The sequence below is a fragment of the Pseudomonas sp. PSE14 genome, assembly GCF_029203285.1.
Taxonomy (GTDB): Bacteria; Pseudomonadota; Gammaproteobacteria; order Pseudomonadales; family Pseudomonadaceae; genus Pseudomonas.
The window spans coordinates 4,136,502-4,194,172 of record NZ_CP115669.1 but is presented as its reverse complement, the minus strand read 5'-3'; the positions used below and the strand labels follow the sequence as shown (position 1 = coordinate 4,194,172).

Here is a 57,671-nt window from a genome sequence, read left to right as displayed (position 1 = left end):
TCCACCTCGATGAGCATCGATGAGGTGGTGAACAGCATCCTCACCGAAATCGCACGGCTCGGCCTGAGCGATTGATTCGATCCGCCTCGTTCGAGTCCTAAGGCTCGGACGAGGCGACTTATTACTTCGGAAATGGCTGTCTGCGTCTGCAGACTCCGCCTGCATCCCTGAAGCCTCATAACCTTCACCATTCCCGCCACTGTTTTCCAGGGTCGCTCGCGAGGAGCTGATCCGAGTCGGTCGGGGGTCGCTTGTCCAATCTCGCTAATCGTGCCTGGTCCGAGCGCGCCGGGCTGATATTGTCGCTGGCCCGGCGGGAGCTCGAATCCCGCTATCGCGGCACTTTCCTGGGTTCTGTCTGGGTCGTGGTCGCGCCGCTGCTGATGCTGGCGGTCTACACCTTCGTTTTCGGCCATATCCTCAAGTCGCGCTGGGGCGGCGACCAGGACACCACCTCATTCGCCCTAACCCTGTTTTCCGGGCTACTCCTCAACGGCTTCTTCGGGGAGTGCCTTGGTCGCGCTGCGTCAGTGATGCACAGCCACAGCAACTACGTGAAGAAGATGGTGTTTCCCCTCGAGGTGATTCCGCTATCGGTCGTTACGGCCGCGCTGGCCAATGCCTCGGTAGGTTACGGCGTTCTGGTGCTGGCCATGCTCCTGCTGGGGCATGCGCCTGGCTGGGAGACCCTTTGGTTACCGGTCGCGCTGCTGCCTTTCGTGGTCTGTGTCGGTGGGCTGGTGTGCCTGATCGCGGCGCTGGGCGCCTATTTCCGGGATGTTGGCCAACTTGTGCAGTTCATCCTGGTCCTGACCCTGTTCCTCAGCCCGGTGCTTTATCCCCTGTCGAGCTTGCCGGAGGCCGCGCGTGGCTACCTTGCGCTGAATCCGCTGACGATCCCGGTGGAGATGGTCCGCGCGTTGCTGTTCGACGCACCGATGCCTTCGGCTACGCAGATTACTGGCTATTGCCTGGCCGCCGGGGTGATGGCACTCGTCGGAGGCTGGCTGTTCCTGCGTGTGAAGAGTGGGTTCGCCGATGTGCTCTGAGTACGCAGAGGTGCTTGCCGTGGAGCGTCTGGGGCAGCGGTTGATCCGTAGCGGGCTGGTGTCCGCTCAGGAAATCGAACGCGCGCTGGAGCTGCAGGCGCGCATCGGTGGCCGTCTAGGGGGCATCCTGATGCGCTCCGGCGCGATCTCCGAGACGGTATTGCTGGATGTGCTGGCGGATCAGTTGCAAATGCCATTGGTGGGGAAATCTCTGGACGCGCCTCGGGCCGAAGAGCTGGTAACGGCCTTGGAGAAGTCCCGCATCGTGCCGCACTGGTTCCTCACCGAGCAAATGGTGCTCTGGGAGGATGCTGCGGACAGGCTACTGGTGGCGGCGCGCGACCCTCTGGATCCGGCCCTGCGGGATGTCTTGCGACTTTTCTATCCGGGGCGCGAAGTACTCTGGGTGCTTTGCCGCGCGCAGGATCTGGATGCCTGGTTGCGGGTGCTGGATGAGCACCAGCAACGTGACGGATGGAAGTCGCGGATGTTTGCCGAGGACGACGTTCGGCACCTGCGGGAAATGGCGGAAGAGGCGCCCATCGTCGAACTGGTCAACAACGTCATCGGCCAGGCGATCGAAAAGCGTGCTTCGGATATCCATATCGAGCCGGGTGAATTCAGCTTCCAGATCCGCTTTCGCATTGATGGCGTGCTGCAAGCCCAACTCACATTGCCACGAGAACGCTTCGCTGCGGTGGTATCGCGGATCAAGCTGATCTCCGCCATCGACATCGCCGAGCGCCGCTTGCCGCAGGATGGCCGCATGAGCGCGCGGGTCGGCGGAAAGGAAATGGATATCCGCGTTTCCAGTCTGCCCGGCGTGTACGGTGAGTCAGTGGTGATGCGTTTGCTGCCCAAGGAGCGCGAGGGATTGCGTCTGGAGAGCCTGGGCATGCTGCCCGATCATCTGGAGCAGATGCGGCGCTGGACGCTGGAGCCCCACGGCATCCTCCTGGTGACCGGCCCCACCGGCTCGGGCAAGTCCACCACGCTTTATGGCTGCCTTGAAACCATCAATGACGGCGTGCGCAAGATCATCACGGTGGAGGACCCGGTCGAGTACCAGGTTCCCAATATCACCCAGGTGCAGGCCCATGCCGACATCGGCCTAACCTTTGCCGCGGCCCTGCGCTCGATCCTGCGCCAGGACCCGGACGTAATCATGATCGGCGAAATCCGCGATCTGGAGACCGCGGAGATTGCCGTGCAGTCTTCCCTGACCGGGCATCTGGTTTTCTCCACCTTGCACACTAACGATGCGGTGAGTGCCTTTACCCGCCTGATCGACATGGGGGTGGAGCCATTTCTAGTCGCCTCTCCGGTGCGGGGGGTTCAGGCCCAGCGACTGGTGCGCAACCTGTGCCGGTATTGTGCGCAACCCCAGGTGCCACCTATGGGTCAGGCGGAGCTTAAGTTCATCGATTCTGCTGGAAGAGCCCTCTTTCCCGAGCGTCGCGCTGAATGGAAGCAGGCCGTCGGCTGTGATCATTGTCAGGGCACCGGCTATCACGGGCGCCTGGGCATCTACGAAATGATCGATGTGCGACCGCAGATGCAGGAATTGATCATGCAGCGCTCGCCGGTGGAACAGATGCGGCGCCTGGCCAGTGAGCAGGGCTTCCGTTCGCTGCGCGACGACGGTCTGATCAAGGCCTGGATGGGCTTGACCTCGGTGGATGAGGTCCATCGCGTGACCAGCGGCTGATCGGCATGCGAATCCACTATGTGGCCGTTGACCGCAACGGCAAGCGCTTTCGCGGTGAGTTGAACGTCAGCTCCAGTGCCGAGGCCACGCGCCGGCTGGAGGCACAGGGGCTGACGCCGCTGAAACTGGAGCAGCCTACCCGCACAAGGCCGCTGCGCAGCCGCCGGCTGAGCAGCGAGGACTTGAACCTGGCACTGTACGAGTTGGCCACTTTGTTGGGCGCCGGTGTGAGTCTGGCCGAGGCGGTGGACACCCAGGGCCGCTCGGCTCGGCACCCGCGTATTGCCGCCGCACTGCAGAGCATGAACGATGGCTTGCGCCAGGGGCGCTCCTTCCCTCAGGTTCTGGAAGCTGCCGGCCTACCGCTGCCGCGCTATGCCTACCAGTTGGTCGCGGCCGGTGAGATGACCGGCAACCTCGCTGATGCGCTTCGTGATTGCGTGACGCAGATGGAATACGAGCGGCGTACCCGCGATGAAATTCGTAACGCCCTGATCTACCCAGCCATCCTGGTCCTCAGTGGCATCGGCGCGGTTGCGATGATGTTCGTCTTCGTGGTGCCCAAGTTCGCCAACCTGCTGGAGCATTCCGACCGCCTGCCCTGGCTGGCCTGGGCGGTACTCAGCAGTGGTGTCTGGTGCAAGAACAATGCTCTGTTGCTGCTCGTCCTTCTGGCGGTACTGGCGACAGTCGGTGTCTCGCTGGTCAAGAACCCAGGGCTGCGCACCAGGGGGCTGAATGCGTTGTTGCATGTGCCGTTGCTCGGCGAATGGCTACTACAGGCGGAGATTGCACAGTGGTCGAAGGTACTGGGCACGCTGCTGGGTAATCGTGTCGCCCTGGTCGATGCCCTGCGGCTTTCAGTGGAGAGCCTTCGTATCCCGACGCAGCGTGGCCTGATGCAGCGTGTCACCCAGGATGTCCGAGGTGGCGCCTCGTTGTCCGAGGCCCTGGAGAGCCGACATGCAATCACTGCAACCGGCGGCAACCTGGTTCGTGTCGGGGAGAAGTCCGGCCGGCTCGCGGACATGCTCGACAGCCTAGCGCAGCTTTATGAGGAGCAGGGGCGGTCGCGCATGCGCAAGGTGCTCGCGCTGGTGGAGCCAATGGCAATCCTGGCGATTGGCTCGGTGTTCGGCGTGATCATCACCGGCGTGGTCCTGGCGATTACCAGTGCCAACGACATGGTGTTGTGAGGAGATCGCCTGTGAAGGGGCGAATGCAGGCATGGAGAAACGTACGAATGGCTAGATACCGGCAGCGGGGCTTCACCCTGCTGGAAATGATCGTAGTGCTGGTAATCATCGGCTTGTTGATGGGGTTAGTAGGCCCACGCCTGTTCAGCCAGGCCGACAAGGCCAAGGTACAGACCGCGGAGACGCAAGTGAAGATGCTCAAGGGAGCGTTGATGACCATGCGCCTGGACATTGGGCGACTACCTACGGACGAGGAGGGGTTGGCCCTGCTCAATACTTCACCGACCGATGAAAGTATCAAGAAGTACTGGAAGGGACCGTACCTGGAGGGAGGTGTACCGCTGGACCCCTGGAACCATGCCTACCTCTACAGCAACAAGCCAAGCGAGGAGCAACCCTTCTCGCTCTACAGCCTGGGCGCAGATGGCCGCTCCGGCGGGGACGGCGACAATGCCGATATCGGCTACCTGCCCAAGCAATGAGTTCAAGAGGGGCTTCACGCTGCTCGAGATGGTAGTTGTGCTGGCGCTCGTTGCCCTGCTCGGTGCCGTTGTCATACCCAGTCTGCTGAAGATGCAGCAGGCCTGGAAACGCCGGATCGAGCTGCAGGATATTGCCGGGCAACTGCGCAGCATGGGCTATCGCGCCCGGCTCCAGGGGCTTGAGGTGACTATCGGGCCTCAGGGCGTAGTGCCGCCACAGATGCTGTCGCTGCCCGAACAATGGAGCCTCTCGGCTCCGGTACCGATTCTCTATCTGGCCAACGGAGCCTGCCTAGGAGGCCGAGTCGGGCTGACCCATAACCAGGTGACTGAGTTCCTTAATCTGGAGGCGCCGCTGTGTCAGCCGGAGCGTCGATGACACGGCAGGCTGGATTCACGCTGCTGGAAGCCGTGATTGCCATGACGCTTCTGGTAGTGGTTGGCGGCGCGCTGCTGGCGTGGCTCAACTCAGGCTTCATTGCGGTCGAGCGCATGGTCGATGTTCGACAGCGCATCGATGTGTCGCGCCTGGCACTGGCCTACCTGGAGAGCATCAACCCCGCCGTTCAAGCTGAAGGTTCGGTGCATCTTGGAACCTATGCGTTGGAATGGAAAAGCAAGGCGCTGACTGAGTCCCGTCCCGTTGTCGGCCGCTACAGCGGCAATCCCGGCGTTTATGACGCCGCCTTGTACCAGGTGATCGCGCGGATTGACGATGGACGCGGCGATCCGGTGGAGCTTGCCGTCGAGTTGCCAGGCTATCGTATGGCACGCAACGCTCAGGACCAGGGAACGACGGGACAATGAAGCGGGGGACGGGCGGTGGGAGCGAGCGTGGTTTCACCTTGCTCGAGTTGTTGGTGGTTCTGGTGCTGGTGTCGTTCATCACTGCGCTGATGATGCAGGGCATGTCTTACGTCGCTAGGGCCAATGAGGCATTCATGGGCGAAAGCGACCTGCGGCAGACTCGAGAGCGGGTGTTCGGCTGGTTCGGCGACGCCATCACTTTTCTCTCGGCGCCGGAGCCGAGCGATCCTGCTGGACGCTTCCGTGGCGACGCCCTCAGTTTCGAAGCCGTGACCTTGAACAGCGTCGACCGACGCGAAGGCGTTCCCGTCCCCTTCGCCTTTCGCCTGGAGACGCAGGGAGATGCCGCTGAATTGATCTACGTGCGTCGCATCGAAGGGCGTCGCTGGCTGTTGTTGTCGGTCGCTTCCGATGCCCATTTCGAGTACCTGGACGCCCAGGGGCAGTGGCATTCGGATTGGCCGCCCACTCCTCAACTGGCGGACCTGTTGCCGAATGCCGTCGCCCTGGCGTCGGCGCAGGAGCGCCTGTTCCTGATGGCGTCGGTACAGATGCCGAGATGGAGGATGAGCTTCGATGACCGTTGAGGTTCGCCGGGAAGCTGGATTCGTCCTGGTCGGAGTGATCTGGTTCCTCGCCTGTATGGCACTGATGGTCGCCGCGGCTGTCACCTGGATCGAGCGTTCTCGGCAAGCGGTGGAGGCCGAGCGTCAGTTGCTTCAGCAGAGTTTCGAGGAGCGCAGTCTGCTGAGTCGGCTGACTTGGATGATTGCCACGCATCGCATGACACTGGGTGGGGTTACGACTCCTGATAGTCCGGGCGTCGAATCCGGTGACATGGATGGTTCGGTGATGTCTGCAGGTGGAGAAATTCCGGTGGATGGCCGAGAGTTCTGCCTGCTCAACGGGTACTGCTTGACGCTCATCGATCGAGCGTCGCGGATTAGCCTGAGTGGCAGCCAACCGGCAGTGCTCAATGCATTGCTGCTCAACCTCGGGGTGCCTCCCGAAGATACGCCGCGCATGCTCGTCGAACTGGCGCGTTATCTGAAGAACGCTCCGGTGGGAATGTCCCAGCGTCCGTTGTTGTCGCCCATGGAAGTCTTTGTGCTGCCTGCCTGGCGTCCTTGGGAGGAGCGGTTGGTGGCCAATGGGTGGAACGATGTGGCGACGGTGAACGAGACCGCCTTGAACCTGAATACCGCAGGCGTCCGTGTACTGACCGACGGCTGGAATTTACCGGACGGCTCTTTGCAGCGTTTGCTCGGTCTGCGGCAGATGCACCCGATCCTCAGCAGTGCTGACCTGGAGTCCATGTTGGGCAGCTACGCCACTAGCATTCCCGGCGATGGTTGGTCGCGGCTGCCCAGTTCTGTGCTGCTGTTGCGCCTGCGTCGCGTCGATGGCGAACAGCGCTACGAATACCAACTGAGTTTCGAATCCAATGACCTACGCCTGCCGCCCTGGCAGCTTCTTCCAAGAAGGACCTTGCCCAGACATGCTCTCTCAGCAATTGTTCCAGTCGCGACTCATGCGACCCCTGGCATACTCGCCGCCCCGCTTGTGGCAGGTCCCTGGCGATAATGGCCGGCTGACGCTGCAATGGTCTGATCGCCCACACGGTCTCTGGCGCGGCGCGTCGGCGCAGTGGGTGATTGAACGGTCGCAATGCCTCTATCGCTGCCTGGACTTTTCCCACGTTCCCAAGGCGCAGCGCTCACAGGCCTTGTTGACGAAGTTGCCCAGTCTTTCACCCTATCGCTCGCCTGGGTATTACGCGGTGTGGCGGGGCGGGCAGGTCCTGCTTTGGTTGTGGGACCACGAACTGCAGTTGGAGATGGCCCAGCAGAGCAATGGGTGTCCCAGACACTATCGATGCCTGCCTGAGACGTTGCTGCAGAACCCAGTGCTGGCCGATGCACCGAATCATGTCCGTCTGCTTGCAGGCAGGCTTGGCCATGACCTGCAAGTCTGGAAATCCGGTGTTCTACTGTTGAGTATCCACTACCAGTCTCCCCCATCACCCGAGCAGATGAGTCTGGTGCTGCGAGGTGTCGTCGGGATTGACGCACACTCTTGTGTTGCCGCAGAGCAGGCGCAATACCTGACCCTGCCTTGGGCGGGCGGCGGCCTGGGGGCTCAGGCGGCCTGGGAGCGCTGGATGCCTCACGTGCTGCTGGCTGTCCTGTTGCTGGGCGGAATACTCCAGCTGACCCAGGGCGTATCTTGGTGGATGGAGGCACGGAGTCTGCGGGGCGAACATGAGCAACTGATGGAGCGGCTCGACAATTTGCTCACCGCGCGAACCCGGGCTCAGCAGGCTCACGATGCCATCGAGAAACTCCAGCAGCGTATGCAGGCATCGCCACTGCAAATCGAGCTATTGAGGAAAATATCCGGACTGCTGCCGCCAGACAGCAAGTTGAGCCATTGGCGTTTCGCCGGCAACGACCTTGAGCTGCTGATCACTACCCAGAACACGGACCCCCGGTTTTTTGTCAAGCGTCTGGAGGAGGAGGGTGGTTTTCACGACGTCAAGGTTGAACCGTCCCCTCGCGGCGACGGGCTTCAATTGGTCATGGCTCTGAAGTGAGGACTGAATCTTTGAGAGGTTTCTGGAACTCAGCTCGCCTGCAATGGGGCCTGTTGCTTCAGCGTTGGCAGGAACAGGCCAGCCTAAGGATGTCCGGGTGGGCTGTTCTGGCACTAGCAGTTGCCAACCTCATCGTCCTGTGTTCGGACTGGAAGAGTGCGCAAGCGCTGGAGTGCGCGCGTGCTGCCCTGGAACTGAAGAAAACTCAGGCGCTGGCTCAGCAGTCCTATTGGCCTGAACGTGCGCTGCAGGCGGACGACCGTTTGGCGCAATACCGATCTCACCTTTGGACTGCGCAGAGTGCGTCGGGTGCTCGGGCTGATGTACAGGCCTGGTTGGATGTAGAAGTCAAAAAGGCTGGTCTGCAGGAGGCGCGGGTGAATGTGCAGGATCCATCGGACTTTTCCGATGGCAAGCCGGACCCGCATATCGAAGTTCAACTGCGCGGACGCTTCGATCCCGACAGCTACGGGAAATTACTGCTGGCTCTCGAGGGTTCATCGCACTGGATCAGCATCGACTCGGCTGAGTTGAGTAACGGGTTGTCACCGTCCATCAACCTGCAAATTTCTTTTCACTTCTATTTCGGATCAGCTGCACCGGCTTCGTCCCGCTCTTGAGTCAGGAGTTTTCCGAACTTGGCGAGTGAAAAGAATTGCGTATGTAAGCCGTATCCGTAATGACGTTAAAAATGCGGAAAATTCACGCGCATTAGAGGCGGCTTGCTGAAGCGTGATGATGTCAGAATCACTGGCCTCCAATGGCTGACGTCATTCCTCTCATCCTGACAGCGTTCAATGACTTCGTTAACGGTTCTTCGTTGGTACTTTCTGATCAGCGCCTTCGGAATTATCGCCGGTTTGCTCCTGAAGCCTGCAGTCGATAATCCGGTGAACATCGATGAGTCACCGGATTGGTCTCTCCCGGATTACCCTAGGAAAAATATCAGCTTGACCATGGCCAGCGAACTCGCCCAGTTGAGTTGGTGGCGTAGTGAGCAGGCCAATTCGACTGCGAAGGCTGCCGCTGGAAATGAATCATTGGTCGAGAAACGCAAAGTGACCTGGAGTTTTCGGGGAGTCATAGAAGTTTCTGGCCAGCGATTTGCTCTAGTAGCTGAGGATGCTCGATCCCCGGTCAAGCGATATCTGACAGGCGCTTCTCTTCCGGGAGGGGAGGTGCTCGAAAGTATTGGCAAACAAGGGATTCGATTTTCTCTGCCGGGCGATGTGAACGGTAACGATCTTGAAAGGAAGTTGTATGCGCCCGCTGAATAGGTTTTTTCCTCCATTGACCTGGCGAGCAGTCTTGATTGCTACGACCATCGGTATGGCAGGAGGATGCTCGACCGATCCCCTCGAGCTGCCAGAGCCGTTGATTGAAAAGACCCCGGATAGGGGGCAGGAACCTGCTTCGACTTCCGATGTGAATGGCCCGGAAGCACAGGGTGGCATCGCAGGGGTAAAAGGTCCGACTATCGGCCATACTCCTCAGCCTGCCGGATTAACTCATGGCGGGGTGGTGGATAAGTCCGAAAAGTTGACGCTGGATGACAGTAAGTCTGATGTTACGGTTAATGTCGAGGACGTCACGCTGGCTTCTTTTATCAATGAAGTCTTCGGAAATATATTGGGATTACCTTTTGAGATCGATAATACCCTCAAAAACAAACCGGATCGCGTGACCTTGCGACTGGAGCAACCTCAGACCCGGCAGATGGTCTATAACGTTGCGTCCCAGGTCATGAGCAATTACGGCGTGGAGATCCTCAAGCAGGGGAGTGTTCTTCGTTTCCAGATAAAACAGATTGGCCTGAGCCCGGACGAACCGCCGATCCTTATCAGCGGCGATGCACGCCCTGAAGTACCCATTGCTTACCGCCCGGTATTCCAGTTCGTACAGCTGCACAATGTCGATGCTAAGGACGTCATCCCATGGTTGAATAGTGCTTATGAAAAGTCCGGATTGACCGCGATTGCCGACAGTGCTCGCGGTGGGCTGATGCTCAAGGGAATGTCATCTATCGTCGGCCAAGCCGCCAAAGCCGTTGAGCTTCTCGATCAGCCTTTCATGCGCGGGCAGTACAGCCTGCGTATTGATCCTGCATTCATTTCATCCGACAGCTTGGCCAAGCAACTGAAGACTTTGCTGACCGCGCAGGGATACAGCGTTGGGATTGGAGAGGCCACGGGCAACATCGTTCTGATTCCACTGGAAAGCTCCAATGGGCTGATCGTCTTCACCAACCAGCAGTCCTTGCTGGGACTCGTGCGAGAGTGGGCGGAGCAGGCCGATCGCGCGCCTCTGGTCTCCGCTGTCGATATGGGCGCGGGCACGGATAAGGAAGGGCTGTTCTTCTACGAAGTGCGTAACACCCGTGCCACCGACCTGGCCAAATCGCTCCGCTCATTGCTCTCCGGTATTGGGGGCGGTGGTGGTGCGTACGGCCTGACGCCAGACCTTAGCAATAGCGCTTCGCGACGGGCTGCTGCCAATAGCCCAGCGCCTGTGCGCTCCAACAGCAATGCGGACATGGGTGGTAATCGTTCCGCTGGTATTTCGCCGCTTTTGCAACTGGCGGGTACACAGGCGTTGTTAGGGGCTGCTGGGAATGGCGGCTTGGGGGATAGCCTCTCTTCGAGTGTCATGGGCAGTGGGACTATTGTCGAGGATGAGAACCGCAATGCGATATTGTTCCGTGGGCCTGGGAGAGTCTGGCAGCAACTTCAACCGTTGCTCAAGCAACTGGACAAACCTGCGCGTCAGGTGTTGATTGAGGTGACCATTGCCAGTGTGGATCTGTCGCATGGCGAAAGTCTTGGGCTCAGGTGGGGGTTCAATAGTGGTCATCAATGGGGAGGGGGAGGGAAGGATAATATTGTTGCGGATGGGCGCAGTTGGGGGGTGGACAGTAGTAGTGCAGGCTTCTCCTATATCCTCAATACTGCCGGCGGAGCCTTCGCGTCGCTGAAGGCCCTAGCAACGGATACTCGCTCAAGGATACTTGCCACCCCCCGGGTATTGGTGAAGAGCGGCGAGCAGGCAAATATCAATGTAGGGACGGATGTGCCGGTCGTGACCGGGCAGCAAACGGATAACAGCAGTACGGGGGGGACCTCGAACATACTACAGAGCATTTCTTATCGCTCGACAGGGGTGATTCTGAATGTCTCTCCGGTCATCTACTCGAATGATCGTGTTGATCTGACGGTAAGTCAGGAAGTTAGTTCTTCGGGCTCTAGCGGGGGAAGTGACGGCGGCTCTGGTGATGCTGGGGGACAGAGTCTGACTCCCAGTATAAGTCGTACTTCAATGGAAACTGCTTTGACCTTGCAGAGCGGCGGTTCTGTGCTGATGGGGGGGTTGATTCGGGAAAGTGGTGATGACTCCAATGGCGGCGTCCCCATTCTGAAGAATATTCCAGGTATTGGGTATTTGTTTGGTGCGCGTAGTAAGAATAAGTCGAAAAGTGAAGTGATTATGCTAATTCAGCCCTATATTCTTGAGAGTGGTGAGGATATAAAGGAGGTTACTCTCAAGCTGAAGAAGATGATTGAGCCGGCTCTGGCTTGTAGTAAGGCGCCGGGAGCATGTGGCTACTGACCTGTCTCTTCGTTTTTAGTGATGATCTTGGGTTGATTCCTTTCTTTTAATTTGATTGGTGCTTGTGTGAGTTGTAGATGAGCCCCTTGGTAGCCCCTTGGGGCTTTCTTTTTTCTTGTAAGAAATATCCAGTTGTTGAGAATTTTCCAGGAAAAATATTCACGCTTTTTGTAGGGGTTTCGTTTAGTGGTTTGAGTGTATTTTCCTTATTTTTCGTTTGGGTTCCTCTGCTGTTGTTTGTGTTGTCTTTGTGGTTGTATAAAAAGCAAAGAGCTCGGCCGTGTTATCGAGTTCCTTCTCTGAAGGGGCTGGTAATGCGGGGGGCTGGAAGATATCCGGTTCTGAGTTTTTATTAATGCAAGGTCTGCAGTTGGTCGGCTGCGGCTGAGCGGGGTTGCCAGCAATAAATTTTCGAATTCATTGTGCTAGAGCAATCTTCAGGGGCGGATATGTGTCTTTCCAATGAATGCGAAAGGCAAATATTAGAGTGACTAGTCGATAATTTAGGAGTTGATATTTTATGTTGAAGAAAACACTGCTGGGTGCTGCAGTAGCTTCTGCCCTGTTTGCAAATTTTGCGAACGCTGGCGTGGTGAGCATTATTGTCGGTCAGAGCTCTAATTCATCAGTCACCCAGAACTCTCCAGGTGATGTTGATCAGTATGCTCCGGGGCAGGTTAACTATAAGCCGGGCGTCAGCATCGAGACGGGGGCGAACTACGGCAGCCGCGCTGCCAACATCACCATTGCACAGGAGATCTTCGGTAACCTGTCTGAAAGTACCCAATTCGACTTGCCTGATCTGGACTACGCTATCGACCCGGCGAAAGCCGTGAAGGCTGCCACGGGTCATACTGTCAAGTTGACACTGGATCGTACCGTCGCACAATTTGCCAATCAGATTTCTCCCAACCAGATCCAGATCGGTACCTTGGCTCCCGGTGTTGGTTTCGCTATCACTAGCGGCATTGGTGTCAACACACTCAGTCTTACTCTGGATGCTGCCGGCGCTGCAGAAATTGCTGCTGCTACCGCTGCAAATCCTGAACATGGCACTGTCCATTTCCTGTTCCGCACCATCGGTACTTCCAGCACCAGCCCGGCCAAAGTTGACCACCTACGTGCGCCTCTACAGGGCGACGCGACCTTTGTCGCTCAGTCGTTCAACCCGGTCGTCACCATGCTTAATGACCCGCTGAACGAACGTCGCTTTAACGTCACCGTATCCGCGCAGCTGGATACCACTACCGGTGCGAATGCGCTGAACTCCAGCAACAACGACTCGGCTGCTCCGTTCATCGTTTTCACTTCTCTCCCGGCAGTTTACTGGGACGTGATGAACACCAACATGTGGGGCTCCTATCAGGTACTCAACTCGCTGGATCTGGCAAACCAGGACAAGTCCTTCGATCCGAATGCCGTAGCGCAAACCGGTGCCAGCGACCCGGCCAACTATGGCACTAACTACCAGCGTCTGGGTTCTGTACGTCTGGGGGTAAACCCTGACGTGCTGAACGAGGACGGTCGCAACGTCTTTGGCTTCAACGGTAGTGACAAGATCGAAAGCTACATCTCCGGCAATTTCTCCGGTCTTCAGTCAATCGGCCTCGTTAACGGTAACTGTTCGGATTATGCCGCCGGTACCACGATTGCTGCTTATCAGTGGGATGCTAACGCCATTGCCTCCAGCGCCAATAGTGCTGGTGTCTCCAATCTCAGAATCAGCCTGCGCAACGAAGACGTCAACCAGACCTACAACATTTGTGCCCTTGCCAGCGGTACCGTACCGATGGTTTCCCAGCAGACCTTCGCGGTGGGTCCGCTGCGGGTTGACTTCGGTAACGTTCGTTATGTTGACCGCGTAATCAACGGTGCACAGATCGATCACTTCTGGAAGAGCAGTTGTGTTGCCAGCCTGTTCAATCTGCCGTCTGCAAACAATCCGGATGCGTTCTTCATTCGTCTGACCAACACCAGTGATGACGGCCGCAATGGCAAGGTGCGCGGTGTTCTGTATGACCAAAACGGCAAGCGCTATCCGGATACTGGCAGTGCATACATCACTGATAGCAATGGCAAGTCGGTACTGAAGTCTCACGAAACCGGTGTTTACAGTATCAACGAAATTGCCGCTGCATTCGGTGTGAATGGTGCGGATTGGAACGGTGTAGGTGGTCGCTCTCGCCTGGTTCTTGAGGGGGAGTTCCCGACTTGCGAAGCACTGGGCCTGATTCGTACCCCGAATGGCACTCTGAGTAACATGACTGCTACCACCCAGGGTAACTTTAACAGTGATGCGGGGCCGTCGAGTACTGTTAATAGTCGCGCTGGTAACAACCATAACTAATTAATTGGCTGATCGTAAAGAGGCGGCTGAAATGCTGCCTCTTTCTTTCTCTATTTTTGCTTTTATTTTTAATGGTTGGTTGTGAGATGTATTTCTAAAGGCTTTGTGTGGATGAAATTTCATCGTATGGCCGTTGTGTCGAATCAGGCATTCTCGATTTTTAATTTTCGTGGAGATCTCATTCGCGATCTTGTTTCTCGTGGTGTTGCGGTTTTTGCACTTGCTCCGGATTACGATGAATGGACGGAGCGCCAAATTCGAGCCCTCGGTGCTATACCGGTAACAATTAGAATGGATCGGGTGGGGCTTAGCCCGCTCTCTGCAATAAAGGTAATTTTGGAGTTGGCTGTACGGCTGAGAGCGTTGAAGGTCGATGCTGTGCTCAGCTACTTCGCCAAGCCAGTTATTTATGGTGGGCTGGCCGCAAGGATGTCGAGGGTCAATTGTGTTTATTCCCTTATCGAAGGGGCAGGGTACGTCTATTCCGAAAATGCTGTGTCTATTTCTCGTGCGCTTCTGAAGGCCCTGGTTAGTGGTCTATACCGACTCGCTCTGGGGGGATCGTCCCGGGTCTTTCTGTTGAATGCGGACGACTATCAGCTATTTGTAGGCGGGAGACTGGTTGATGCTCGCAAGGTCACCGTGTTGCCGGGCATCGGATTGGACCTCCAGCGGTTCAGGGAGGAGAAACCTGTCATCGAGCCGGTGATCTTCTCTTTTGTAGGACGTCTGCTGCGCGAGAAGGGGGTGGTCGATTTCGTCGCTGCTGCCAAGTTGGTTAAAGCCCAATATCCCTCGGTTGAGTTCGTGGTGGTCGGTGATGTGGATGTCAATCCCAATTCGGTCTTTCGAGAAGAGATCAATCAGTGGGTGGAGGAGGGCGTGATCCGCTGGGTGGGACGAGTTACCGATGTCCGGGGGTGGCTGGCTAGCACTAGTGTTCTGGTCTATCCGTCCTATTACCGAGAAGGCATGCCCAGAACCATACAGGAAGCCATGGCTATCGGCCGGCCGATCATTACCACCGATTCCGTCGGATGCCGTGAAAGCATCGAGGACGAGGTCAATGGATTTTTGGTGCCAGTAAGAAGCCCCCATGATATCGCCAAATGTATGGAGATATTTATCAAAAATCCACTGTTGATCGCGAAGATGGGGCGAGAAAGTCGAAGGATTGCAGAGGTCAGATTTGACGTTCGGAAAATCAATGAAAAGATGATTTCTTGCTTCTCGTGAGTATTGCGATATATGTCTGATAATTCGAACTTGGTTGTTCGTGCTGATCGATTGGGGAAAATGTTCCATATCTTCGAAAGATCTGGGTTGCGTTTCCTACAGGCATTGTTGGGTGAGGGTTTCGGCCTCCATCGAGAGTTCTGGGCGCTGCAGGATGTATCTTTCGGGGTGGCGCGTGGTGAGGTACTGGGCGTCATCGGGCGTAATGGCAGCGGAAAATCGACTCTTTTACAGATTCTCGCCGGCACGGTCTCTCCCTCTGTTGGCTCGGTCTCTCGGCAGGGGCGTATTGCTGCATTGCTGGAGTTGGGTGCTGGCTTCGATCCCGAGGAAACTGGCCGCAGGAACATCGAGTTCACTGCACGACTACTCGGTTTGAGTGCAGAAGAGTTTGCTGCTCGCCAAGCCGCAGTCATTGAGTTCGCCGAAATTGGCGAGTTCATCGATCAACCGGTAAAAACCTATTCCAGTGGGATGGTTGTGCGCCTCGCTTTTGCGATCACCGCTCATGTCGATGCCGATATCGTCATAGTCGACGAAGCGCTGGCGGTTGGCGATGCCCAGTTTCAGTTCAAATGCTTGAGCCGCCTAGATCAACTTCTCGAGCGAGGGGTAACGATCATCCTGGTTTCACATGATCTGCAGTTGATAAAGGCGTATTGCAATCGGGTGATCTATTTGAAGCGTGGAGTTGTCCAGTTCGATGGGGATTGTGAGACCGGTTGTGAGCTCTATCTGCGAGACACTACACCTGTTATCAGATCACATTTGACGGAGATTCAGCAGGCGCGTCACGACAGCATGGTATTTGGCAACGGGCTTGGTCGCATACAGTCCGTGTCTTTTGTTGGCGACGGTGCTGAGCATGGCCATTTCATCAGTGGCGAACGAATCAGCCTGGACGTGAGTGTCCAACTGTTCGAGCCGGTACGTTGCCCCAGGCTCACCCTGGTGCTGCGCGACGTGCGTGGCTACAACTTGTATGCCGTAAACAACAGTCAGTTGGGGCTCGCACTGGTTACGGGTGACAACGGCCTGATTCGTGTGCGTTTCAGCTTTGTTGCGGATTTGCAGGATGGCGATTATGCATTGACCCTACGTCTTGACGATGCCATTTCAGAGAAGGTCCAGGTGCTCCTGGACAAGCAGGTAGGCGTTATTTCCTTCCGGGTGGAAAGCCCGGAGAAGCGCTTTGATGCGGTGGTGAATTTGCACGGCTCGATCGAGGTGTTACTGCCGTGAATCCTAACGTCCATCACCCGGAGAAACAGGGGGCGGTCACCCTTGTCTTCGTTATCCACGGTGGCCCGTTGGAGGCTAAATCGGCGGTTCTGGCGGCTTCGCTGCGCGCCAGGCTCGGCTTTGACCATAGGTTGCGCATCATCGCGGCGGTGGTCATGCCGGATCATCTCTGGGGGGCGTTAAGCCCGTCGACAGAGCAGTTGCTCAGACGCTTGGAGATTGAATGCCTGCCGATAGAGAGTCCCTTCGGCGTCGGCTATCCCATCGGCAACAAATTCGCCGCGCTGGCGCTTGGTGGCGCTGATGGTCATTGCTTGTTCCTCGATAGCGATATGTATTGTCGAGCTGCACCAGACTTCGCCTATCTGCAACGGTATGAGGCTGCTCTGAAGCCTGCCGATCTTGCACTGGTGTCGACGTCAGCGAGCTATTGGGGGCGTTTATATGCGCTGGTAGGGCTAGCGTTGCCCGAGGCTCGGGTAGTGGCCAGTCTGTCGGGCGATTTAATGCCGCCCTATTTCAATGCCGGGTTTATCTGGGTACATGGGCCAGCAGAGTTCGCCCAGCAGTGGCAGCGGATTGCCCGCGAGATCGAAGCAGCCACTGACATCGACTACAAGTGGCCTTGGCTAGATCAACTGGCGTTGCCGTTGGCCTTGGCGCATATGCAGCGACATACCGAGGTGCTGAGCGACCGTTACAACTACCCGTTGCATCTCAAACCATTGGATGCAGGTAATGATCCTTACTTTTGTCACTACCATGACCCCGAGGTTTTGGCTCGGGAGCCAGCGCTGCTACGAGACCTGCAAACTCTGCAGTCGCAATGGCCCGAACTGACTCGAACGCTTGAACTCTATCCGGCTTGGCGCCAGGTCTGCAGCGATATCAAGGCAGTGTTGTGCCCTGCACCGGTCGCTCAAGAGGCCAATAGCGAGGGGACAAACCTCATTATCACCGGTCTGCCCAGGAGTGGGACCAGCTTCCTTTGTCGGCTGCTTTCCGAACGTCCACAGACAGTAGTTATCAATGAGCCGGCGCAGATATTTCAGAGTTTGACTCGGGGGGAGGAGCCCTGGGGCATCCCCTGTTTCTATGCGGAGCTGCGGCGAGAAATTCTGGCCGGAAGGCCTGTGCTGAATAAGCACCTGAATGGCCGGCTAGTCGATGACACAGCTCGCGAGCAGGACATTGCACTGCCATACCAGGTTTCCTCGCCTGTACCCGGATTTACCTTGGGAACCAAGAATACCTTGGCCTATCTGGTCCGCCTGCCCGCCCTTCTGCGGGTGATGCCAAAGGCAAAGTTCATTGCTCTGGTGCGACACCCCTATGACTGTCTCGCCTCCTGGGTATCGACGTTCAAGCATCTGCGTAATGCCGATCTGGTATCCCAGCCGCTGGGTAATCCTGACGACCCTGCACTCAGCGAGCGAAGTCGCTTGATGCTCCGGGAGATTGCTGATGTCAGCCATCCCGCGCTGCGTCGAGCGCTCTGGTGGCGCTTCCTAGTCATCCAGTTGCTGGAGGCCGGTCCGCGGGTGCGCTGGATGCGTTACGAGGATCTGGTCGCTGCGCCCGAGAAGATGACGGCTCTATTGTTGAGTCAAGAGCCACTGCCTGCTCTGGAGCCTGTCCCTTGGCGGAAGGAGTTGCCGCCTACGGAACGCGATCTGGTTGCCGGTGTGCTGCGCGATGTGGCCGAGCGCCTGCAATACACTTTGTGAGTAGCGTATCCATGGAAAGTATTGAAGAGGCGCTTGTGAAAGAGTTCGATGAGCTCGCAGTGGCACATGGAGAAAGTGACCAAGTGTCGGTGGTGATGACCTTTCATGCCGAAGGTGGCATTGCACATTGGACTCTGCTGGGGGTTGAGCGGGGGCGTGTTGTAGCAGAAAGGTTGGGGTTGCAGGTGCAACTGGTAGCCGTTCTGGATCGAGCGGATGAGCATACCCAACGGGTAGTTGAGTCCCATCCGGTGCTGCGTGAAGGTGATCGGGTGTTGATGTCTCAGCACGGCGATCCTGGTTTGGCGAGAAACCACGGCATCGAGCAGTCGTCCGGTGACTGGATAGGCATTCTGGACGGTGATGACTATTGCACCGCGAATTGGATCATCGAGTCGGTTCGGGTTTTACGCAACCGGTCTCAAGTTGTGGTGCACACCGACTATTTGTTGACCTTTGGCGGCCGTTGGGAAATGACGCGACTGACTGATCAGTTGAGCGGCGGCGGCAGCCTTGAAACCTGCTTCAAACACCATCTGTGGGCATCCACGGTATTCGCTCGGCGGGAACTGTTCGTCCAGTGTCCGTACCGTCAGGCCAACATGGAATATAACGGCTTTGGCTACGAGGACTGGGACTGGAGCCTGTGCGTCTTGGCAGCTGGGTATAAGCACACGACTGCCCCCGGGACCGTGCTCTTTTATCGACGCAAGGCTGCAGGCTCGCGTCAGAACTTGGGGTTGCAGCAGCAGGTCGTGGTACGCCCTGGCCCCTTCTTTGCGACCACACTGTGGAATCGGCAGGTAATGAAGTGAAGTTGAAAGTCGATAGCACATTCGCCCGTGTTACATGGCAAGGGTATTTTCTGCTGGCACGAGTCTTACGCCAGTGTTTGAGTGAGCACCAGATGCAGCGCTTCGTTCGATTCTGTCGCCGGATGCGCCGCGATTATTTCCTAGATGTGTCGATTGACTCGTTGCCCACACAGGATGGAGTGTCTGGATCATTCAGTAGCATGGATGATGGGCTCGCAGGCCTGGGGTCGTCCGTGCTGCCTGCTTGGATTGTCGAAGAGATGTGTGAGTTGGCGACCATCGAGCCGGCCTTGTACCCGACTCCGGAGTTGCTGGCTCGCTATCATGCTTGGCAGCCGGTAGAGGACACCTACGCTGCTTGCCTATATCGGCAGCTGCTGGACGATTTCATTGAGAGCCGGCCACAGATCATCTTCCTCATTCCGCATATGATGCGTGGTGGTGCCGATCTGGGTGTTCTTCATCACATCCGACTCTGCGACGAGTTGGGGTGGCGAACGACGGTGGTGGTGACGCGCGATGTGCTGTCTCCATGGTTGCATCGTTTGCCCGTCAGTGCCCGTGTTGTTGAGTATGGTCGTATTGCACGAGAGGCCTCAGAGGAGGATCGGCGCATAGTACTTTTGCGGTTGCTGCTTCAGTCGCCCGCAACCACCGTGCATCTCGTCAATTCGCAATTGGGGTGGCAGTTGTTCGAAGGCTTCGGCAAGGCCCTGGTCAGCAGTGGCAAGGCATTATTTGCCAGTCTTTATTGTGACGACTTCGATCTCAATGGTATTCGCTGCGGTTACGCTACCGATTACGTGCCGACTACCAGTATGCATCTCGCTGGAATTATCACTGACAACCAGCAGTTCAAGTGGGATATCCACAGGCGCGACGGTGTACCGGCGGAAATTCTGCATGCCCTGTATTTCCCCTATGTGGGGGCGATCAGTGAGCCATCGCGGTCCGGTACTCGGGTACTTTGGGCTGGGCGTCTGGCTTCGCAGAAGCGCCCCGAGCTTCTCTATGCCATTGCAGCGTTAGCTCCAGATATTCAGTTCGACGTCTTTGGTGAGACAGCTTCGGAGTACGATGCCGAGCTGCTGCGGCGCTTGCAGGCATTACCGAATGTTAGAATGGCAGGCGCTTTCGATGACTTCTGGTGCATCGCCCGGGCTGGTGATTACGCAGCGTTTCTTTATACCTCGGCTTATGATGGGCTACCCAATGTCTTGTTGGAGGCGGCTGCAGCAGGGCTCCCCATCGTGACGCCTGATGTAGGTGGGGTTGCTGAGCTGGTATCCGATACTCGGGGGTATCTGTTGCCGGGCAATGCGGGGGCCTCCTGCTTTGTGCAGGCTTTACGGGAAGTTTTCGGTGATGTCGAGGGCGCGCGGTTGAGAGCGGTAGCGGCCCAGGAGACAGTGCTGCAACGGCACTCTTGGCAGAAGTTCAAAGCTGGCGTGATGGCCATTCCGGGGTATGTCCCGCGAGCCGCTTTTACGGTCGCCGAAGTCAGGTGCCCATGAGGCGCTTATATCTCGCGATCCGGCGACTAAGTCGCTCCCTGCTGTTCCAACTTATGCACCAATGCATTCATGTGCCGATGCTGGAGCGAGGGGCGATGGTTGCGCGTCGCGACTCCAGCCAGCCCCTGATCAGCGTGGTGGTTCCGTGCCACAACCACGGTAGGTTTTTGCTGGATGCCCTGCGCAGCCTGTGCTCGCAGACGCTACAGGACTTCGAGGTCATCGTGGTGGATGATGGATCGACCGAGCGTAGGACTTTGCACCTGCTTGCATTGCTCAAACGGATGACGAGCATTTGTCTGTTACGTCAGCCGAACGCTGGGCCAGGCGCTGCACGCAACCTTGGGATTCGGCACGCCAGAGGTCGTTATATCTGTTGTCTGGATTCCGATGATTGCCTAGCTGACTCCTATCTGGAGAAATGTGCCGTCGTGCTGGAAAGTGACCTGGGTGTGCGCCTAGTTCATGGCTGGATCGAGTTCTTTGGTTGTGAGCGCGGCGTTCGGCATACCTTTGACTTGCATCCTGGCCTGCTGCGCTTCGTCAACCACCTGGGAGTCTCTGCTGTGTTCCATCGGGACGATTGGATTCGGGTTGCCGGGTTCAGTGAGTCCCGTGAGCTGCTTTACGAGGACTGGGACTTCTGGATGCGCATGGCCAGTCTGGGTATTCGGGGAAAGGTACTCATGGAGCCGATGTTACTTTATCGGAAGCACGGTGAGTCACGGCTTGAACGAGCTAACCGCAATGCTAGGCAGATCAAGGGTATGCTGCGTCGAATCCATCCACGTCTGTTTCACGATGCTGCCTGGCGTAGGGGGCTAGTAGCAAACTATCGGAGCAGACCCACCGGCAACCCATTCTGCAATCTGTCACTCCCCTCTCAGTATCGGCTGCATCCGAAAGGAGTTCTCGCCTTGTATATAGGAGGAGATAGCCGAGTCGAAGACATTGACCCAGAGGTTCTGGTTGCTCGCCTTGACGCTCGCTCGTTACATGTGCTGTCGGAATCCGATCGGAAATTGCCAGCATGGATAGATGCCATCGCTGATGTGGTTTACCGACTACCAGAGTTGATGGATAGGTCGCAGTTCGCTCAGTTTTATGAAAACTACCTGAGAACCCGTCCGGTCGTTGATCGATGGATATTGCCCAATCTGCGGAAGTTGACGCTGGATCCTGTGCAGGGCAAGTCGATCGGGGGCGCGCAGTGAAGCGGTTAGTGATAACCCTCGGTATGCACCGCTCTGGTACGAGTTTGCTTTCTGCAGCACTGGAGGGGCTGGGCGTCGAATATGGCAGCGAACTGATTGGACCTGCCCCAGATAATCCCAAGGGGTTCTGGGAGGATCGGGTCGTGGTGGAGATCAATGAGCGTATGTACCAGGCGCTGGGCGTGACGTCCTCGACGCTGGGGGTGGATTGCACGCAGATGGAGGCCGGTACTCGCTGGCGTTTCCAGTTGCAGATCGCTCGATGGCTGAAGTTTCGGCTGAGCGGCGAAGGGGTGCTTGGGCTCAAGGATCCTCGTATGCCGCGTCTAATAGATATCTGGTCGCCGGTGCTGGATCGCCTGAAAGTTGATTACTCGCTGTTGATCCCGCTGAGGAATCCTCTCAGTGTGTCAGCGTCGCTGACTACCCGGGATGGATTCTCGACCGGTAAAGGCCTGTTGCTTTGGTATGAGCATATGGTGCGGGCGCTGCGGTTCGCTGTTGGCAAGCGATTCGTAGTTATTGACTACGACCGTTTCCTTGAGCGGCCGGACGCGGCCTTGGGGGCGATAGCCGCATGGCTAGGGTTGCAGGCTGATCCACAGATGCTGGCATGGTTTCGGAGCCAGGTGTTCGACCCCGGATTGCGCCACGCCAACTACGATCTGGAAACACTGGAGCAGCATACGGATAGTTTTCCTGATCTGGTGCGGCTATATCAAATTCTGCTCGCTCTGAGCTCTAGGCACGTCAGAGGTGCTGAGCAGGTGCTGTTAGGAGAGATTGAGCAATTCGATGGGCGGTTCGCTGATCTCTTGCCATTACTCCGGCAATGTGGCCGATGGGACATGGAACTATGGGCGACTGGCCAGTTCTGCCAGCAGCAAGAGGTGCGTCTGCGGCAATGCAATGAAAGTTGGTTGCATCGGGAGACTGAGCTGACCAAGTGGATTTCGACACTCGAGCAGACCATCCGGCAGGAGCAGGCTGGGCGTGCAGAAGCTGAAAGCTGGCTCCGCCAAGTCGAGAGCAACTGTCAAGAGCAGGCTAAGTGGATTTCGACGCTTGAGCAGACCATCCGACAGGAGCAGGCTGGGCGTGCAGAAGCTGAAAGCTGGCTCCGCCAAGTCGAGAGCAACTGTCAAGAGCAGGCTAAGTGGATTTCGACGCTTGAGCAGACCATCCGACAGGAGCAGGCTGGACGTGCAGAAGCTGAAAGCTGGCTCCGCCAAGTCGAGAGCAACAGCCAAGAGCAGGCAGCATGGATTTCGACACTCGAACACACCATTCGGCAGGAGCAGATCGGGCGTGCGGAGGCTGAGAGCTGGTTCCGACAGGCTGAGAGTAGCTGGCGGGAGCAATCAGAAGCTTGTGCCAGGCAAATCACGGCTCTGACGCAGGATTTGGCGGTGTCGCGAGGGCAGGCCCAGGGCTTAGCGCTGGAAATAGATGCACTACGTCATCAAGCAGGCGGTCTGCAGCTCCGTCTGGATCAGACGCTCGCAAGCCGCTCCTGGCGTCTGACGGCTCCATTGCGACGCTGCAGGGAGTGGTGGGGACGCCTCCGCGTGTCGTCCAGCTCCAATTGACGCGGCTGTGGAGCGTTGCTACCATTCCAGACCTTGTATCGGGAGGGTTTCGCCCATATTGAGCGAAGCGTTCCCTTAAAATCTGAATGTGGAGTGCCCGTTTCGGCGGGTGCAACAGGGGGCCGGCAGGATACCAGTCTTGATCCTGCTGGCTTCTTTTTCATCACTTGACCGTGTTTGCTGGTGACGCGGAATCGGGCTTACAAGCCTTTGACTACAGGTATAGACATGAGCGAAAGCTTCGCAGAACTCTTTGAAGAAAGTCTGAAATCCCTCGACATGCAGCCCGGTGCCATCATCACCGGCCTGGTGGTCGACATCGACGGTGACTGGGTTACCGTTCATGCCGGTCTGAAATCCGAGGGCGTCATCCCGGTCGAGCAGTTCTACAACGAACAGGGCGAGCTGACCATCAAGGTGGGTGACGAAGTCCACGTTGCGCTGGACGCGGTTGAAGATGGCTTCGGTGAGACCAAGCTGTCCCGCGAAAAAGCCAAGCGTGCAGAATCCTGGCTGGTTCTGGAAGCTGCCTTCAACGCTGACGAAGTGGTCAAGGGCGTCATCAACGGCAAGGTCAAAGGCGGTTTCACCGTCGACGTCAGCGGTATCCGCGCGTTCCTGCCGGGCTCCCTGGTGGATGTGCGTCCGGTACGCGACACCACTCACCTGGAAGGCAAAGAGCTCGAGTTCAAGGTCATCAAGCTGGACCAGAAGCGCAACAACGTTGTCGTTTCCCGCCGCAGCGTCCTGGAAGCCGAGAACAGCGCCGAGCGTGAAGCTCTGCTGGAATCCCTGCAGGAAGGCCAGCAGGTCAAGGGTATCGTCAAGAACCTCACCGACTACGGTGCGTTCGTTGACCTGGGCGGCGTCGATGGTCTGCTGCACATCACCGACATGGCCTGGAAGCGTATCAAGCATCCGTCGGAAATCGTCAACGTTGGCGACGAGATCGATGTCAAGGTTCTGAAGTTCGACCGCGAGCGCAACCGCGTATCCCTGGGTCTGAAGCAGCTGGGCGAAGACCCATGGGTTGCTATCAAGGCTCGTTACCCGGAAGGCACCCGCGTTACCGCGCGCGTCACCAACCTCACCGACTATGGCTGCTTCGCCGAGCTGGAAGAGGGCGTGGAAGGCCTGGTACACGTCTCCGAAATGGACTGGACCAACAAGAACATCCACCCGTCGAAAGTCGTTCAGGTTGGCGACGAAGTGGAAGTTCAGGTTCTGGACATCGACGAAGAGCGTCGTCGTATCTCCCTGGGCATCAAGCAGTGCAAGTCCAACCCGTGGGAAGACTTCTCCGGCCGCTTCAACAAGGGCGACAAGATCTCCGGCACCATCAAGTCGATCACCGATTTCGGTATCTTCATCGGCCTGGAAGGCGGCATCGACGGTCTGGTTCACCTGTCCGACATCTCCTGGAACGAAGTTGGCGAAGAAGCCGTTCGCCGCTTCAAGAAGGGCGACGAGCTGGAAACCGTCATCCTCTCCGTTGATCCGGAGCGTGAGCGCATCTCCCTGGGCATCAAGCAGCTGGAAGACGATCCGTTCTCCAACTACGCCTCGATGCACGAGAAGGGCACCATCGTTCGCGGCACCGTGAAGGAAGTTGACGCCAAGGGCGCTGTCATCACCCTGGCCGGCGAAATCGAAGGCATCCTGAAAGCCTCCGAAATCAGCCGTGACCGCGTTGAAGACGCTCGCAACGTTCTGAAAGAAGGCGAAGAAGTCGAAGCCAAGATCATCAGCATCGACCGTAAGAGCCGCGTCATTTCCCTCTCCATCAAGTCCAAGGACGTTGATGACGAGAAGGATGCGATGAAAGAACTGCGTAGCAAGCAAGACGCAGAAAGTACTGGTCCGACCACCATTGGTGACCTGATCCGTGCTCAGATGGAGAACCAGGGCTAATCCCTGCTTCCTCATCCAAGGAAAAGGGCGACTTCGGTCGCCCTTTTTCGTTTCTGCCTTTCGCAGGCGGCGGGCGCGCAGCCCTTTTCTCCAGAGTGAGACTGGCGCTATGGTGCTTGCCCCGTTCCGGTCGCATCCCTCATGCCATACCTGCTTTTCGTTACCGTCCTCTGGGCGTTTTCCTTCAGCCTGATCGGCGAGTACCTCGCTGGGCAGGTCGATAGCTATTTCGCGGTGCTGACCCGTGTCGTGCTCGCCGGACTGGTATTCCTGCCGCTGACTCGCTGGCGCGGCGTGCATCCGCGCTTCGTCGCCGGCGTGATGCTGGTGGGGGCGCTGCAGTTCGGCATTACCTATGTCTGCCTGTATCAGAGCTTCCGGGTGCTCACGGTGCCCGAGGTGCTGCTGTTCACTGTGCTGACGCCGCTGCACGTGGCGCTGATCGATGATGCGCTGAACCGTCGCTTCAATGCCTGGGCGCTGCTGGCTGCCGGAGTGGCGGTGCTGGGGGCCGGGATCATTCGTTACGACGGGGTGAGCGGCGACTACATCGAAGGTTTCCTGCTGCTGCAGCTGGCCAATGCCACCTTTGCCGCCGGCCAGGTGTTCTACAAGCATCTGGTGCAGCGCTATCCCTCGGATATCCCGCAGTTCCGCCGCTTCGGTTACTTCTTCGTCGGGGCGCTGTTGATCGCGCTGCCGGGCTGGCTGCTGTTCGGCAATCCGCAGAAGCTGCCGAGCACCGAAGTGCAATGGGGCGTGCTGGTGTGGATGGGGCTGCTGGCCACTGCGCTGGGGCAGTTCTGGTGGAACAAGGGCGGAACCCTGGTGGATGCCGGCACCCTGGCGGTGATGAATAACCTGCACGTGCCGGTGGGGCTGCTGATCAATCTGCTGATCTGGGGTGAGCAGGCCGATCTGCCCCGCCTGGCGCTGGGTGGTGCGGTGATCGTCGCGTCCCTGGGCGTCAATCGCTTCGGTTTGCGTCGTCACAAGGAGCGTTTCGCATGAATATTTCCGGACGTGGTGTGGCGCTGTCCCTGGCGTCGTCCGTTTTGTTCGTGACCTTGCCGGGCTATATCCATGCGTTGGAGCCGCTGACCAGCATCCAGGTGATCGCTCACCGGGTGGTCTGGTCGATTCCCATGGTGCTGTTGCTGGTGTGGTTCACCCGCCAGGGCGGGGTGTTGCGTGACGCGGGGCGGCGCCTGCTGCGCGAGCCCTGGCTGCTGGCGTGTTTCCCGCTGACGGCGGCGATGATGTTGGTGCAGTGGGGTGTGTTCATCTGGGCGCCCATGGTCGGGCGCACCCTGGAGCTGTCGCTGGGCTATTTCCTGCTGCCCCTGACCATGGTGCTCTGCGGTCGAGTGTTCTACGGCGAGCGACTGACGCCTTTGCAGGCCATCGCGGTGGCCTTCGCCGTCGCGGGTGTGCTGCATGAACTGTGGCTGACCCGGGCGTTTTCCTGGTTCTCCATGATCACTGCGCTGGGGTATCCGCCGTATTTCATGCTGCGCCGCAGGATGGGCGTGGATGCGTTGTCCGGGTTCGTCTTCGAGATGGTCGTGTTGCTGCCGTTCGCCTTCCTGGCGCTGTGGATGACCGGTAGCGGGCAGGTGCTGGAGGAGACGCCACGGCTGTGGGCGCTATTGCCGATTCTGGGGCTGATCAGTGCGCTTGCCTTCGGCGCCATGATGGCGTCCAGCCGGCTGCTGCCGATGGGGCTGTTCGGGATTCTCAGCTATGTCGAGCCGGTGCTGTTGTTCGCCATTGCCGTGCTGTTCCTGGGCGAGGCGTTCAATCCGGCGCAGATCTGGACCTACGGGCCGATCTGGATCGCCGTGCTGTTGACCGGGTGGGATAGCGCGCGATTGCTGCGCCGACAGGCGCGTCGCGAGGCCTTCGAGGTGAAACGCTAGGAAGGGAAGCGCTCTCCCGCAAGGGGAGAGCGCAGGCCGTCAGTCGAAGCGACGGCCGCCGACGTCGGCCTTGGCCAGGGTTTCCGGCAGGATGCGGCGAGCAGCGGTGTAATGGCGCTTCCAGTAGTCGCCATTGAGGTCGGAAACGCGGACCTTCTGGCCGCGGCGCGGCGCATGAACGAACTGGTTGTCGCCGACATAGATGCCAACGTGGTCGACATTGCGGCGATTGTGGATGCGGAAGAACACCAGGTCGCCGGGCTGAAGGTCATCGCGTGCCACCTTCGGGTTGCCGCGCATGCTGTAGATTTCGCGCGCGGTACGCGGCAGGTCGACTTCATCGATGTTCTGGAACACGTAGTTGACCAGGCCGCTGCAGTCGAAACCGCGCTTGGGCGAGGTGCCGCCCCAGCGATAGGGCGTGCCGATCATGCTGTAAGCGCGCTGAGTGACCTGGTGCGCCTCGCTCTTGGCCGGCTTGTCGGCCTGGGGCGTCATGGTCAGCAGGGCGCTGCCCTGGACCGGGACGCGCAGGTCGACCGGAGCAGGGTGGTAGGTGCGTGAGACCTTGGAGGAGGCGGTTGCCTCGGTGGCGGCCAAGAGGGTCGCCAAGCCTATGGAAAGGCATGTCAAAATGTTACGTCGCATTCGGCATGTCTTCTTGCTGGTTGATGTCACCCAGACTCCGCTGGATCGCCGTTGCTTTCGGCGTGGTTTCCTTTTTGTCCGTTCAAAAATTCGGGGCATTTTGAACGAGTTTTCATGACAGTTTTTACCGTCTGTCGATTCTGACGATTGCCATGTGACTTGCCGGAAGTTGCGTGACATGTGAACGGACCCACTGGTCACGACCACGGCTTATAGCTTGAAGCCCTATACCATGCGGGTTTCGGCAATGATGGCGGGGCGCTGTGGCTCTGATGGCGCAAAGCCAGGCGAGGCGCACTGTCGCAGGTAAAAACCCGACGAAATGCAGGTTTTTAGGGGCGGAATCAGCCCAGGTGCTGGAGGAGGGCGGGCAGTACCTGTTCGCGCAGGAGCGGTGCGAGCTTGTGCGGGGTGTTGGCGGCGGGAGCCAGCCAGGCCAGTTCTTCCAGCTCTGCCGCCGGGCTTACCGGGTGGGGCAGGGCGGCGACATAGACCTGCGCGTCGACCCGGGTATCGGGCTCATTGGCGGCGTCGGCCTGGAAATGGCCCAGGGGCGTCAGGGCGTTTTCCGTCAGGCGCAGATTGAGTTCTTCATCCAGTTCGCGCAGCAGCGCCTGTACCGAGGTTTCGCCGGGCTCGTGCTTGCCGCCGGGTAGCATGAAGGCCTGGGTGCCGCGCTTGCGTACCAGCAGCAGGCGGCCGGAGTCGTCGAGCAGGCAGGCGGCAGCGATGCTGATGGTGGCGCGGGTCATGATGAGAGACTTTCCTTGAGGACCTGGTAACGCAGTTGCACGATTCCACTGGGAAAGCTGCGCTGTTCCAGCAGTTGCAGACGTTGCTCGAGTCCGATGCTGAACAGCGGAATGCCGGCTCCGAGCAGGTGCGGAATGATGCTGACGATCAACTCGTCGAGCAACCCCGCGGCGAGAAAGTTTCCTGCCAGACTCCCTCCGCCAACCAACCAGACTCGCTTGCAGCCCTTGGTTTGGAGGGTTTCCAGGGCTTCGCTCGGTGGGCAATGCATCAGCTCGATCTGGGGGCCTGCCAGCGGCAGGTGGTTGGCGCGGGTCAGGACCAGGGTTGGCTTGTTCGGATAAGGCCAGTCGCCTTGGGTCAGGCAGTGCAGGTAGGTGGTCCGCCCCATCAGCAGACCGTCGATGCCCGCATAGAAGGCGCTGTAGCCGTGGTCGTCGGTCGCGCTGTCATAGCCCAGCAGCCAGTCGACGCTGCCGTCGGGGCGGGCGATGTAGCCGTCCAGGCTGGCGGCCACGAAATAAACGAGAGTCGATTGCACCCTGTTTCTCCGTTGCGGAAAGCTCGATCAGAGCATGGCACGGCGACTGCGGGGTGCTGATACGTTCGTCCGATTCCTGCCTACGTTGGGCGGCGTGTCATCCAGCAAGCTCTTCCAGGGTTCGGCCGCGGGTCTCGATGCCGAAGGCCCAGACCACTCCGGCGGCGAGCAGGAAGCACAGCGCACCGAGGGTAAACACGCCTCCCTGGCCGGCCACCGGCAGGATCACGCCGCTGACGGTGGGGCCGAGCAGCGAGCCGATGCGGCCGACCGCCGAGGCGAAACCCGACCCGGTAGCGCGCGCCGAAGTTGGGTAGAGCTCCGGCGTATAGGTGTAGAGCACCGCCCACATGCCGAACAGGAAGAACTGCATGGCCAGGCCAAAACCGATCAGCAGGGCCAGGCTGCCGCCGAATACCGCCGTCTGCCCGTAGGCATAGGCCATCGCACCGCCGCCCAGGAGCATCAGCACGCAGCTCGGTTTGCGGCCCCAGCGCTCGACCAGCCAGGCCGCGCAAAGGAAGCCGGGAATGCCGGCCAGGGAAATCAGCACCGTGTAGTAGACCGACTGGGTTGCGGCGAAGCCCGATTGCTGCAGTAGGGCGCTGAGCCAGGAGGTGAGGCCGTAGAAGCCGAGCAGGGCGAAGAACCACAGACTCCAGACCGTCAGGGTGCGGCGCCGGTAGGCCGGCGACCAGAGTTCGGCGAAGGCGCGGAAGAAGCCCGGCGCACTCGGCTCCGGGCGCGCCAGCGGGCGTGGCTCCGGCAGGCTGCTCAGCTTGAGCGAGGCCATCACCCGGGCCTCGATGCGTTGCAGGGAGCGCTCGGCCTGATCGAGCAATCCGGCCTGCTCCAGCCAGCGTGGCGATTCGGGGATCATGAAGCGGATCGCCAGGACGAAGATCGCCGGGAAGGCCAGCAGCAGGAACAGGCTGCGCCAGCCGGCCACCGGCAGCACGAAGTAGGACAGGCAGCCGGCGGCGATGAAGCCCAGCGGCCAGAAGCCGTCCATCAGCGCGATGTACTTGCCGCGCTTGTGCGCCGGGATCATTTCCGAGAGCAGCGACTGGGCAATGGGGAATTCCATGCCCATGCCGATCCCCAGCAGCACGCGGTAGAGGGTCAGTTGCTGCACGTCGCCGGCGGTGGAGCAGAGGTAGCTGGCGATGCCCCAGAGCACGATGCTCCACTGGAACACCGGCTTGCGCCCGAAGCGGTCGGCGAGCAGCCCGGACAGAGCCGCACCGACCACCATGCCGACGAAGCTGGAGCTGGCCAGCAGTCCGGCCTGGGCGCTGGAGAGGCCGAACTCGGCTTTGATCGAGCCGAGCAGGAAGGTCATCATCGCCAGGTCCATGGAGTCGAAGAAGAACGCCAGGGCGATGATCACGAAGATCAGCCGGTGGTAGGGGCTCAGTGGCAAGCGCTCCAGACGTTCGGCGGCGGTCGGGCGGTGCGTCATCGCGGCGTTCCTTGTGCGGCATTCTTGGGCGTTGCAGCCAGTCTGGGAGTGCCTTGCGGACGCGTCTGTCCCGCACGCGACGTGGGCCATACCGATTGCGACCGGCGAATAAAACCCGCGCATCGGTTACGCTATGCAGCTATTTGGTCTTTACGTGATATCGAGGTCTGCCTTGTTCTCCCAATTCGCCCTGCACGAACGCCTGCTCAAGGCGCTCGATTCGTTGTCCTTCTCCGAGCCGACCCCGGTCCAGGCAGCAGCCATCCCGAAGGCCCTGGAGGGACGCGACCTGCGGGTGACGGCGCAGACCGGCAGCGGCAAGACCGCCGCCTTCGTACTGCCGCTGCTGCATCGCCTGCTCGCCGAGGAGAAGCCCAAGAGTGGCGCCCGCGCGCTGATCCTGCTGCCGACCCGCGAGCTGGCCCAGCAGACCCTCAAGGAAGTGGAGCGCTTCGCCCAGTTCACCTTCATCAAGGCCTGCCTGATCACCGGCGGCGAAGACTTCAAGGTGCAGGGCGCGCGTCTGCGCAAGAACCCGGAAATCATCATCGGCACGCCCGGCCGCCTGAACGAGCAGTTCAACGCCGGCAACTTGCCGCTGGGTGATGTGGAAGTGCTGGTGCTCGATGAGGCCGACCGCATGCTCGACATGGGCTTCTCCGAAGACGTACTCAAGCTCGCCGCGCAGTGCCCGGCGCAGCGCCAGACCCTGCTGTTCTCCGCCACCAGCGGCAGCGGTCTGCACGAGATGGTCGAGAAGGTCCTGCGCGAGCCGGAAAACCTGCAGCTCAACCGCGTCAGCGAGCTGAACGAGGACGTCAGCCAGCAGGTGATCCTGACCGACGACGTCGCGCACAAGGAAGCCCTGGTGCACTGGCTGATCGGCAACGAGACCTACGACAAGGCGATCATCTTCACCAATACCCGCGTCGCCGCCGACCGCCTGACTGGTCGCCTGATCGCCGCCGGGCACAAGGTCTTCGTGCTGCACGGCGAGAAGGACCAGAAGGACCGCAAGCTGGCCATCGAGCGCCTGAAGCAGGGCGCGGTGAAGGTGCTGGTCGCCACTGACGTGGCCGCCCGTGGCCTGGACGTCGACGGCCTGGACCTGGTGATCAACTTCGACATTCCGCGTCGTGGCGACGAGTACGTGCACCGCATCGGCCGCACCGGCCGTGCCGGCGCCTCGGGCACTGCGATTTCGTTGGTCGGCCATGGCGACTGGAACCTGATGTCGAGCATCGAGCGCTACCTCAAGCTGCGTTTCGAGCTGCGCACCATCAAGGAGCTGAAGGGCACCTACAAGGGGCCGAAGAAGGTCAAGGCCTCTGGCAAGGCCGCCGGCACCAAGAAGAAAAAAGATGATGTGAAGAAGACCGGCAGCAAGGCGCCGGCGAAGAAGAAGCCGGCTGCCAAGCCCAAGGCCGGCCCGTCCAAGGTCGTGAGCCAGGACGGCATGGCGCCGCTCAAGCGCAAGAAGCCGGCGGCGGAGTAAGCCTTCCGCGTCACCTGAAACGCCTCCCTGACCGGGAGGCGTTTTTGTTTCTGCGCGGGCTAGCCCAGCGTCTCCGGCGGCGCCTCGTAGCTGCCGGACTCGTAGCTCACCCCGTGGCGGATCACCGGCGGCGCGTCGCCCGCGTGCAGGCTGGTGACGTTGTCGATGATGGTCTTGTCCTCGATGGTGAGACGGTCGAGCATTCGCAGGTGGCTGATCCAGTTGTCCACCAGGAACAGCTCCTGCCAGATTTCCGGGTTGCTCACATCGCGATACAGCGCCCAGCGCTCCGCGCCATTGCGCAGACGCAGGCGGCGTAGCGGCTTGGCGGCGCGGACGAAGTCGCGGGTGCGCTCGGCCGGGATGCGGTACTCGATGGAGACCAGCACCGAACCCCGCTCGGGGTTGAACACGAAGGTCGGCTGGCCCGGCATTCCGCTCGGCGCGCGAGCGATGTTGCTGGCGTCCAGCTCCGGCAGGCGCGAGTTGTACAGCACCGCCACCGACACCAGCAGCAGGCAGCCAGCGGCAATCAGCGCCCCTTGTACGCCCAGTGTCTCGGCGAAATGCCCCCAGAGGAACGAGCCCGCCGCGAGACCGCCATACAGCGCGGTCTGGTACAGCGCCAGCGCCCGCGCCTTGACCCAGTCGGGCACGAGGATCTGCACCGCGGAGTTGTAGGTCGCCACGGCGGCGATCCAGCAGGCGCCGCCAAGGATCAGCGCAGGGAAGATCACCCAGAGGTTGTCGATCCAGCCCAGGGTCAGCATCACCAGTGCCAGCGTGGCGGCGGAAAAACTGATCAGCCGGCTGCTGCCGAGCAGCAGCCGGGCCTTGCTCACCATGGTGCTGGCGACGATGGCTCCCAGGCCCAGGGCGCCGAGCATGTAGCCGTACACCGAGGCGTTGCCGTCGGGATTACGGTGTGCCAGTAGCGGCAGCAGTGCCCAGATGGCGCTGGCGGACAGGCCGAAGGCGAACGAGCGCATCATCACCAGGCGGGTGACGCTGGAATACTGGGTGAAGCGCAGCGCGGCAATCACGCCCTCGAAGATGTGCTCCGGCGGCAGGGTGCGTTTGGGCACCTCGCGGCGCCATTGCCAGATCGCCCAGATCAGCGCGGCGTAGCAGATGCAGTTGAACAGGAACACCCAAGACGGCCCGGTGGCCGACAGCAGCAGGCCGCCAATGGCCGGGCCGACGGCGCGGGCGACGTTGTAGTTGACGCTGTTGAGCAGTACCGCATCGCCCACCATGCGCGGCGGTACCTGCTCGTTCACCGCCGCCTGCCAGGCGGGGATGGTGATCGAGCTGCCCAGCGAGAGCCAGAGGATCGACACGATCAGCATCAGCGGATCGAGGTAGCCGAGGAACGCCAACAGCGTCACCAGCGCGGCGCCGGAGAGTTCGACCGAGAGCCCCACCAGCATGATCTTGCGGCGGTCGTGGTTGTCGGCCAGCACGCCGGACATGATCGACAGCAGCACCAGCGGCAGCGCCGAGGCCACCTGGATCATCGCCACCATCAAGGGGCTGGCGTGAGCTTCCGTGACCACCCAGGCGGCCGCTACCGATTGCGCCCAGGTACCGAGGTTGGCGAACAGGTTGCAGATCCAGATGATGCGGAACGCGGCGATGCTGAAGGGGGCGAGGACGCCGCTGCGGGAGTCGGCTGGATCGGGTTTGAGGGGAAGGTCGTGCTTGGGTGAAACGGACTGCAGCATGGGAACGCCCTTATTTCGAGTGACCGGCCATCAGGCAGCGCCGGTGTCTTTCCATGCCGGGCAAGTGTAGTGGCTGAGGCGCTTCGCGCCATTGATGATGGTCAGCCGTGGCGTTATCGGTGACATACGCTGGCCAACTTCGACAGTGCCGTCGTGGCTCCGGATTGTTAGGCTGCGTCCGAATTTTTCTTCCGCATTGCCCAATAAGAGCGAAAAGCCGATGAAGCGACTCTCCACCTGTCTGCCCACCTGCCTGCTGGCCGGCCTGCTGGCGCTGCCGCAAAGCCTCTGGGCCTGGTCCAATCACACCCTGGGCAGCTACATCGCCCTGCAGCAACTGCCGGCGATCACCCAGGCGCCCGAGGTTGAGGTGGAGCCGCTGGAGAGCTTCATCAGCCAGCAACGGGCCGGCCTGGTGAAGCTGCTGGATGAGCAGGAAACCTATGCCCGCGAACATTTCCGCCAGTACCCGCCGCGCCCGGATGATCTGCGTCTGACCGAGGACGGCCGCGACGACCTGGGCAAAGCCTTCCTCATGGCGCTGCGCCTGAATCCGGAGATCAAGCTGGCCACCGCGGTGCAGCCGCCGCCGGGTGGCGAGCTGCCGGGCCATGTGGCGCTCAAACCGGCCGATGTGCTGGTGTTCCACAATCTGTCCGGCTGGAACCAGTGGCGCTTCGTGCAGTTGCAGGCGGGGGAGAAGATCCCCGCGCTGGACGTGCTGGCCAGCGCCGCCGACGAGCCGGACTTTGGTCACGACATCAACCTGTTCAGCGACAATCCTGGCGAAGTCGGCCAGCGCTACGGCTTCGGCCCGCAGCCGTTCGGCGACCCGCGCTACGAATTCAGCTCCCAGGCGCCGTTCCACATGGGCTTCTACCACGAGGACGCGATCATCTTCACCGGCGCGCCGTACCTGGAGCGCAACTGGCCGGAATGGCGCGCCTACCAGTTCTACGGCCTGGCGCGCTTCGCCTTCGACAAGGGCCATCCGTACTGGGGCTACCGCTTTCTCGGCTGGGCGATGCACTACATCCAGGACATGACCCAGCCGTACCACTCGACGCCGCTGCCGGGTGAAACCACCACCAGCATGCTGTGGACAGCGGGCAAGTCCATGGCCGGCTTCGATGCCGACAAGCAGGCGGCGATCCAGCGCGTGGCGGACCGGCATACGGGTGTTGAGCGTTATCAGGTGGACTGGCTGCGCGAGACGCTGCGCCAGGGCGGGCAGTCGCCGCTCGTGGCGGCCTATGCGGATGTCAGTACCGATGGAAGTTATCCACCGTACTCGACGGAGTATCTGCGCGAGGTGGTGGCGAGCGAGTCCCATGCCCATGCGGCGGCATTCGACGCGGCCATCGGCCATTGGCTGGAGAGTGAAGAGAAGCCGGCGGGGGATTTCAGCGCGGGGAACTCACCGGCGCCGTTCCGGCACGATGAGGCGTTGGATGAGCAGATTCTGCAATTGATCCGGCATTTCGGCGCGCACAGTCGCAACATCGCGAAGGCGGCCCTGCAGCCGTAGTTTCCACGGCTGGAAACCAGGGCACTCCCGGCGCGGCGGCGTGGAGCCGTGCCGGGAATGCACAAGCCTGATCAGCCGCCGGAGCAGCCGTTGCCCCACACCTGGTATTCGACGGTGTGGCGCTGACCCTGGGAATCTTCGTAGGTCATGCGCGCCGGCACGATGCCGCACTGGCTGGAAACGTCGGTGGTGGAGATCACATGGGCGACGTCCAGTTTCATGTCGTAGGTGTACTGCTCCACGGCCGCGCTTTGCGCCTGGTCGCCGGCATTCGCCTGCTCGGCCAGGGCGAGCGAGGAGAAGCCCAGCATGGCCAGGATGACTACAGCTTTCATGAATTTACCTGCCTTGTTCCCGCTGTCCGGACGTGACTCGTCCGTGACGCTGAGCCGGAGCTGCATCGGGAAGCGTTGGGGGATGATTACGGGTGTCGAGTGGTGTTGCGGCGCGCGCTGTAACAGCACGGAAATAATAGGATTTGCCTGACCTGAGTCATATATCCAGGTGCCAACAAGACTTCGTACTCAGAGGCAATAATCCAGGATTGACGCGGGTTGCAGGGCGGGTTCTGCGGTGGGTGGTCGCAGCTTGGTCCCGGGAGCGATGTGGCTGTCGGGTGCGTGGGAGCAACTGTCTTCTATGGTAATTCCGTGCCACTGAATTCCCCTCACCCCAGCCCTCTCCCAGAGGGAGAGGGGTAGGGGCTCGCGAACTCGCGTAACTCAATCGCGCAACGGCGACTGCGGATCGAGTAGCGAGGTGCGGATGAAGTGCAGGTAGCTGCACACCCGCCGCAGCGGCGAGGAGTCGAAGTGCGGCGGCCGGCGATCATCGGTGGAGCGGGTCGCGTGGATGGCGTGCTCAACCGCCGCCAGTGCCCGCTGGCGATTGCTCTCGCTGGGCTGGATGAACAGCCGGATCAGTGCGCGGCCCAACGCACGAATCGCCCGCCGCCAGGGCATGCGCTCGGCGTACCAGGGCTCCTTCGGCAATGCCTCCTGCTCACGGCGCAACTCGATGATCGACAGGCCGATCTCCTGCACCTGGAAAGTCCAGCGCAGCAGCCTGCGCTGCACATCCGGGCGGCCTGTGGATAACCCGTAGGCCTGGTTCAGCAGGTCGCGGGTGCCGCTCTCGAAGCCGGACGACAGGCCTTTCAGCGGATCGCTGATCACCCGCACCACGCGTAGGCGCAGCTCGGCTTCCAGGCGCTCCCACAGCCACGGCCGGTTCGGCGGCAGGATGACGATGGCCGCGACCACCGCCATGCCCATCGACAGCAGCATCGCCAGGTATTCGTTGATGAAGGTGTAGGCGTCGTAGCGGGCGACGTTCGCCGGCAGCGAGGCGATGCAGAACCACACCAGCAGGCCGACGCCATAGCCGCTCCACTTCGGCCGGGAGATGAGGAAGGCGCCGAGGGCGAACACCGGTGCGAGCACGAAGCACAGCAGCGGGAACCCGTCGATGTGCGGCAGCACGCGGAAGGTGATGATGAAGCCGAGCGTCGCGCCCAGCAGGGTGCCGAGGGTCAGTTGCAGTGACAGGCGCTTGGGGTTGGGCGAGGCGGAGGAGAGGGCGGCGATCAGTACCGAGGTGAGCGCGAAGGTGGCGCCGCTTAGCCAGGAGGTTTCGATCCAGAACACGCCGCCGACGATCACCAGCAGCGCGCAACGAAAACCTGCGACGGCAGCGGCAAGGGCGTTGGCCTTGGGCGTGAAGCGCTCCTTCCACTGCTCGCGCTCGTGCTTGTGGGCGGCCAGCGAGGCGTGGGTCTGGGCATAGTTGTGCATGTCGTCGGCGAAGCGGTAGAGCAGCTCGGCGGCGGTCTCGAAATCCAGCTGGTCGGCTTCCCGCGGGCAGGTGTGGCCGAGCGTGGTGCGGGCCTCGCGGATACGCGGCATCAGATGGTGTTTGCACAGTTCCAGCTGCACGTTCAGGCGCTCGGCGTCCGCTTCGCTGAGCGGCCGGCCGTGCCAACTGGCGAGCAGATCGCTGACGTCGATCAGGCACGGCATCAGCACTTCCAGCACGTTGCTGGCCTGGCGCTCGCGCAGGCGGTCGAGCAGGCGCTGCAGGGCATGGAAGCGCGTGGTCAACTGCATGAACTCGCTGTTAAGCCGCGCCAGGCGGCCGCTGCGCAGGCGCATGTGCGGGTCCTCGAAGGCGGTGACGTTGCGCAGGCTTTCCAGGCCCACCACTTCCGCGGCAATGCGTGCGCTGGCCTGCTCGAAGCGTTCGCGCTCCAGCGTGCCATTGAGGCCGGCGCTGGCGAGCCCGGCGAAGTCGCCGAAGCGGGTGTTCAGCGCGTTGCGCAGGGCGGCGGTGCTGGTCTGCGGCAGGACGATGGCGCTGACCACGCCGGTGCAGAGAATCCCCAGGGTGATCTCCAGCACCCGCCACAGCGCCTGCATGAAGGCGCCCTCGGGGTGCAGGGTGGCGGGGATGCCGATCATCACTGCCGTGTAGCCGGCGAGGAGGCAGGCATAGGCGCGAAAATCCCGGTAGCGTGCGGCGCCCGCCGTGCACAGGCCGACCCAGATCGCCACGCAGAGCAGGAACAGCACGCGCTCCTGGGCGAACAGAGCGATGAAGGTGACCATCACCGTCAGCCCGGCGAGGGTGCCGAGGATGCGGTAGAAGCTCTTCGCCAGCACCTGGCCGCTTTGCGGCTGCAGCACGATGAAGGCGCTTACCAGCACGGTGTTGGGCTGCGGCAGCTCCAGGCGGTAGGCCAGCCACAGCGCGGTGAAGGCGGTGATCAGCGTCTTGAGGATGAACATCCAGGTGACGCCGTCGGTGTGCGCCCAGTCGGACAGGGCGAAGCGCAGCGCGGCAGCCTTGGGCAGGCGCACGGAGAGACTGCTCATCAGGCTTATCTCGGCAGGCGTTGTTCGGGGCGGATCGGGTTTTGATAACCCTGTAATTCGAAAGTGGAGCGAAGGGGTGGAAGCACGTTGCACGAAAGGCGGAGCACGGCTGCTTGTCCTGGGAGGTTGCGGGAGACCGCGTTGGGGACGGCGATTCTAGAAGTGCGCCAGGGGCAGGATAAGCTGACGGATGGGCGAATTATTGTTACCTGAAAGTACAATAATCCCCGCCCGGCACCTGTGCGACAATTCGCCGCCTGTCATGAATCTGTAACAAGGCGTTGCTCGGTCGAGCGCCGTTGCAGAGACCGCCCGCCGTGGCGTCTGACAGGCTCTTCAGGAGAAATGATGGACCTGCTGCACAACATGCGTGCTTTCGTCTGTGTCGCCGAGACCGGCAGCTTCACCGCCGCCGCCCAGCGCATGGACCTCACCACCGCGTACGTCTCGCGGACGGTGGCCAAACTCGAAGCGCACCTGCGCACCCGCCTGCTGCACCGCACCACCCGCCGCATCGCCCTCACCGAGGCCGGCCAGCGCTACCTGCAGCGCTGCCAGCAGATCCTCGGCTACATCGAGGAGGCCGAGGCCGAAGCCGGCGACGCCCACGCCCGGCCCCACGGCAAGGTGAAGGTGCATGCCATGACCGGCATCGGCCAGCACTACCTGATCCGCGCGATCTCGCAGTACTGCGAGATCTACCCGGAGGTCAGCTTCGACCTGACCCTGGCCAACCGCATCACCGACATCCTCGACGAGGGCTACGACATCTCCGTGGTCATCGCCCAGGAGCTGCCGGACTCGGGTTTCGTCTCCAAGCGCATCGGCAAGACCTACAGCGTGCTCTGCGCATCACCCGAGTACGTCGCGCGCCATGGCATGCCGCAGAAACTTGCGGAGCTGACCGAGCATCGCTGCCTGCGCCTGGTGAACTCGGTGATGTCCCTGGACAAGTGGCTGTTCGACGGCCCGGACGGCCAGGAGCTGGTCGGCGTCAACCACAGCCATTTCCAGGTCAACACCGCCGACGCCATGACCGAGGCGGTACGTGCTGGCATGGGCATCGGCGCGCTGCCGGTGTATTCCGCCGTGCAGGGCCTCAAGGACGGCAGCCTGGTGCGCGTGCTGCCGGACTACAGCCTGTTCCACCTCAACGTCTACGCGCTGTACCCGTCGCGCCAGTACCTCGACGCGAAGATCCGCACCTGGGTGGAGTTCCTCCGCGATTGCGTGCCCGGCATGCTCGAGGAGCACGAAAGGATGATGGTGCAGCACGGGCGTACTGCTTTGGTCTGATAGTCGCTTACGACCGCCAGAAGTCGCACTTATGGGGCCCATCAGTACGGGGTCCCGAGTGGTAAGACCATGGTCGAATGGCCCGGAGGAGTGTGTCGCCGTTACAACTGACGGCAACAAAAACAACACTCTTCACCGAGGTAGAACGCCATGACTGCGGCATCCGTGTACCCCGTGCGTCCCGAAGTGGCCGCGACCACTCTGACCGACGAGGCCACCTACAAGAAGCTGTACCAGCAGTCGGTGGTCAACCCCGACGGCTTCTGGCGCGAACAGGCCCAGCGCATCGACTGGATCAAGCCGTTCACCAAGGTCAAGCAAACCTCCTTCGACGACCACCACGTGGACATCAAGTGGTTCGCCGACGGCACCCTGAACCTCTCCTACAACTGCCTCGACCGCCACCTCGCTGAACGCGGCGACCAGGTCGCTATCATCTGGGAAGGCGACGATCCGGCGGATCACAAGGAAATCACCTACCGCGAACTGCACGAGCAGGTCTGCAAGTTCGCCAACGCCCTGCGCGGACAGGACGTGCACCGCGGCGACGTGGTGACCATCTACATGCCAATGATCCCGGAAGCCGTGGTTGCCATGCTGGCCTGCGCCCGTATTGGCGCGATCCACTCCGTGGTGTTCGGCGGCTTCTCTCCCGAAGCCCTGGCCGGCCGCATCATCGACTGCCGCTCCAAGGTGGTGATCACCGCCGACGAAGGCGTACGCGGCGGCAAGAAGACCCCGCTCAAAGCCAACGTCGACGACGCGCTGACCAACCCGGAAACCAGCAGCGTGCAGAAGATCATCGTCTGCAAGCGCACCGGTTCGAACATCAAGTGGAACCAGCACCGCGACGTGTGGTTCGAGGACCTGATGAAGGTCGCCGGCACCACCTGCGCGCCGAAGGAAATGGGGGCCGAGGACCCGCTGTTCATCCTCTACACCTCCGGCTCCACCGGCAAGCCCAAGGGCGTGCTGCACACCACCGGTGGCTACCTGGTCTACGCCTCGCTGACCCACGAGCGCGTGTTCGACTACCGCCCGGGCGAAGTCTTCTGGTGCACCGCCGACATCGGCTGGGTCACCGGTCACACCTACGTCGTCTACGGCCCGCTGGCCAACGGCGCGACGACCGTGCTGTTCGAAGGCGTGCCGAACTACCCGGACATCACCCGTGTCGCCAAGATCGTCGACAAGCACAAGGTCAACATCCTCTACACCGCGCCGACCGCCATCCGCGCCATGATGGCCGAGGGCAAGGCCGCGGTCGAAGGCGCCAATGGCTCCAGCCTGCGCCTGCTGGGTTCGGTGGGCGAGCCGATCAACCCGGAAGCCTGGCAGTGGTACTACGAGACCGTCGGCCAGTCGCGCTGCCCGATCGTCGACACCTGGTGGCAGACCGAAACCGGCGCCTGTCTGATGACCCCGCTGCCGGGCGCCCATGGCCTGAAGCCGGGCTCAGCCGCCAAGCCGTTCTTCGGCGTGGTGCCGGCGCTGGTGGACAACCTGGGCAACATCCTGGAAGGGGCCACCGAGGGCAACCTGGTGATCCTCGACTCCTGGCCGGGCCAGGCGCGCACCCTGTACGGCGACCACGACCGCTACGTGGACACTTACTTCAAGACCTTCAAGGGTATGTACTTCACCGGCGACGGTGCCCGTCGCGATGAGGACGGCTACTACTGGATCACCGGTCGCGTGGATGACGTGCTGAACGTCTCCGGCCACCGCATGGGCACCGCCGAGATCGAGAGCGCCCTGGTTGCCCACCCGAAAGTGGCCGAGGCCGCGGTGGTTGGCGTGCCGCACGACATCAAGGGGCAGGGTATCTACGTCTACGTCACCCTGAATGCCGGTGAGGAGTCCAGCGAGCAGCTGCGCCAGGAACTGCGTGCCTGGGTGCGCAAGGAAATCGGCCCGATCGCCACCCCGGACGTGATCCAGTGGGCGCCCGGCTTGCCGAAGACCCGTTCGGGCAAGATCATGCGCCGTATCCTGCGCAAGATCGCCACCGCCGAGTACGATTCGCTGGGTGACATCTCCACCCTGGCTGATCCGGGTGTGGTGCAGCATCTGGTGGAGACGCACCAGTCCATGCGTGCGGCCTGATCCAGCGCTCGATGAAAAACGCCCCGCTTGTCGGGGCGTTTTTCTTTTCGGTTTTTTTGATTTTCGTAGGAGCGAGCTTGCTCGCGAACCCTGCCTGACGCCGGCTTTGCCGGCGGATCGCGGACAGAGTCCGCTCCTACAGGCTGGGTTCGGTACATCTCCTGTAGGAGCGGACTCCGTCCGCGATACTTTTTGTTCTTGTTTGGGTGTCCATGCGCCGCTTCGGTGTGTGCTGGGGCTTTTTGTTTCGCCCCCTCGGGCGAGTCCCTTTTGGGGCCCAAAAGGAACCAAAAGGCCTCGCCCCTGCATCCGGTTTTTCGCTTAGGCGAAAAATGCCCTCGCTCCATCGAAGTTTCAGGGGGCACGCGTCGTCCATGCCGCTCAACCCCTGGAACTCCGATTCCACTCGGCCTCCTGAAGGGGCGCTCCGGCGTGTGCGGATGTTTCTCTGGAAACCTTTGAGGGCCAAAGCCAAAACCAAAGCAGAAGCTGCGCTCCCGTAGGAGCGGACCTTGTCCGCGAAGTCCCTCGCGGATGAATCCATTTACACAGGAGGGCGCCGGTGCTTTGCGGTTGCGTAGGCGTGGGCACTGTCCGCGATGAAGCCGTGCGGGTCGCGAGCAAGCTCGCTCCTACAGTGTGCGTCGTGCTCCCCGGTAACATTTTCGCGCAGCAAATTGAGGCGTCAGGAAACAATTCGCACAGCCTTGGTGCGCATTTTTTGTCGACTCCGAGTGGGCTAATATTCCGGAGCCCGCATGAATAGTGAGTCGTTAAATTTTTGGCCTGATAACTGCAGGTAAAATTGGTTTTACTACTCGCTTCCGGATCACTTAATATCCGCGCCGTCAAGCCGCAGGGGCTCTGTCTCCAGCGCTTCTATAATTACTTGTCGCATTGAAGAAATAACCGCTCAGGGGCTGTCGCTAGAATGCCGCTCACCCCAGTAGGCGCGCTTTTCACAAGAATCGCGCCGGCAATGCGCAGACGAACAATAACCTTCACTTCTGCCGGGCAGCCTGGGCCAACCCCTTTCTCCTGCCAATCGAAGTCTTACCCTCGAAGGAGTTACTGATGAAGAAGTTTGCACTTCTCGGCGCGCTGGCCCTGTCCGCGCTTTCCCTGGTTGCCCACGCTGACGACAAGCCTGTCCGCATCGGCATCGAAGCCGGTTACCCGCCGTTCTCCTTCAAGACGCCCGATGGCAAGCTCGCCGGTTTCGACGTGGATATCGGCAACGCGCTGTGCGAAGAGATGAAGGTCAAGTGCACCTGGGTCGAGCAGGAGTTCGACGGCCTGATCCCGGCACTGAAGGTCCGCAAGATCGACGCCATCCTCTCGTCCATGACCATCACCGACGAGCGCAAGAAGTCCGTCGACTTCACCAACAAGTACTACCACACCCCCGCGCGCTTCGTGATGAAGGAAGGCGTGACCCTGAACGATCCGCTGGTGGACCTGAAGGGCAAGAAGGTCGGCGTGCTGCGCGCTTCGACCCATGACCGCTACGCTACTGAGGTCCTGGCCCCGGCCGGCATCGAAGTCGTGCGTTACAACTCCCAGAACGAAGCCAACATGGACCTGGTCTCCGGCCGCATCGACGCGACCATGGCCGACTCGGTCAACCTCGACGACGGCTTCCTCAAGACCGACGCCGGCAAGGGCTACGCCTTCGTAGGCCCGGAATACAACGATCCGAAGTACTTCGGTGGTGGCGCCGGCATCGCCGTGCGCAAGGGTGATACCGCCCTGGCCGAGAAATTCAACGCGGCCATCGCCGGCATCCGTGCCAACGGCAAGTACAAGCAAGTACAGGACAAGTACTTCAAGTTCGACGTCTACGGCGGGAACTGATCAACGTCCACGAAAGTGGCGCAAACCCGGGTCCTTTCCTGAAGTTTGTGCCACTTTTTTATTGGGTGTGATCCCGCGTCGGGTGATCGCCCTGCAGCGTCCGTGCGGTTGCGGACGGCGTCCGGTCTAGAGGTACGAAACTATGTTCAATGGCTACGGAGCTACCATCGTCGATGGTGCCTGGCTGACGCTTCAGCTGTCGTTGCTATCGATGGCCCTGGCGATCGCGCTGGGACTGCTCGGTGCCGCCATCCGCCTGTCGCCGGTAAAGTGGCTGGCCTGGTGCGGCGACCTCTATGCCACCGTGATCCGCGGCGTACCGGACCTGGTGCTGATCCTGCTGATCTTCTACGGCGGCCAGGCAGCGGTGAACTGGGTTGCGCCCATGGTCGGCTATGAGGACTACATCGACCTCAATCCCTTCGCCTCCGGCGTCGGCACCCTGGGCTTCATCTTCGGCGCCTACCTCTCCGAGACCTTCCGTGGCGCCTTCATGGCCATCCCGAAAGGGCAGGGCGAGGCTGGCTTCGCCTACGGTATGAGCGGGCTTCAGGTGTTCTTCCGCATCCAGGTGCCGCAGATGATCCGCCTGGCCATCCCCGGCTTCACCAACAACTGGCTGGTGCTGGTCAAGGCCACCGCGCTGATCTCGGTGGTCGGCCTGCAGGACATGATGTTCAAGGCCAAGCAGGCCTCGGATGCCACCCGCGAACCCTTCACCTATTTCCTCGCCGTGGCGGCGCTGTACCTGGTGGTCACCACCGTCTCCCTGGTACTGCTGCGCATGCTCGAACGCCGCTATTCGGTCGGCGTGAAAGTCGCCGAGCTTTGAGTCAGAGGACGCTATCGTGATATTCGACTTCTCCGTCATCTGGGACAGCCTGCCGCTCTATTTCAGTGGCCTGCTGGTAACCCTCAAGCTGCTGGCGATCTCCCTGTTCTTCGGCCTGGTAGCGGCGGTGCCGCTGGCATTGATGCGCTGCTCGAAGAACCCGGCGGTGAACCTGCCGGCCTGGCTGTATACCTACGTGATCCGCGGCACCCCGATGCTGGTGCAGCTGTTCCTCATCTACTACGGCCTGGCGCAGTTCGAGTTCGTGCGTGAAAGCGCGATGTGGCCGCTGCTGTCCAACGCGACCTTCTGCGCTTGCGCGGCCTTCGCCATCAACACCAGTGCCTACACTGCCGAGATCCTCGCCGGCAGCATTCGCGCCACCCCGCATGGCGAGATCGAAGCGGCCAAGGCCATGGGCATGTCGCGGATCAAGATGTACCGCCGCATCCTGCTGCCCTCGGCCCTGCGCCGCGCGCTGCCGCAGTACAGCAACGAAGTGATCATGATGCTGCAGACCACCAGCCTGGCGTCCATCGTCACCCTGGTGGACATCACTGGCGCCGCGCGCACCGTGTACTCGCAGTATTACCTGCCGTTCGAGGCGTTCATCACCGCCGGCATCTTCTACCTGATCATGACCTTCACCCTGGTGCGCCTGTTCAAGGCCGCCGAGCGCCGCTGGCTGGCCTATCTCGCGCCGCGCAAGCACTGAGGAGTCGACTGTGGAACGTATCGATCATCTGTTGCCGTGGAGCAGCCTGGGTAGCGAGCGCCGCCTGAGCGTGTTCCGCTACGGCAAGGGCTCGCGCAAGGTCTACATCCAGTCCAGCCTGCACGCCGACGAGCTGCCGGGCATGCGCACCGCCTGGGAGCTCAAGCAGCGCCTGGCCGACCTCGAGTCGCGCGGGCAGCTCAAGTGCCTCGTCGAACTGGTGCCGGTGGCCAACCCCATCGGCCTCGGGCAGACCCTGCAGGCCAGCCACCTGGGGCGTTTCGAATTCGGCAGCGGGAAGAACTTCAACCGTGATTTCGTCGAGCTGTCGGCACTGGTCGCCGAGCGTGTCGGCAGCCAACTGGGTGTCGATGAGGCCGCGAATGTCGAACTGATCCGCCAGGCCATGCGTGACGGCCTCGATGCGCTGCCGCCGGCCTCGTCCGAGTTGCAGGGCATGCAGCGCATCCTGCTGCGTCACGCCTGTGATGCCGAGGTGGTGCTCGACCTGCACTGCGACTTCGATGCCGCCATCCATGTCTACGCGATTCCGCAGCACTGGCCGCGCTGGAAATCCCTCGCCGCACGCCTGAAGGCCGGCGTTGCGCTGCTCGCCGAAGATTCCGGCGGCAGCTCTTTCGACGAGTCCTGCTCGCTGCCCTGGCTGCGCCTGTCGCAGGCCTTCCCGAAGGCAGCGATTCCGTTGGCCTGTCTGGCAACCACCGTCGAACTGGGCGGCGTGGGCGATACCCGCGTCGACCAGGCGCAGGCCAATGCCGAAGCGATCCTTGGCTTCCTCGCCGAGCAAGGCCTGATCGACGGCGACTGGCCGGCGGCTCCGGCCGAATGCTGCGAGGGCATGCCCTTCGAAGGCACCGAATACCTCCATGCACCCCACGCCGGTGTCGTGAGCTTCCTGCGTAAGGCGGGGGAGTGGGTGGAGAAGGGCGACGCGCTGTTCGAGGTGGTCGACCCGCTGAGCGACAAGGTCAGCACCGTTTGCGCCGGGACTTCCGGCGTGCTGTTCGCCATCGAGCGTGGGCGCTATGCCCAGCCAGGGCTTTGGCTGGCCAAGGTGGCCGGGCGTGAGCCGTTCCGCAAGGGCCGGCTGATCAACGACTGAATTCGAGAACCGACACCATGTACAAACTGGAAATCCAGGACCTGCACAAGCGCTACGGCAACCACGAGGTGCTCAAGGGCGTCTCCCTGGCGGCGAAGGCGGGCGACGTGATCAGCATCATCGGCTCCTCCGGCTCGGGCAAGAGTACCTTCCTGCGCTGCATCAACCTGCTGGAACAGCCCCACGCCGGCAAGATCCTGCTCAACGGCGAAGAGCTAAAGCTCACCCCGAACAAGGACGGCGCACTCAAGGCGGCCGACGCCAAGCAGCTGCAGCGCATGCGCTCGCGTCTGTCGATGGTGTTCCAGCACTTCAACCTGTGGTCGCACATGAGCGCCCTGGAAAACGTCATCGAGGCGCCGGTCCACGTACTGGGCGTGTCGAAGAAAGAGGCGCTGGAAAAGGCCGAGCACTACCTGGCGAAAGTCGGCGTGGCGCACCGCAAGGATGCCTACCCCGCGCACATGTCCGGCGGTGAGCAGCAGCGCGTGGCCATCGCCCGTGCCCTGGCGGTCGAGCCGGAAGTCATGCTGTTCGACGAACCGACCTCGGCGCTCGACCCCGAGCTGGTCGGCGAAGTGCTGCGCGTGATGCAGGATCTGGCCCAGGAAGGCCGCACCATGGTGGTGGTGACCCATGAGATGGGCTTCGCCCGCGAGGTCTCCAACCAGCTGGTGTTCCTGCACAAGGGCCTGGTGGAAGAGGCGGGCTGCCCGAAGGAAGTCCTGGCCAATCCGCAATCGGATCGCCTGAAGCAGTTCCTTTCCGGCAGCTTGAAGTAAGCTGTCTGTCATCCCGTGTCGCCTGGTGACCTAGTCGCATGACCGCACAACGCATCGGATTCCTCCTCTGGCCGCACACTCGTGCGCTGACCCTGGCGCTGGCCGAGGAGGCCCTGCGGGTCGCCCGCCGGCTGCATCCGGAGGCGCTCTACGATCCGGTGTTCATGAGTGCGGAAACGGTCGCCGAGGCCGATGGCTGGCGTCTGCCTGGGCAGCCCTGGAATGGTGCGCTGGAGCAGTGCCAGCGCATCTTCCTGGTCGCCGACGAGGTTCCCCAGCCGGTCTCCGCGCCGCTGGCCGCCGCGCTCAAGCAGCTGTCGCGCAGCGGCGTGAGCATCGGCGCGCTGTCCGCCGGCATCTACCCGCTGGCGCAGCTCGGCCTGCTCGACGGCTACCGTGCCGCCGTGCACTGGCGCTGGCATGACGACTTCACCGAGCGTTACCCCAAGGTCATTGCCACTAACCACCTGTTCGAGTGGGACCGCGACCGCCTCAGCGCCTGTGGCGGCATGGCTGTGCTCGACCTGTTGCTGGCCGTGCTTTCCCGCGACCACGGTGCGGAACTGGCGGGTGCGGTATCCGAAGAGCTGGTGGTCGAGCGCATCCGCGAAGGTTCCGAACGCCAGCGCATCCCGCTGAAGAACCGCCTCGGTTCCAGCCACCCGAAGCTCACCCAGGCGGTGCTGCTGATGGAAGCGAACATCGAGGAGCCGCTGACCACCGACGAAATCGCCCAGCACGTGTGCGTCTCGCGCCGTCAGCTGGAGCGCATCTTCAAGCAGTACCTGACCCGCGTGCCCAGCCAGTACTACCTGGAACTGCGCCTGAACCGCGCGCGGCAGATGCTGATGCAGACCAGCAAGTCGATCATCCAGATCGGTCTGTCCTGCGGCTTCTCCAGCGGCCCGCATTTCTCCAGTGCCTACCGCAACTTCTTCGGCGTGACCCCGCGCGAAGACCGCAACCAGCGCCGCGGCCAGAGCGTCGCCGAGGCTGCTCCGGTAGTCGCCGAGCGGGGCTGATCCGGCCTAGGGTAGGAAATCGCCCAATTCTTCCCGTGCCGTGGGTATGAGAGCTTCGAGAACTTCCAGTGGGACGTCTTGCTGAAACAGGTTCACGACGTATCGTTTGTTTTCGTCGTCCCGGAAGATTTCCAGAATCGGCACATTGTTGATGCAGCACTCCAGTCCTAGCCCGTCTCGTGGGTTTATGTCGGAGGCGAATTGGATCCCGTATTCGATTCCATTGATCAGCATGGTTTTTCCATCCATTGGTAGTGAGTGCTAGCGCTGTAGGGAAAATCATCCAGGCTAGGTTATCCGTCGTTCCCTGTATTGCGTAGAGCTCTGATGCGCTTTTATGTAGGAGCGAGCTTGCTCGCGAACCGCCCGACGCTGATGTGTCCGGAAAGAGTGTTCGCGAACAAGCTCGCTCCTGCGAAACCCCTCTCTGCCTTATTCCTGACCGTTCGTTCGCCGAGCGAACAAATTCCACGCCCCCTTGTACCCGCAGCAGTCCGCAGGCCTTACACTGCGCCTTCCCGACGCTTTCTGTCGCATTTCCGTAAAGCTCGGCAATCCGTGGGTTGGCGCTATAACAAGTTGTCGCATGGCGACAATGCCGACCCGACAATCGTCCCTACAATCCTTCCATCGATAGCCGCCTCAACCAGGCAGGAGAACACCGATGTCCGCTCCGCAAGCTCAGGTCCAACGTTCCGATTTCGACCAGGTCATGGTTCCCAACTATTCGCCGGCTGCCTTCATTCCGGTGCGTGGCGAGGGTTCCCGAGTCTGGGATCAGAGCGGCCGAGAGCTGATCGACTTCGCCGGCGGCATCGCAGTGAACTCCCTGGGCCACGCCCACCCGGCGCTGATGAAGGCGCTGACCGAGCAGGCCGGCAAGATCTGGCACGTCTCCAACGTGTTCACCAACGAGCCGGCCCTGCGCCTGGCCAAGAAGCTGATCGATTCGACCTTTGCCGAGCGCGTGTTCTTCGCCAACTCCGGCGCCGAGGCCAACGAGGCCGCACTGAAGCTGGCTCGCCGTTATGCCCACGACGTCTACGGCCCCGAGAAGTACGAGATCATCTCGATGGTCAACAGCTTCCACGGCCGTACCCTCTTCACCGTCAATGTCGGTGGCCAGGCCAAGTACTCCGACGGCTTCGGTCCGAAGGTGCAGGGCATCACCCACATTCCGTTCAACGACCTCGACGCGCTGAAGGCCGCCATCTCCGACAAGACCTGCGCCGTGATCATCGAGCCGGTACAGGGCGAGAGCGGCGTGCTGCCGGCCGACAAGGCCTACCTGGAAGGCGTGCGCAAGCTGTGCGATGAGAACAACGCACTGCTGATCTTCGACGAAGTGCAGAGCGGTTTCGGCCGTATCGGCTACCTCTACGCCCACCAGTACTACGGCGTGAACCCGGACATCCTGTCCAGCGCCAAGGGCCTGGGCGGCGGCTTCCCGATCGGCGCCATGCTCACCACCGCGAAGATCGCCGAACACCTGGTAGTCGGCACCCACGGCACCACCTACGGCGGCAACCCGCTGGCCTGTGCCGTGGCCGGCGCGGCCTTCGACGTGATCAACACCCCGGAAGTGCTCGAAGGCGTGAAAGCCAAGCATGAGCGCTTCAAGGTCCGCCTGGAGAAGATCGCCGCCGAGTACGGCATCTTCACCCAGGTTCGCGGCATGGGCATGCTGATCGGCGCCGTGCTGGCCGACGCCTGGAAGGGCAAGGCCAAGGACGTGCTGAACGCTGCCGAGAAAGAGGCCGTGATGGTCCTGCAGGCCGGCCCGGACGTGGTGCGCTTCGCGCCCAGCCTGGTGATCCCGGATGCGGACATCGACGAAGGTCTGGATCGCCTGGAGCGCGCCATCGCCAAGCTGACCCGCGGCTAACAGCTGCGACTAAGCTGAATCAGCGGCGGAGCGATTTCGCCGCTTCGCCGGCCGGGATGTTCCGGCCGGTCTTCCGAATGCCCTGGTGAGTGCGGCACAGGCTGTGTCGCGCCCACGAATCATGAACTTTTGTCTGGTTAGAGGAGTGACGCCATGCTGGTGATGCGCCCCGCCCAAGTGGCCGACCTGCAGCAGGTGCAGCGTCTCGCCGCGGACAGCCCGGTCGGCGTCACGTCGCTGCCGGACGACGCGGAACGTCTGCGGGAAAAGATCCTCGCCTCGGAGGCCTCGTTCGCCGCCGAAGTGAGCTTCAACGGTGAGGAAAGCTATTTCTTCGTGTTGGAAGACAGCCTCAGCGGCCGCCTGGTCGGCTGCTCGGCGATCGTCGCTTCGGCCGGCTTCTCCGAGCCGTTCTACAGCTTCCGCAACGAGACCTTCGTGCACGCCTCCCGCGAGCTGAAGATCCACAACAAGATTCACGTCCTCTCGCTGTGCCATGACCTCACCGGCAACAGCCTGCTGACCAGCTTCTACGTCGAGCGCGACCTGGTGAACACACCGATCGCCGAGCTCAACTCCCGTGGCCGCCTGCTGTTCATGGCCAGCCATCCGGAGCGCTTTGCCGACGCGGTGGTGGTGGAGATCGTCGGTTACAGCGACGACCAGGGCCAATCGCCGTTCTGGAATGCCATCGGGCGCAACTTCTTCGACCTCGACTACTCCGAGGCGGAGAGGCTCTCGGGCCTGAAAAGCCGCACCTTCCTTGCCGAACTCATGCCGCACTACCCGATCTACGTGCCGCTGCTGCCGGACGAGGCGCAGGAGTCCATGGGGCAAGTGCACCCACGTGCGCAGATCACCTTCGACATCCTGATGCGCGACGGCTTCGAATCCGACAACTACGTCGACATCTTCGACGGCGGCCCGACCCTGCACGCGCCCATTTCCAGCATCCGCTCCATCGCCCAGAGCCGGCAGGTGCCGGTGCGCATCGGTGAAGGCGGCAAGGGCAACCGTGGCTACCTGGTCACCAACGGCCAGCTGCAGGACTTCCGCGCCATCGTCACCGAACTCGACTGGGCACCCGGCAAGCCGGTGACCCTGAACCAGGAAGCCGCCGACGCCCTGGGCGTCGGCGAAGGCGCCAGCGTGCGCCTGGTCGCGATCTGAGGGGAGAGAACATGATCGTCCGTCCCGTAACCAGCGCCGACCTTCCGGCTCTATTCGACCTGGCGCGCAGCACCGGCACCGGCCTGACCACGCTGCCGGCCAACGAGCAGCGCCTGCAGCACCGCGTGAGCTGGGCCGAGAAGGCCTTCCGTGGTGAAGCCGAGCGTGCCGACGCCGACTACCTGTTCGTGCTGGAAAGCGACGAAGGCAAGGTGGTGGGGATTTCCGCCGTGGCCGGCGCCGTCGGCCTGCGCGAGCCCTGGTACAACTACCGTGTCGGCCTCACCGTCAGCGCCTCCCAGGAGCTGGGCATCCACCGCGAGATTCCCACGCTGTTCCTGGCCAATGACCTCACCGGGCAGTCCGAGCTGTGCTCGCTGTTCCTGCATGCCGACCACCGTACCGGCCTCAACGGCCGCCTGCTGTCCAAGGCGCGCTTCCTGTTCATCGCCGAGTTCCGCGAGCTGTTCGGTGACAAGGTGATCGCCGAGATGCGCGGCATGTCCGATGGCGACGGCCGCTCGCCGTTCTGGGAAAGCCTGGGCCGGCACTTCTTCAAGATGGAGTTCAGCCAGGCCGACTACCTGACCGGCGTGGGCAACAAGTCCTTCATCGCCGAGCTGATGCCCAAGTTCCCGCTCTACACCTGCTTCCTCTCGGAAGAGGCGCGTGCGGTGATCGGCCGCGTGCATCCGGACACCGAGCCGGCGCTGGCCATGCTCAAGGCCGAAGGCTTCAGCTACCAGGGTTACGTCGACATCTTCGATGCCGGCCCCGCCATCGAGGCGCCGACCGACAAGATCCGTCCGATCGCCGACAGCCAGACCCTGGTGCTGGCTATTGGCACGCCGGGCGACGACGCCGAACCCTTCCTGATCCACAACCGCAAGCGCGAGGAGTGCCGCATCACCGCGGCACCGGCGCGGGTGGCCGCCGGCTCGCTGGTGGTCGACGCGCTGACCGCCAAGCGCCTGCGCCTGTCCGCCGGGGCTTCGGTCCGCGCGGTGCCTCTCTCCGGAAAACGCAACTGACGCCGCAAGGCGTCAGGGGAGCCTGATGATGAATACCCACTACATTGCCGGCCAGTGGCTGGCGGGCGAAGGCGAGCCGCTGGAGTCCCTCTGCCCGGTCAGCCAGGCCGTGGTCTGGAGCGGCCGCGCCGCCTCGGCCGCGCAGGTCGCCGCTGCCGTTGCCGCCGCACGTGCCGCCTTCCCGGCCTGGGCCCGTCGCCCGGTGGAGGAGCGTATCGCCGTGCTGGAACGCTTCGCCACCACCCTCAAGGGCCGCTCCGAGGAACTGGCCCGCGCCATCGGTGAGGAAACCGGCAAGCCGCTGTGGGAAGCCGCTACCGAAGTGACCAGCATGGTCAACAAGGTTGCCATCTCGGTTCAGGCCTTCCGTGAACGCACCGGCGAGAAGAGCGGCCCGCTGGCCGACGCCACCGCCGTGCTGCGCCACAAGCCCCACGGCGTGGTCGCCGTGTTCGGCCCGTACAACTTCCCCGGCCACCTGCCCAACGGCCACATCGTGCCGGCCCTGCTGGCGGGTAACGCCGTGGTGTTCAAACCCAGCGAACTGACCCCGAAGGTCGCCGAGCTGACCCTGCAGGCCTGGATCGAAGCCGGCATTCCCGCCGGCGTGATCAACCTGGTGCAGGGTGCCCGTGACACCGGCGTCGCGCTGGCTGGTAACGACGACATCGACGGCCTGTTCTTCACCGGCTCCAGCCGCACCGGCAACCTGCTGCACAGCCAGTTTGGCGGCCGCCCGCAGAAGATCCTGGCGCTGGAGATGGGCGGCAACAACCCGCTCATCGTCGATGAAGTGAAAGACGTCGACGCTGCCGTCTACACCATCATCCAGTCCGCCTTCATTTCCGCTGGCCAGCGTTGCACCTGCGCCCGCCGCCTGCTGGTGCCGCAGGGCGCCTGGGGTGATGCGCTGATCGAGCGCCTGGTGGCCGTGGCCTCGACCATCAAGGTCGGCCGCTTCGACGAGCAGCCGGCGCCCTTCATGGGCTCGGTGGTCTCGCTGGCCGCCGCCGAACATCTGATCAAGGCCCAGGAACAGCTGCTGGCCAAGGGCGCCAAGCCGCTGCTGGCGATGACCCAGCCGCTGGCCAGCGCCGCGCTGTTGACCCCGGGTATCCTCGACGTGACCGCCGTGGCGGAGCGCCCGGACGAAGAATTCTTCGGCCCGCTGCTGCAGGTGATCCGCTACGCCAACTTCGATGCCGCTGTGCGCGAAGCCAACGCCACCCAGTACGGCCTGGCCGCCGGCCTGCTGTCGGATTCCCGCGAGCGCTATGAGGACTTCCTCATCGAAAGCCGCGCCGGCATCGTCAACTGGAACAAACAACTGACCGGCGCTGCCAGCAGCGCACCCTTCGGTGGCATCGGCGCCTCCGGCAACCATCGCCCGAGTGCCTACTACGCCGCCGACTACTGCGCCTATCCGGTCGCCTCGCTGGAAAGCGAGAGCCTGAGCCTGCCTGCAACCCTGACCCCGGGAGTGAGCCTGTGATGACCGCCTATGAAATGAACTTCGACGGTCTGGTCGGACCGACGCACAACTACGGCGGCCTGTCCTACGGCAACGTCGCGTCGCAGAGCAACAGCCAGGCTGCGTCCAACCCGCGCGAAGCCGCCAAGCAGGGCCTGGCGAAGATGAAGGCGCTGATGGAAATGGGCTTCAAGCAGGGCGTGCTGGCCCCGCAGGAGCGCCCGGCCGTCGCCTCGCTGCGTGCCCTGGGCTTCTCCGGCAGCGATGCCGAGGTGATCGCCAAGGCCGCCAAGGAAGCCATGCCGTTGCTGGCCGCGGTCAGCTCGGCGTCCTGCATGTGGACCGCCAACGCGGCCACCGTCAGCCCCAGCGCCGACACCGCCGATGGCCGCGTGCACTTCACCGCCGCTAACCTGAACTGCAAGTTCCACCGCTCCATCGAGCACCCGGTCACCAGCCGCATCCTCGGCGCGATGTTCCGCGACGAGAAGCACTTCGCCCACCACGCCGCACTGCCGGCGGTGGCCCAGTTCGGAGACGAAGGCGCGGCCAACCACACGCGCTTCTGCAAGTCCTACGGTGAAGCCGGCGTCGAGTTCTTCGTGTTCGGCCGCAGCGCCTTCGACAGCCGTTTCCCGGCGCCGCAGCGTTACCCGGCCCGGCAGACCCTGGAAGCCTGCCAGGCGGTTGCCCGCCTGCACGGCCTGACGGACGACGGCGTGGTCTACGCCCAGCAGAATCCGGCCGTGATCGACCAGGGTGTGTTCCACAACGACGTGATCTCCGTGGGTAACGGCGAAGTGCTGTTCCACCATGAAGACGCCTTCCTCGACACCGAGCGCGTGCTGGCCGAGCTGCATGACAAGCTGGGCCGCCGCGGCGGCCGCTTCCAGGCCGTGTGCGTGCCGCGCGACCAGGTCACGGTCGAGGACGCGGTGAAGTCCTACCTGTTCAACAGCCAGCTGCTCACCCGCGCCGACGGCAGCATGCTGCTGATCGTCCCGGAGGAGTGCCGCAAGAACGAGCGCGTATGGAACTACTTGTCGCGCCTGACCGCCGAGGACGGCCCGATCCGCGAGGTGAAGGTGTTCGACCTCAAGCAGAGCATGCAGAACGGCGGCGGCCCCGCCTGCCTGCGCCTGCGCGTGGCGCTGACCGACGGCGAGCTGGCAGCGGTCAATCCGGGCGTGATCATGACCCCGACCCTGCACGACACCCTGGTCACCTGGGTCGACAAGCACTACCGCGATCGCCTGTCCGAATCCGACCTGGCCGATCCGCAACTGCTGGTGGAATGCCGTACGGCGTTGGATGAATTGAGCCAGATCCTTAAACTGGGCTCGGTTTATCCCTTCCAGCAAAACTGAGTGACCGACATGACCGAAAGCCTCCCGCTGATTCTCGAAGACAACAAGGGCGAGCGCCGCGAGACCCACACCGCGCGCCTGGCCATCCGCCTGGAAGGGCGCGAGCTGTGGCTGGAGGCCGACGGCAAGGGCGGCCTTACGATCTACGCCGACTCCCATGAGGACGACGCCGAGATCCCGCTGCTGGTGGTGCGCCCGCAGGCGGTGAACCAGTTGGGCCTGACTTTGGAGCTGGAAGCCGCCGAAGTCCACGAACATGGTCCAGACTGTGGATGTGACCATCACCACTGATCGCGGAGTCCACGGCCCATCCGGCCGCTGGGAATGATGGAGGCGTCCGCATGCTAGCCCTGGGCAAACTGCTCGAACTGACCCTCGCCGGCCGTGAGCCGACGGAAAAGATCCAGCTCACCGCGGACGGTACCCGTCTGCACTGGCTGGCGGAAGGCGCACTGGAAATCACCCCGTCCACCCTCCGTGACCAGGGCCGTGACCTGCTGCTTTCGGCTGGTATCCACGGCAACGAGACCGCCCCCATCGAGCTGCTCGACCGCCTGGTGCAGCGCATCGCTCGTGGCGAGCTGAAGCCGGCGGCGCGCATCCTGATCCTGCTGGGCAACCCCGAAGCCATGCGCCGCGGCGAGCGTTACCTGGAACAGGACATCAACCGCCTGTTCTGCGGTCGCCACGAGGAGGGCAGTGGCAACGAAGCCCTGCGCGCCTCCGAGCTGGAGCGCCTGGCCGCAGCGTTCTTCGCTCGCGACGGGCGAACCCGTCTGCACTACGACCTTCACACCGCCATTCGCGGTTCGAAGATCGAGCAGTTCGCGCTCTACCCCTGGAGCGAGGGTCGCCAGCACTCCCGCGACGAACTGGCGCGCCTGCGCAGCGCCGGCATCGACGCCGTGCTGCTGCAGAGCAAGCCGGGCATCACCTTCAGTGCCTACACCTACAGCCACCTGGGCGCCGAAGCTTTCACTCTGGAGCTGGGCAAGGCGCGGCCGTTCGGGCAGAACCAGGCGGTCAACCTCGATCGCCTGGAAGGCATGCTGCAGGGACTGATCCGTGGCGATGCGCCGGAAGCCGATGGTGAGCAACTCGATGGCCTCAAGCTGTTCGCCGTGTCCCGCGAAGTGATCAAGCACAGCGACCATTTCCGCCTGCACCTGGACGATGCGGTGGATAACTTCACCGAGCTGGACCAGGGCTACCTGCTGGCCGAGGACATCGGTGGCACCCGCTGGATCGTGGAGGAGCAGGGTGCGCGGATCATCTTCCCCAACCCTCGGGTGAAGAACGGACTGCGCGCCGGCATTCTGGTCGTTCCCACCGAACTCTGATGGTAGCGTAGGGCGTATAACGTTCGACGTTATACGCCGATTGACCTTGCTCCCAAGGCACTCCAAGTTCAGCCATGGCGCCGACGGCAAGCCAGGGTGAAACGGCGTACAACAGCGAACGGTTGTACGCCCTACGAAAGCCTTGAACCCAACCCTTGTCCCGTCTCTGGCGAGCGCTTAGCATCGGTCCTTTCCGCCTGATGCCCGAGGAGCTCCGCCATGTCTACCATCGACCTTCGCAGCGATACCGTCACCCTGCCCTCCGCCGGGATGCGCGAGGCCATGGCGCGTGCCGAACTGGGCGACGACGTCTATGGCGAAGACCCCACCGTCAACCGCCTGGAAGCGACCCTGGCAGAGCGTCTGGGCTTTGCCGCCGCGCTCTTCGTGCCCACCGGCACCATGAGCAACCTGCTGGGGCTGATGGCCCACTGCGGCCGCGGCGATGAATACATCGTCGGCCAGCAGGCGCACACCTATAAATATGAAGGCGGTGGCGCCGCCGTCCTCGGCTCCATCCAGCCACAGCCGATCGACGGCGAAGCCGACGGTTCGCTGGACCTGGCCAAGGTCGAGGCGGCGATCAAGCAGGACGACTTCCACTTCGCCCGCACCCGTCTGCTGGCGCTGGAAAACACCATGCAGGGCAAGGTCCTGCCGCAGGCCTATCTCGCCGCCGCACGGGAGATGACCCGCCGCCGTGGCCTGGCCCTGCACCTGGACGGCGCGCGCCTGTACAACGCGGCGGTCAAGCTGGGCGTGGACGCCTGCGAGATCACCCGCCACTTCGATTCCGTCTCGGTATGCCTGTCCAAGGGGCTTGGCGCGCCGGTGGGCTCGGTACTCTGCGGCGACGCCGAGCTGATCGGCCGCGCGCGCCGTCTGCGCAAGATGGTTGGCGGTGGCATGCGCCAGGCCGGCGGCCTGGCAGCGGCGGCGCTGTATGCGCTGGACCATCAGGTCGAGCGTCTGGCTGAGGACCATGCCAACGCCGAAACGCTGGGCCGTGGCCTCGCCGAACTGGGCTATGCCACCGAGCCGGTACAGACCAACATGGTCTACGTCGGCATCGGTGAGCAGGCCGGTGCGCTGGCTGCCCATCTCGCCGAGCGCGGCATTCGCGTCAGCCCGGCGGCGCGCCTTCGGCTGGTCACGCACCTCGACGTGAAATCGGCGGATATTCCGCGTATCGTGGAAGCTTTCGCTGCCTTTCGTCGCGACTGAGCATGCGTGAGGCGCAATAGGCGCCGTCTATCGCACAAACACTCTGTACCCAGTACGCAGGGCCGATCATAATGCGGCCCTTTGCCGGCGATTTGTGGCCGTATTTTTCCGTGGAAGAATCTATGAAAAGCGCTGAAATCCGTGAAGCCTTCCTCCGCTTCTTCGAAGAGAAGGGGCACACCCGCGTTGCGTCCAGTTCGCTGATCCCCGCGAACGATCCGACCCTGCTGTTCACCAACGCAGGCATGAACCAGTTCAAGGATTGCTTCCTGGGCCTGGAAAAGCGCGCCTACACCCGCGCCACCACCAGCCAGAAGTGCGTGCGTGCCGGCGGCAAGCACAACGACCTGGAAAATGTCGGCTACACCGCGCGCCACCACACCTTCTTCGAAATGCTGGGCAACTTCAGCTTCGGCGACTACTTCAAGCGCGACGCCATCACCTACGCCTGGGAATTCCTGACCTCCGACAAGTGGCTGA

Annotated in this window: 51 protein-coding genes (2 of these 51 cut by a window edge); 43 read left to right on the top strand and 8 right to left on the bottom strand. The window is 61.6% G+C overall.

What is annotated here, in order from left to right; genetic code table 11:
• The 24 genes from cmk to rarD all read left to right on the top strand — a co-directional run.
• Positions 1–75, top strand: the 3' portion of a protein-coding gene (gene cmk / locus O6P39_RS19205; RefSeq protein WP_275608038.1) for a (d)CMP kinase. 615 nt of this gene lie to the left of the window's left edge; only the last 75 of its 690 coding nucleotides appear in the window; its start codon lies beyond the left edge, outside the window; its stop codon occupies positions 73–75.
• A gap of 176 nt (positions 76–251) precedes the next feature.
• Entirely contained in the window at positions 252–1,049 is a 798-nt protein-coding gene (locus O6P39_RS19200; protein WP_275608037.1) for an ABC transporter permease, read from the top strand.
• Positions 1,039–2,757 carry a type II/IV secretion system protein gene (locus tag O6P39_RS19195; protein WP_275608036.1) on the top strand — a complete coding sequence of 573 codons (1,719 nt, stop codon included), beginning with the start codon at positions 1,039–1,041 and terminating at the stop codon, positions 2,755–2,757. The genes O6P39_RS19200 and O6P39_RS19195 overlap by 11 nt, the downstream gene beginning before the upstream one ends.
• Before the next feature lie 5 nt (positions 2,758–2,762).
• Complete coding sequence (locus O6P39_RS19190) at positions 2,763–3,953, top strand: type II secretion system F family protein (protein WP_275608035.1); 1,191 nt, start codon at positions 2,763–2,765, stop codon at positions 3,951–3,953.
• A gap of 47 nt (positions 3,954–4,000) precedes the next feature.
• Positions 4,001–4,435, top strand: coding sequence for a type II secretion system major pseudopilin GspG (gene gspG / locus O6P39_RS19185; RefSeq protein WP_275608034.1), 435 nt, complete (start codon positions 4,001–4,003; stop codon positions 4,433–4,435).
• 28 nt (positions 4,436–4,463) lie between these two features.
• Positions 4,464–4,814, top strand: coding sequence for a type II secretion system protein (locus O6P39_RS19180; protein WP_275608033.1), 351 nt, complete (start codon positions 4,464–4,466; stop codon positions 4,812–4,814).
• A complete protein-coding gene (locus O6P39_RS19175) occupies positions 4,811–5,242 on the top strand; it encodes a prepilin-type N-terminal cleavage/methylation domain-containing protein (protein WP_275608032.1) in 432 nt (143 codons plus the stop codon). The genes O6P39_RS19180 and O6P39_RS19175 overlap by 4 nt, the downstream gene beginning before the upstream one ends.
• A 53-nt stretch (positions 5,243–5,295) precedes the next feature.
• Positions 5,296–5,829 carry a type II secretion system protein gene (locus O6P39_RS19170; protein WP_275608031.1) on the top strand — a complete coding sequence of 178 codons (534 nt, stop codon included), beginning with the start codon at positions 5,296–5,298 and terminating at the stop codon, positions 5,827–5,829.
• Positions 5,819–6,826, top strand: coding sequence for a hypothetical protein (locus O6P39_RS19165; RefSeq protein WP_275608030.1), 1,008 nt, complete (start codon positions 5,819–5,821; stop codon positions 6,824–6,826). Before O6P39_RS19170 ends, O6P39_RS19165 begins: the two co-directional genes overlap by 11 nt.
• Positions 6,741–7,835 carry a hypothetical protein gene (locus O6P39_RS19160; RefSeq protein WP_275608029.1) on the top strand — a complete coding sequence of 365 codons (1,095 nt, stop codon included), beginning with the start codon at positions 6,741–6,743 and terminating at the stop codon, positions 7,833–7,835. The genes O6P39_RS19165 and O6P39_RS19160 overlap by 86 nt, the downstream gene beginning before the upstream one ends.
• Positions 7,836–7,846: 11 nt before the next feature.
• Positions 7,847–8,455 carry a hypothetical protein gene (locus tag O6P39_RS19155; protein ID WP_275608028.1) on the top strand — a complete coding sequence of 203 codons (609 nt, stop codon included), beginning with the start codon at positions 7,847–7,849 and terminating at the stop codon, positions 8,453–8,455.
• Between the two features lie 177 nt (positions 8,456–8,632).
• Positions 8,633–9,112, top strand: a complete 480-nt coding sequence (locus O6P39_RS19150) for a hypothetical protein (protein ID WP_275608027.1) — start codon at positions 8,633–8,635, stop codon at positions 9,110–9,112.
• Positions 9,096–11,438, top strand: a complete 2,343-nt coding sequence (locus O6P39_RS19145; RefSeq protein WP_275608026.1) for a type II secretion system protein GspD — start codon at positions 9,096–9,098, stop codon at positions 11,436–11,438. The genes O6P39_RS19150 and O6P39_RS19145 overlap by 17 nt, the downstream gene beginning before the upstream one ends.
• Positions 11,439–11,958: 520 nt before the next feature.
• Positions 11,959–13,785: a hypothetical protein gene (locus O6P39_RS19140; RefSeq protein ID WP_275608025.1), complete on the top strand. Its 1,827-nt coding sequence runs from the start codon at positions 11,959–11,961 to the stop codon at positions 13,783–13,785.
• A gap of 111 nt (positions 13,786–13,896) precedes the next feature.
• The gene (locus tag O6P39_RS19135) at positions 13,897–15,021 is read left to right on the top strand and encodes a glycosyltransferase family 4 protein (RefSeq protein ID WP_275608024.1); all 1,125 of its coding nucleotides are present in this window, start codon (positions 13,897–13,899) and stop codon (positions 15,019–15,021) included.
• A 60-nt stretch (positions 15,022–15,081) separates the two neighbouring features.
• Complete coding sequence (locus O6P39_RS19130; RefSeq protein WP_275608023.1) at positions 15,082–16,263, top strand: ABC transporter ATP-binding protein; 1,182 nt, start codon at positions 15,082–15,084, stop codon at positions 16,261–16,263.
• Positions 16,260–17,990, top strand: a complete 1,731-nt coding sequence (locus O6P39_RS19125; RefSeq protein ID WP_275608022.1) for a sulfotransferase — start codon at positions 16,260–16,262, stop codon at positions 17,988–17,990. Before O6P39_RS19130 ends, O6P39_RS19125 begins: the two co-directional genes overlap by 4 nt.
• 11 nt (positions 17,991–18,001) lie before the next feature.
• Complete coding sequence (locus tag O6P39_RS19120) at positions 18,002–18,805, top strand: glycosyltransferase family A protein (RefSeq protein WP_275608021.1); 804 nt, start codon at positions 18,002–18,004, stop codon at positions 18,803–18,805.
• Positions 18,806–19,005: 200 nt separating this feature from the next.
• Positions 19,006–20,319: a glycosyltransferase family 4 protein gene (locus O6P39_RS19115; protein ID WP_275608020.1), complete on the top strand. Its 1,314-nt coding sequence runs from the start codon at positions 19,006–19,008 to the stop codon at positions 20,317–20,319.
• Positions 20,320–20,486: 167 nt separating this feature from the next.
• Positions 20,487–21,533: a glycosyltransferase family A protein gene (locus O6P39_RS19110; protein ID WP_275608019.1), complete on the top strand. Its 1,047-nt coding sequence runs from the start codon at positions 20,487–20,489 to the stop codon at positions 21,531–21,533.
• The gene (locus O6P39_RS19105) at positions 21,461–23,122 is read left to right on the top strand and encodes a hypothetical protein (RefSeq protein WP_275608018.1); all 1,662 of its coding nucleotides are present in this window, start codon (positions 21,461–21,463) and stop codon (positions 23,120–23,122) included. Before O6P39_RS19110 ends, O6P39_RS19105 begins: the two co-directional genes overlap by 73 nt.
• 228 nt (positions 23,123–23,350) lie before the next feature.
• Positions 23,351–25,033: a 30S ribosomal protein S1 gene (gene rpsA / locus O6P39_RS19100; protein WP_275608017.1), complete on the top strand. Its 1,683-nt coding sequence runs from the start codon at positions 23,351–23,353 to the stop codon at positions 25,031–25,033.
• Between the two features lie 141 nt (positions 25,034–25,174).
• The gene (locus O6P39_RS19095) at positions 25,175–26,044 is read left to right on the top strand and encodes a carboxylate/amino acid/amine transporter (protein WP_275608016.1); all 870 of its coding nucleotides are present in this window, start codon (positions 25,175–25,177) and stop codon (positions 26,042–26,044) included.
• Positions 26,041–26,952 (top strand): EamA family transporter RarD, encoded by a 912-nt coding sequence (gene rarD / locus O6P39_RS19090; RefSeq protein WP_275608015.1) that lies wholly within the window; start codon positions 26,041–26,043, stop codon positions 26,950–26,952. Before O6P39_RS19095 ends, rarD begins: the two co-directional genes overlap by 4 nt.
• Positions 26,953–26,991: 39 nt before the next feature.
• Here rarD and O6P39_RS19085 read toward each other — a convergent pair whose 3' ends face one another.
• The 4 genes from O6P39_RS19085 to O6P39_RS19070 all read right to left on the bottom strand — a co-directional run bounded on the left by O6P39_RS19085 (position 26,992) and on the right by O6P39_RS19070 (position 30,356).
• Positions 26,992–27,600: a C40 family peptidase gene (locus O6P39_RS19085; RefSeq protein ID WP_275608014.1), complete on the bottom strand. Its 609-nt coding sequence runs from the start codon at positions 27,598–27,600 to the stop codon at positions 26,992–26,994.
• Positions 27,601–27,944: 344 nt separating this feature from the next.
• Entirely contained in the window at positions 27,945–28,352 is a 408-nt protein-coding gene (locus O6P39_RS19080; protein WP_275608013.1) for an NUDIX domain-containing protein, read from the bottom strand.
• Entirely contained in the window at positions 28,349–28,894 is a 546-nt protein-coding gene (locus O6P39_RS19075) for a dihydrofolate reductase family protein (RefSeq protein ID WP_275608012.1), read from the bottom strand. Before O6P39_RS19075 ends, O6P39_RS19080 begins: the two co-directional genes overlap by 4 nt.
• 97 nt (positions 28,895–28,991) lie before the next feature.
• Entirely contained in the window at positions 28,992–30,356 is a 1,365-nt protein-coding gene (locus tag O6P39_RS19070) for an MFS transporter (RefSeq protein ID WP_275608011.1), read from the bottom strand.
• Positions 30,357–30,513: 157 nt separating this feature from the next.
• On the opposite strand from O6P39_RS19070, the gene O6P39_RS19065 reads away from it, so the two are divergent.
• On the top strand, positions 30,514–31,851 hold the full coding sequence (locus O6P39_RS19065; RefSeq protein WP_275611987.1) for a DEAD/DEAH box helicase: 1,338 nt from the start codon (positions 30,514–30,516) through the stop codon (positions 31,849–31,851).
• A gap of 59 nt (positions 31,852–31,910) precedes the next feature.
• On the opposite strand, the gene O6P39_RS19060 is transcribed toward O6P39_RS19065, so the two are convergent.
• A complete protein-coding gene (locus tag O6P39_RS19060; protein WP_275608010.1) occupies positions 31,911–33,575 on the bottom strand; it encodes an MFS transporter in 1,665 nt (554 codons plus the stop codon).
• Between the two features lie 220 nt (positions 33,576–33,795).
• Here O6P39_RS19060 and O6P39_RS19055 point away from each other — a divergent pair, with 220 nt between their 5' ends.
• Complete coding sequence (locus tag O6P39_RS19055) at positions 33,796–35,103, top strand: phospholipase (RefSeq protein WP_275608009.1); 1,308 nt, start codon at positions 33,796–33,798, stop codon at positions 35,101–35,103.
• A gap of 71 nt (positions 35,104–35,174) precedes the next feature.
• Here O6P39_RS19055 and O6P39_RS19050 read toward each other — a convergent pair whose 3' ends face one another.
• Complete coding sequence (locus O6P39_RS19050) at positions 35,175–35,438, bottom strand: DUF2790 domain-containing protein (RefSeq protein WP_275608008.1); 264 nt, start codon at positions 35,436–35,438, stop codon at positions 35,175–35,177.
• A 387-nt stretch (positions 35,439–35,825) separates the two neighbouring features.
• Positions 35,826–37,973 carry an FUSC family protein gene (locus O6P39_RS19045; RefSeq protein ID WP_275608007.1) on the bottom strand — a complete coding sequence of 716 codons (2,148 nt, stop codon included), beginning with the start codon at positions 37,971–37,973 and terminating at the stop codon, positions 35,826–35,828.
• Positions 37,974–38,321: 348 nt separating this feature from the next.
• Between O6P39_RS19045 and O6P39_RS19040 the strand changes: the two genes are divergently transcribed.
• The 8 genes from O6P39_RS19040 to argR all read left to right on the top strand — a co-directional run bounded on the left by O6P39_RS19040 (position 38,322) and on the right by argR (position 47,703).
• Entirely contained in the window at positions 38,322–39,269 is a 948-nt protein-coding gene (locus O6P39_RS19040) for a LysR family transcriptional regulator (protein ID WP_275608006.1), read from the top strand.
• Positions 39,270–39,419: 150 nt separating this feature from the next.
• Positions 39,420–41,375 carry an acetate--CoA ligase gene (gene acs / locus O6P39_RS19035; protein ID WP_275608005.1) on the top strand — a complete coding sequence of 652 codons (1,956 nt, stop codon included), beginning with the start codon at positions 39,420–39,422 and terminating at the stop codon, positions 41,373–41,375.
• Between the two features lie 1,074 nt (positions 41,376–42,449).
• Positions 42,450–43,229 carry an ABC transporter substrate-binding protein gene (locus O6P39_RS19030; RefSeq protein ID WP_275608004.1) on the top strand — a complete coding sequence of 260 codons (780 nt, stop codon included), beginning with the start codon at positions 42,450–42,452 and terminating at the stop codon, positions 43,227–43,229.
• A gap of 142 nt (positions 43,230–43,371) precedes the next feature.
• Positions 43,372–44,061 (top strand): ABC transporter permease, encoded by a 690-nt coding sequence (locus tag O6P39_RS19025; RefSeq protein ID WP_275608003.1) that lies wholly within the window; start codon positions 43,372–43,374, stop codon positions 44,059–44,061.
• 16 nt (positions 44,062–44,077) lie between these two features.
• Complete coding sequence (locus tag O6P39_RS19020) at positions 44,078–44,776, top strand: ABC transporter permease (RefSeq protein WP_275608002.1); 699 nt, start codon at positions 44,078–44,080, stop codon at positions 44,774–44,776.
• A 10-nt stretch (positions 44,777–44,786) separates the two neighbouring features.
• A complete protein-coding gene (locus O6P39_RS19015; protein WP_275608001.1) occupies positions 44,787–45,899 on the top strand; it encodes a succinylglutamate desuccinylase/aspartoacylase family protein in 1,113 nt (370 codons plus the stop codon).
• A gap of 17 nt (positions 45,900–45,916) precedes the next feature.
• Positions 45,917–46,681 (top strand): arginine/ornithine transport ATP-binding protein AotP, encoded by a 765-nt coding sequence (aotP, locus tag O6P39_RS19010; RefSeq protein ID WP_243808793.1) that lies wholly within the window; start codon positions 45,917–45,919, stop codon positions 46,679–46,681.
• 38 nt (positions 46,682–46,719) lie between these two features.
• Positions 46,720–47,703: a transcriptional regulator ArgR gene (gene argR / locus O6P39_RS19005; RefSeq protein WP_275608000.1), complete on the top strand. Its 984-nt coding sequence runs from the start codon at positions 46,720–46,722 to the stop codon at positions 47,701–47,703.
• A gap of 6 nt (positions 47,704–47,709) precedes the next feature.
• On the opposite strand, the gene O6P39_RS19000 is transcribed toward argR, so the two are convergent.
• A complete protein-coding gene (locus O6P39_RS19000) occupies positions 47,710–47,937 on the bottom strand; it encodes a hypothetical protein (RefSeq protein ID WP_275607999.1) in 228 nt (75 codons plus the stop codon).
• Positions 47,938–48,367: 430 nt separating this feature from the next.
• On the opposite strand from O6P39_RS19000, the gene O6P39_RS18995 reads away from it, so the two are divergent.
• The 9 genes from O6P39_RS18995 to alaS form a co-directional block, all read left to right on the top strand.
• Positions 48,368–49,588: an aspartate aminotransferase family protein gene (locus O6P39_RS18995; RefSeq protein WP_275607998.1), complete on the top strand. Its 1,221-nt coding sequence runs from the start codon at positions 48,368–48,370 to the stop codon at positions 49,586–49,588.
• A 153-nt stretch (positions 49,589–49,741) separates the two neighbouring features.
• Positions 49,742–50,758: an arginine/ornithine succinyltransferase subunit alpha gene (aruF, locus tag O6P39_RS18990; RefSeq protein ID WP_275607997.1), complete on the top strand. Its 1,017-nt coding sequence runs from the start codon at positions 49,742–49,744 to the stop codon at positions 50,756–50,758.
• 11 nt (positions 50,759–50,769) lie between these two features.
• Positions 50,770–51,789: an arginine N-succinyltransferase gene (gene astA / locus O6P39_RS18985; RefSeq protein ID WP_275607996.1), complete on the top strand. Its 1,020-nt coding sequence runs from the start codon at positions 50,770–50,772 to the stop codon at positions 51,787–51,789.
• A 25-nt stretch (positions 51,790–51,814) separates the two neighbouring features.
• Positions 51,815–53,281, top strand: a complete 1,467-nt coding sequence (gene astD, locus O6P39_RS18980; RefSeq protein WP_275607995.1) for a succinylglutamate-semialdehyde dehydrogenase — start codon at positions 51,815–51,817, stop codon at positions 53,279–53,281.
• Entirely contained in the window at positions 53,281–54,627 is a 1,347-nt protein-coding gene (gene astB, locus O6P39_RS18975; protein WP_275607994.1) for an N-succinylarginine dihydrolase, read from the top strand. The genes astD and astB overlap by 1 nt, the downstream gene beginning before the upstream one ends.
• 9 nt (positions 54,628–54,636) lie before the next feature.
• Positions 54,637–54,918: a GTPase gene (locus tag O6P39_RS18970; protein WP_275607993.1), complete on the top strand. Its 282-nt coding sequence runs from the start codon at positions 54,637–54,639 to the stop codon at positions 54,916–54,918.
• A 50-nt stretch (positions 54,919–54,968) separates the two neighbouring features.
• Positions 54,969–55,967, top strand: a complete 999-nt coding sequence (gene astE, locus O6P39_RS18965) for a succinylglutamate desuccinylase (RefSeq protein ID WP_275607992.1) — start codon at positions 54,969–54,971, stop codon at positions 55,965–55,967.
• A 219-nt stretch (positions 55,968–56,186) separates the two neighbouring features.
• Positions 56,187–57,191, top strand: coding sequence for a low-specificity L-threonine aldolase (ltaE, locus tag O6P39_RS18960; protein WP_275607991.1), 1,005 nt, complete (start codon positions 56,187–56,189; stop codon positions 57,189–57,191).
• Between the two features lie 122 nt (positions 57,192–57,313).
• Positions 57,314–57,671 carry the beginning of an alanine--tRNA ligase gene (gene alaS / locus O6P39_RS18955; protein WP_275607990.1) on the top strand. The gene runs 2,267 nt beyond the window's last position, so only the first 358 of its 2,625 coding nucleotides appear in the window; it begins with the start codon at positions 57,314–57,316; the stop codon falls past the right edge of the window.

Bases quoted from the DNA above. Each gene is read 5' to 3' on its own strand.
- O6P39_RS19195 (WP_275608036.1), top strand. From the start codon at position 1,039: ATGTGCTCTGAGTACGCAGAGGTGCTTGCCGTGGAGCGTCTGGGGCAG.
- O6P39_RS19190 (WP_275608035.1), top strand. From the start codon at position 2,763: ATGCGAATCCACTATGTGGCCGTTGACCGCAACGGCAAGCGCTTTCGC.
- gspG (WP_275608034.1), top strand. From the start codon at position 4,001: ATGGCTAGATACCGGCAGCGGGGCTTCACCCTGCTGGAAATGATCGTA.
- O6P39_RS19180 (WP_275608033.1), top strand. From the start codon at position 4,464: ATGGTAGTTGTGCTGGCGCTCGTTGCCCTGCTCGGTGCCGTTGTCATA.
- O6P39_RS19175 (WP_275608032.1), top strand. From the start codon at position 4,811: ATGACACGGCAGGCTGGATTCACGCTGCTGGAAGCCGTGATTGCCATG.
- O6P39_RS19165 (WP_275608030.1), top strand. From the start codon at position 5,819: ATGACCGTTGAGGTTCGCCGGGAAGCTGGATTCGTCCTGGTCGGAGTG.
- O6P39_RS19160 (WP_275608029.1), top strand. From the start codon at position 6,741: ATGCTCTCTCAGCAATTGTTCCAGTCGCGACTCATGCGACCCCTGGCA.
- O6P39_RS19150 (WP_275608027.1), top strand. From the start codon at position 8,633: ATGACTTCGTTAACGGTTCTTCGTTGGTACTTTCTGATCAGCGCCTTC.
- O6P39_RS19145 (WP_275608026.1), top strand. From the start codon at position 9,096: ATGCGCCCGCTGAATAGGTTTTTTCCTCCATTGACCTGGCGAGCAGTC.
- O6P39_RS19140 (WP_275608025.1), top strand. From the start codon at position 11,959: ATGTTGAAGAAAACACTGCTGGGTGCTGCAGTAGCTTCTGCCCTGTTT.
- O6P39_RS19135 (WP_275608024.1), top strand. From the start codon at position 13,897: ATGAAATTTCATCGTATGGCCGTTGTGTCGAATCAGGCATTCTCGATT.
- O6P39_RS19130 (WP_275608023.1), top strand. From the start codon at position 15,082: ATGTTCCATATCTTCGAAAGATCTGGGTTGCGTTTCCTACAGGCATTG.
- O6P39_RS19120 (WP_275608021.1), top strand. From the start codon at position 18,002: ATGGAAAGTATTGAAGAGGCGCTTGTGAAAGAGTTCGATGAGCTCGCA.
- O6P39_RS19115 (WP_275608020.1), top strand. From the start codon at position 19,006: ATGGATGATGGGCTCGCAGGCCTGGGGTCGTCCGTGCTGCCTGCTTGG.
- O6P39_RS19105 (WP_275608018.1), top strand. From the start codon at position 21,461: ATGGATATTGCCCAATCTGCGGAAGTTGACGCTGGATCCTGTGCAGGG.
- rpsA (WP_275608017.1), top strand. From the start codon at position 23,351: ATGAGCGAAAGCTTCGCAGAACTCTTTGAAGAAAGTCTGAAATCCCTC.
- O6P39_RS19095 (WP_275608016.1), top strand. From the start codon at position 25,175: ATGCCATACCTGCTTTTCGTTACCGTCCTCTGGGCGTTTTCCTTCAGC.
- rarD (WP_275608015.1), top strand. From the start codon at position 26,041: ATGAATATTTCCGGACGTGGTGTGGCGCTGTCCCTGGCGTCGTCCGTT.
- O6P39_RS19085 (WP_275608014.1), bottom strand. From the start codon at position 27,600: ATGCGACGTAACATTTTGACATGCCTTTCCATAGGCTTGGCGACCCTC.
- O6P39_RS19080 (WP_275608013.1), bottom strand. From the start codon at position 28,352: ATGACCCGCGCCACCATCAGCATCGCTGCCGCCTGCCTGCTCGACGAC.
- O6P39_RS19070 (WP_275608011.1), bottom strand. From the start codon at position 30,356: ATGACGCACCGCCCGACCGCCGCCGAACGTCTGGAGCGCTTGCCACTG.
- O6P39_RS19060 (WP_275608010.1), bottom strand. From the start codon at position 33,575: ATGCTGCAGTCCGTTTCACCCAAGCACGACCTTCCCCTCAAACCCGAT.
- O6P39_RS19055 (WP_275608009.1), top strand. From the start codon at position 33,796: ATGAAGCGACTCTCCACCTGTCTGCCCACCTGCCTGCTGGCCGGCCTG.
- O6P39_RS19050 (WP_275608008.1), bottom strand. From the start codon at position 35,438: ATGAAAGCTGTAGTCATCCTGGCCATGCTGGGCTTCTCCTCGCTCGCC.
- O6P39_RS19045 (WP_275608007.1), bottom strand. From the start codon at position 37,973: ATGAGCAGTCTCTCCGTGCGCCTGCCCAAGGCTGCCGCGCTGCGCTTC.
- O6P39_RS19040 (WP_275608006.1), top strand. From the start codon at position 38,322: ATGGACCTGCTGCACAACATGCGTGCTTTCGTCTGTGTCGCCGAGACC.
- acs (WP_275608005.1), top strand. From the start codon at position 39,420: ATGACTGCGGCATCCGTGTACCCCGTGCGTCCCGAAGTGGCCGCGACC.
- O6P39_RS19030 (WP_275608004.1), top strand. From the start codon at position 42,450: ATGAAGAAGTTTGCACTTCTCGGCGCGCTGGCCCTGTCCGCGCTTTCC.
- O6P39_RS19025 (WP_275608003.1), top strand. From the start codon at position 43,372: ATGTTCAATGGCTACGGAGCTACCATCGTCGATGGTGCCTGGCTGACG.
- aotP (WP_243808793.1), top strand. From the start codon at position 45,917: ATGTACAAACTGGAAATCCAGGACCTGCACAAGCGCTACGGCAACCAC.
- argR (WP_275608000.1), top strand. From the start codon at position 46,720: ATGACCGCACAACGCATCGGATTCCTCCTCTGGCCGCACACTCGTGCG.
- O6P39_RS19000 (WP_275607999.1), bottom strand. From the start codon at position 47,937: ATGCTGATCAATGGAATCGAATACGGGATCCAATTCGCCTCCGACATA.
- O6P39_RS18995 (WP_275607998.1), top strand. From the start codon at position 48,368: ATGTCCGCTCCGCAAGCTCAGGTCCAACGTTCCGATTTCGACCAGGTC.
- aruF (WP_275607997.1), top strand. From the start codon at position 49,742: ATGCTGGTGATGCGCCCCGCCCAAGTGGCCGACCTGCAGCAGGTGCAG.
- astA (WP_275607996.1), top strand. From the start codon at position 50,770: ATGATCGTCCGTCCCGTAACCAGCGCCGACCTTCCGGCTCTATTCGAC.
- astD (WP_275607995.1), top strand. From the start codon at position 51,815: ATGATGAATACCCACTACATTGCCGGCCAGTGGCTGGCGGGCGAAGGC.
- astB (WP_275607994.1), top strand. From the start codon at position 53,281: ATGACCGCCTATGAAATGAACTTCGACGGTCTGGTCGGACCGACGCAC.
- O6P39_RS18970 (WP_275607993.1), top strand. From the start codon at position 54,637: ATGACCGAAAGCCTCCCGCTGATTCTCGAAGACAACAAGGGCGAGCGC.
- astE (WP_275607992.1), top strand. From the start codon at position 54,969: ATGCTAGCCCTGGGCAAACTGCTCGAACTGACCCTCGCCGGCCGTGAG.
- ltaE (WP_275607991.1), top strand. From the start codon at position 56,187: ATGTCTACCATCGACCTTCGCAGCGATACCGTCACCCTGCCCTCCGCC.